This window comes from Methanohalophilus euhalobius (assembly GCF_900215215.1).
GTDB classification, from domain to species: domain Archaea; phylum Halobacteriota; class Methanosarcinia; order Methanosarcinales; family Methanosarcinaceae; genus Methanohalophilus; species Methanohalophilus euhalobius.
The window spans coordinates 228894-285879 of sequence record NZ_OBDR01000002.1 but is presented as its reverse complement, the minus strand read 5'-3'; the positions used below and the strand labels follow the sequence as shown (position 1 = coordinate 285879).

The following is a 56986-nucleotide window of genomic DNA, read 5'->3' as shown; positions in this document are numbered from 1 at the left end:
GAGGGCGGGCTCCTGACCTCCGGCACGGTCCCCTCCATCTGCCAGTGCAGCACCCACTTTATTATGGAAAGCCTTCGGATTTGCTGCAACAACCGCCCTGCATCTGTCCATTATGGTTTTGGTCTGTGCACTGATATTTCCCTGGTATACGGGTGTCCCTATTATCCAGGCATCCGCCCAGAGCATATTTTCATACAGGTCTGATATGTCATCTTTGTGTATACATCCCTTTTTGGTCCTTATGCAATGGTCGCAATGGATACAGAATTTCAATTCTTTCCCGCTTGCAGAAAAATACTCCACTTCGACATTGTATTTTTCCTTTGCATAATCCAGTGCATATTGCACGGCATGGGCAGTTGCCTTTTTACGAGGACTGCCCGAGATACCAAGTATTTTCACAATGTCCTTGTCGGACATCATTTCACACTCCTTTCACTCAAGTACAATGGCATCAGCCGGACAGGCGTCCACACATTGTTCACATTCTATGCAGTCATCAGGACGTGAAACTACTGATTTTGTATCCCCGTTGGAATCTTCTTTCAGATCAAAAACGTCTGTGGGACATACCTCAGCACATTCGCCGCTTCCTATACATTTATCTTTGTCTACAACTGGTGGCATATTCTTCCTCCTTACATATTCCTTCTAAACAAATAAATTGTTAATAATGCGATCAAACCAACAACACTTCCAAATCCTGGTGTTCCTTCAGATTCTACTTCACCGTTTATTCCGCCTTTAACGGATTCCATCTCTACAATCGGAACTTCATACTCCTTTTGTTCAAAAAGTTCATCTATCAGGTGTTGGGGGGCAGATCTATAGAGCAATTTCGTATCAACTATAATGGGATTTGTTGCATCTGTCGGTATTGTGAAATTATGAATCTCTGTAGCAGTGGATGTAGGTGCAATCCTATTATCAGAGATTACATCGGTTATTTCCCAGAGTTTCAAAGTGGGTTCGCCGGAGGCATCGGCGTATATTGCCTGATAAACAATACTGTCTTCAATAGTCCCATTTATATCCAGATTTCCTGAATTGTAGATTTTGCGTCCCTGACTGTCTTTTATATCCACCTGGGTCCACATTTGCCTGGCTTCAGTAAGTCCTGTAGGCAAATTATGACCTGCACCGGAATTCGTAATTGAGACTTTTATGGCAACTTCTTCGCCTGGTTGCGCATTTTCGGGAATGTCTATTTCTAGTGTAGCCGCTTCCTGAAGTCTTTCGATTGCCATTTCTTTATGATCATCCTCGTCCAGTATCCCTGTAACAAATACATTGGCTCCTGCGAAGTTGTGCACCGATATATGGTCTCTTTTGGGTGCACCTGATCCAGCACGCCCGGGATTTGCCTCAAATTCAGTGATTCCCGGTGTCATATGGCAATCCTGGCATTGGACTTTTTCTTCAGCATAGGGACTTTCACTCCATGCCTGATAGGTGTCATCCAGCACTACACCGGATGTTGGGTGGGTGATCTGGTGGCACATTCCACAATACTCTGATTTTGTATAGAATTCACTGTACTGTGCTTCATGGAACGCAGATTCAGAATCCTCAAAGGGGCCATATTTGGTCTCAGAAGGAGTCACCGCATATCCTCCATTGCCTATCTCAGAGGACTCCTTTACACTGTGGCAAAAATCACAGCCCACTCCTTCAGCAGCTTCTTCACTAATATCAGGGTTATTTATAGGGGGAACCTGCCCTGAAACCACACTGGCAGGTATGTGACAGCGCGTACAGAAAACATCCAGAGAGCCATTTGTCTTTTCACTTGCAAGTTTTAGTTCTTCCTTATAAAATGGGTCATCAAAAGCATGATAATGCATACTACCTTCCCACTGGCTGGTCGTGATGGCATGGCATCTGTTGCAGGTAGAATATGAAGTAAAATCTTCATGCGATAAGGTACCTGCTTCAGTGGGGGAAGCCTCTGCTACAACCTCTCCACAGGCAAAAACGAATGTAAATATGAGAAATATGGCTATGATTCTCACTGTATACCCCTTCTGGAATCCCCCGTGAATATTAATCAGAAGGAGGCTTATATGCCTCCTTACTGTTTTTCCTGCAGTAACTTAAGTGCCTCCCTGCATGCTGCAACTGCAGGTGCACCTGAAGTGATAGATATCACTTCCATCGTTTCCATTATTTCCTCTGCTGTGGCGCCATTTTTCAGAGCGCTCTTCATCTGGGAGACCGTACAGGCCTCACACTGTTTGGAGGCAACGACTGCCAGTGCCATCAGTATCTTGTACTTGGCAGGCATGGCGCCGTCTGACAATAGTTTGTCATGACATCTCCTGTACTTCTTAACGAAGTTGGGATCGATTTCCTTCAGTGTGTGGAGAATATTCGGGGCAAACCCCATCTTATCCTCGATATCCTTTACTACTTTCTCATGTTCTGCCATCAATTAAACCTCCTATATGGAATCAATCAAAGGAATCTTCCACTGTGTTATCAAAACAGTAGTTGCACATAAAGTGGGGAAGGCCCTTATGAAGACGTTTGACCTCGGGTGGTTTTCCCACTGAAACCTGTAGTTTTACTTCTTTAGAGTGATCCATACACAGCCCTTTCCCGCAAACAATACATACTGCAGCGGCTTCTACATCTTTCCCTGCTTCAACACAGTCATAACATTTCATCATGGTACTCACCTCAGAAGTTTTCTTTCAAAGCCTCATGGCATGGTTTACAAAGTATTTTGAGTAGAGGTTGCATGTCCTTTAACTCACAGGCGTCTCCCATACATTTAAGTCTCACTTCATATTCCCCTTCCAATACGGGAACTTTTTCTCTTACAAGATGGTCCATACAGACGCCTCTGCCACATATGATACAGATGCTGACTGTGTCAGTATTTTTATTTTCTTTTTCACATTCAAAACATTTCATTATTGGTTCACTCCCTTATTGATTCTGAAATAATACATTAACAGGATGATTACTCCATAAGTTCCATTTCTTCCCCGCAGCAAATAAGTACACCGCCACCAACTTCAGTGACTTCAACTTCGTTGCCACAGATATTACAAATGTATTTTTCACCTACTTTTTGAACTCCCATAGATTCAACTCCTTGTATTTATTTGCATAATAAAAGAGGAGAGATGATTATTTATGTATATCGGTGATGGGGAAGATAGCAGCGTGTATCATATACTTGCAATTCGAAATGAGCCTGGAAGATTACTAATATAAAGGCAAACAGGAAAATGCCGTTCAAAATCAATAAGGTTTTAATATATGTATGCAATCCTCAATAGCGTCAATATATTGAATAATAGGAGGATTCAAATGTCATTTGGAATAGAGTTCGTACCAGGAGACCCAGTTCTCAAAATTGCCCACTATGCAAAGCTTGCTGAACAACAGGGATTTGACAATGTTTGGGTTACAGACCACTACAACAATCGTGATGTTTATACCACCCTTGCAGTGTTGGCTATAAACACCAACAGCATAAAACTCGGAACAGGTGTGACAAACCCATACACCAGAAATGCAGCCATTACTGCATCCAGCATTGGTTCCATAAACGAGATTTCCGGCGGCCGTGCGATCCTCGGTCTTGGGCCCGGAGACAAGGCAACCTTTGATGCAATGGGGATCCCATGGGACAAACCATTGACCACAACCAAGGAATCCATTGAAGCCCTTCGTGGCTTTTTGGGTGGGGAAAAGGTTGAAATGGATGGTGACATGATCAAATTCGGCGGTGCGAAAATAGCATTCAAGACAGGTGATGTGCCAATTTACATGGGTGCACAGGGCCCCAAGATGCTCGAACTTGCAGGTCAGGTCGCAGACGGTGTACTGATCAATGCATCCCACCCAAGGGACTTTGAAGTCGCAATGGAAAAAATAAAAGCAGGTGCTGACAAAGCAGGCCGCAGCATGGACGAGATCGATGTGGCAGCTTATGCATGCTTCTCTATCGACAAGGACGCTGCAAAAGCCAAGAACGCTGCAAAGGTCGTTGTTGCTTTCATCGTTGCAGGTTCTCCCGACATGGTGCTTGAACGTCACGGAATCGACCCTGCAGCCAAGAAGGATATAGGCGCTGCAATTTCCAAGGGAGACTTCGGAGCACTTATGGGTGACCTTGTAACTGATGAAATGATGGACGCTTTCTGTATTTGCGGAACCCCTGAAGACTGCAAGCAAAGGATCAATGACCTGAAAGACATTGGTGTTACCCAGATTGTTGCCGGTTCACCTCTTGGACCTAACAAAGAAAAAGCAATCAAACTCATCGGTAAGGAGATCATCGGAGGAAACTGATGGTTCATCCGAAGATACTAGAGGTCATTGATTATGACGTCTGTACCGCTTGCGGGGCATGTGTTTCAGCATGCCCTGCCGGTGCCATCGTCATGAACAAAAGGGCCGAAGTAAGAGACCCGGACAATTTGGAACTTTACACCAAAGGTGCTGCCCCAAATGTCTGTGAAGGTTGCTATACCTGTGGGCGCATCTGTCCCGTAGTGGATGGTTACGTCGAGGATGAATTTGCAAATGTCAGGAGTTTCTTTGGTGCAAAAAGTGACATCGAAGGACAGGACGGTGGTGCAACAACTGCAATTGCAAGCAAACTGCTTGAATTGGGGGAAGTGGACTGCTTTGTGGGAATCACCCGCAATGACAACTGGGAAACCGAACTGGAAGTCTTCACCGATCCAGAACAAATAAAGAGAGCCAAAGGTACCAAATACACATATGATTCCGTACTCTCTGCTCTGAGGGAACCCTTCGAACAATATGATAAAATCGGTGTAATCGGCGTACCCTGCCAGGCTCACGGTGCACGCTTGATATCCGAAAATGTCAATGACAAGATCGTGGTTATTATAGGGCTTCTTTGTATGGAAAGTTTTTATCATGATGTAATGTCCGAAAAAATCATAAAAGAGATAATGGAACTCAATCCTGAAGATGTTGTAAAATTCGACTTCGCAAAGGGTAAGTTCTGGGCATACACAAAGGATGGCGAAAGTCACAGTGTCAAAATTCCACAAGTTGGTCCGCATGCCAGGAATCCCTGCCACCACTGCTGTGATTACACATCAGTTTCAGCAGATATATCAATAGGTTCTGTAGGTACACCGGACGGATGGAACTGTGTCCTGATCCGTACAGACGAAGGTGAAAAATACTTCAAGATGGCTGAAGATGAGCTTGAGATAATGGAAGATCCAAAACCTGGAATGGACCTTGTCAAGAAACTGGCAACCACGAAACACAACAACAATTCACAACATTATCTTGAAGTTTGTGAGAAGTTCAGCTTCGATGAATGTGGCATCAGATAAAACATGAATCTTAAAAGGGCATTCTATATAGGGCGCTTCCAGCCATTCCACAAAGGCCACTATTCGGTCATAAAAACGATTGGAAAAGATATTGATGAACTCGTAATAGGTGTCGGAAGCGCTCAAAGAAGCCACGAGACACCGAATCCCTTTACTGCCGGTGAACGCATAATGATGATTCGTCATTCTCTTGCAGATACGGACATCAAACATTATGCAGTTCCCATAGATGACATCCAGCAAAACGCAGTTTGGGTTTCCTATGTCACTGCAAGGACTCCTCCTTTTGACATAGTCTATTCCAATAATCCTCTAATCCTCGAGCTTTTTGAAGAAGCAGGCATAGAAACAAAGCAACCTCCCATGTATCATCGGGAAAAGTATTCAGGCACTCTCATCCGTGAAAAGATGATTGCCGGTGAAGAGTGGGAACAATTCGTTCCTGAATCTGTTACAGAAGTTATTGAAGAGATCGATGGTGTCAGGAGATTAAAACATGTCTCCGGCAGCGATCAGACTTTCTGACAACCCCCGGTCCTTAATTTTTTATAGTACGTTCGTTGCATATTATATAGTGTAAGGAATATGCAGGGGACATCTAATGACCGACAGAGCACCGGTATTTTGTGAAAAATATTGTATTGTATGCAGGGGAGCAAGAGCTGGAAATCCCATTTGTAAGGCGATCCAGAATCTTGAACTCAAGATATTTGGTAAGGAAGGTTGCATATGGGGAAAAGCAAGGACCAGATATTACGGCGTAACACCTGATGAGAAAATACCCCCGGATAAGAAAAAGTGATCAGAATATTTCCCCGCTCCAATCAAAAGCACCGGGTTTGAATTTATCAAGGGGTGGATGTCCTGAGGATATGCCGTCGATTATCTCTCTTACATCCCCCGCAACTTCACTCATACTTCGACCTGTGGTACCAACTTCAAATACCATTTCACAGTTCTCAACTGACTCTACAAGTATAACATCGAGGCATTCTGCTTCTATATTCTCATCAACTTTTGCAGGTTGATAGCCTCTTTTTTCAAGCCTTTTTTTGAGTTCATTGGGAGCCGTACGTAGCACGATGGAAACATCTGTAATCAGATGGGCCATGTGGCTGTCAATAATTACAGGATTTTCAGATTCTTCTATGACTGACAGCCGTTTTTTTACCACATCAAGGTCAGTAACCACACAGTCCCGTTGCTTATCTTCTTCTACGAAAAGATTCTCGGATTTTATGATTTCGTTCAGATGAACCACTCGATACCCGAATTCATTCTCAAGCAGCCCGGATACAGATGTTTTCCCACATCCGGGAGTGCCGGTTAAAGCAATAAACATATGTCCTGAATACAATTGCCTTTACTATTAAGGATTAATCCTCCTGTATGACCAGGGCCAAAAAATTTTCAATGATTTTCAAACCATCACTCATCAGGACCGATTCAGGATGGAACTGGATGCCATAGACCGGGTGTTCCTTATGCTTAATCGCCATTATTGAGCCATCTTCTGTATGGGCAATGGATTCTAAGGGTGGGGCAAGTTCTTTAATTTCCAGGGAATGGTACCTTCCTCCTTCAAAAGGATTGGCAAATCCCGCAAAAAGAAGTGAATCATTGTGAATTATTGATGAAGCCTTGCCGTGGACGGGGCCATTTGCACACCTACCAGTACTGCCTCCGTAAGCCCGATTTATAGCCTGATGGCCAAGGCAAACTCCCAGTATAGGGGTATTTGGACCGTATTCCTTAATAATCTGGAGACAGTTACCGATATCCTCAGATCTTTCTGGAATTCCCGGGCCGGGTGATATGACAATGGTATCTGGTTTTATATTTCTGACCTCTTCCATTTCCACTGTATTTGGAACAACTACGGTTTCAACACCCAATACGGAAAAGGCATCCACAAGATTCCATACAAAGGAATCCCTGTTGTTTACAAACAGTACTTTCACATCATTCACCTCTTACCGCTTTGAGCATTGCAGCCATTTTGCGCTCGGTTTCCTCGTATTCTTTAGAAGGTACCGAATCTGCAACTATACCGGCACCTGCCTGTATCATTACCTGTTCCTCTCTCATAATGACCGTGCGTATTGCAATTGCAAAGTCTGCATCCCCGTTCCAGGAAAAGTAACCTATCCCTCCGCCGTAGACGCCCCTGCCGACTCCTTCAAGTTTTCTAATGATCTCCATTGCCCGTATTTTGGGTGCACCAGAAAGAGTTCCTGCAGGAAGAAGTGCCTTGATGGCATCGAACTGGTCGCATTCAGGTCTTAATTTACCTTCCACCGTACTTTCAATATGCTGTACATGAGAATAACGTACCACTTTCATAAAATCGGATACTTTTACAGAGCCACCTTCACAGACCATGCGTACATCGTTGCGGGACAAATCAACAAGCATCACATGTTCAGCCCTTTCCTTTTCATCATGAAGCATTATTTCGGCATAGCTGCAATCTTCAGCTTCGCTTTCACCCCCCGGGCATGTCCCTGCGATAGGATTGGTGATCACACGTCCGTTATCCACAGTCATCAGGGTTTCAGGACTTGCACCCACCACGGCCATATCCTTATACGAAAGCAGATACATGTAAGGACTCGGGTTAATGGAGCGTAGTTTCCTGTAAAGGTAAAGAGGACTATTCTGGTAGGGTAACTCATAGCGTCTTGAAAGTACCACCTGGAAAATATCGCCATCCAGGATATGTTCCTTTGCCTTGCTTACTGCATTTTCATATTCTGCCCGGTCCATCGTGCAGGAAATATCCTCATTCCTCGTACTACCCGCTTCATATTCCTCGATCAATGATGATCGATTAAGTACTACCTGCATGCTGCGGGCTTCTTCGAGTACATCATCATAGACTTGTGCTGCATTTGAAGAACTTACAAGTGGAGTTTTTATGTAATAAGTCCTTTTTTCAAGATGGTCAAAAACAAAGGTACTCGTGGTGAACATAAACTGCATGTCCGGTTCCTCTGCACCTTTTGGAACTTCCTGTTTCAACCAGCAATCATAGATAATGTCATATCCAGCATATCCCATTGCTCCACCCAGGAATGTCTGCCTGTCAAATCGATTTGCATTGAGAAGAGGCAGTGACTCATCGGCCACAAATACTTTCCTGAGGGCGTCTAATACTTCATATCCTGTTTTTATGGTTCCTTCAAAATGACAGGATTTGGATTCAAGAGAATCGCATATGTCTTCCAGTCTTTTTTCCATCAGAGCTGTCAGGGTCGATTCATGTGACATTGTCAGACAAACGTGTCTGCCCTTTACGGAAAGTAATGCGAGGGGGTCTGCACCTACAAAAGAAAAACGCGCGTGTCTGCTCTCTTTTTCTACAGATTCCAGAATATAGGAGTAATCAAAATGATTCTCCAGAAGAGTGTAGAGGTCAAGTGGGGAAAGGGACGTTTCCATCTCGGCTACCAGCTGTACAAGGGCCGGACTGTCCTCTTTATTAACAAGTGAAATGAACTCATCTCTTCCAATATCAAATTCCATCAATTACTACACCTCACAGCTCCTATAAAATCGCAAACACGATTCAAATCTTTTTTACCTTTTACTTCAACCCCGGAGGAAACATCCACTCCATAGGGGGATACGATATCCACACATTTACCCACATTTTGCGGATTCAGGCCTCCTGCCACAATCAACGGGACAGGGATGCTTTTTGCAACTTCGCTGCTTATTTGCCAGTCATGGGTCAGGCCACTGCCTCCGCCGACGCTACAGGCGGTATCCAGAATTATGGCATCAATCAATTTGTATTCTGCGAGTTCATTGATGATTTTAATAGTTTCAAGGACCTTTGTTTCATCCGAAATCGAAAATTTCTGGATTATCCGAACATGCATTGACTGCAGTGCAGTAAGTAATCTTCTGTTAACAGTGGAATGTACCTGCACCATATCCGGTCTTGCATTGCTTACAAGTTTCCTGGCATGTGTGATCGACTCTGGCATTATTACCATGACCGTAGTGACAAAAGGAGGAGTGGCTTTTATAAGTTCAGTGCTTAGTTCCATATCCAGATTGCGAGGCGTATCTACCGGCACTTCTGTTATAAAACCTACTGCATCAGCACCACAATTTACTGCAATAACTATATCATCCACAGACTTCATTCCGCAGATTTTCACCCTTATGGCAGGTTGCATTTGATCCCCTGGAATTTGTAAAATGTGCAAGTTCTCCGAGTTTTTCAAGAGCTTTGCCATTGTCGATTACCTTTTCAGCAACTCTTGCTGCTTCATTGAGGGACGGGGCCTTATCTGCAATATAGATAGCAGCGGCAGCGTTGGCCACAACTATATCCCTTTTGGGTCCCTTTTCACCCTGCAGGATATAACGTATGTCCGTTGCATTTTCTTCTGGAGTTCCGCCTACAACATCAGGTGCAGATACCCTTTTGAAACCCAGATCTTCAGGTTTAATCTCATAGGTAGTGATTAATCCGTCCTTTAGTTCTGCTACGTAGGTTTCCGAGAGGGTGGATATTTCATCCATTCCGTCACCATGGACCACCAGTACTCTTTCTTTGCCAAGTTTTCTGAGGGCATGTGCAAAGGGTTTGCAGAGGGATTTATCGTGTACACCCACAACCTGCCTGGAAGCAAGTGTCGGATTTGAGAGAGGGCCCAGGAGATTAAAGATTGACCGGAATCCAAGTTCTTTCCTGATTGGAGCAACCCTCTTCATGGCAGGGTGGAAATATGGTGAAAAGAGAAAACCGACTCCTACGGACTCCATACATCTTTTCACTTCTGCCGGAGAACAGTTCAGGTCAATACCGAGAGATTCAAGTACATCGGCACTTCCTGAAAGAGACGTTACGGCACGATTCCCATGTTTTGCGATTGGTACACCCGCAGCTGCAGCTATAATGGCTGCGGATGTGGAAATATTGATTGTGTTATGGCGATCTCCGCCAGTCCCAACAATATCTACAAGTGGTCCGGCAATTGCAGGTTTTATTATGACAGCTTCATCAAGCATTCCTTCTACAAAACCACTTATTTCTTCCACACTTTCCCCTTTTACACTTAAAGCCCCGAGAAAAGCTCCTATCTGGGCATCAGTTGCCTCCTGTAAGATATATTTCAGAGTTTTCTTTGCTTCAGTAGCAGTCAGGTCTTCTCCGTTTACTATTTTTTGCAGGCACCGTTGCATATAATCACCATTCATTAATGTATTAAGTTGTACAATTATGTACATGTATTCCATGGTATAAAAATGTACCTCTCATAATGCAACACCAAAATAAAAATACAATAAAACGAATAATAAACAGAGGAGCAATGAGTGAGAGATTATAATTCTGAATTATCCATAAAGGCAGGAATGGACCCCGGCACACTGATTCATGTTGGGGATAAAAAGGTGAAAGAACCTAAACTGACATTGGTGGAGTACAATGAAAAATATCTGAAAGTACATGTCAGTCAGGACATCGACATAATTAAAGGTCTGGAATTTGCAGAAGATAGGAAAATATGGATCAATGTAGATGGTCTGCACCAAACAGAATTAATTGAAAGTCTTGGAAAATTATTTGGGGTTCACTCCCTTGTGCTGGAAGATATTCTGGATACCACCCAGCGGCCCAAAACCGAATTCTATGAAGATTATATATATGTTACAATTAGGACTCTGTTTTACGAACGTCTGGAAAATGCAGTCGACTCAGACCAGATAAGCATAATACTGGGAAATAATTTCATTCTTTCATTTCAGGAAATGGGGACTGATTTATTCAAGAAGATCAGACAGAGAATGGAACGACCTGCAGGTAACATTCGCAAAAAGGGTGTGGACTATCTTGCCTATTCCCTTTTAGACTCTATTGTGGATAATTATTACCTGCTTCTGGAAGACATCGGAGAAGAAATTGAGAGGCTGGAAGACGAATTGATAAAAGAGCCAGCTTCTGCCACCTTACAAAGCGTTCATGAGCTAAAAAGGGAAATGATCGTTCTACGCAGGTCCCTCTGGCCACTCAGGGAAATAACTGCATCTCTTCAACGTGATGAATCCGGTTTAATCAGGGAAAGTACTGACATATATTTGCGTGACCTTTATGATCACTCGATACAGGTCATCGAGACCGTGGAAACTTACAGGGAAATGTTATCCGGCATGCTGGACCTTTATATTTCAACGGTCAGTAACCGGATGAATGAAGTAATGAAAGTACTGACAACAATTGCTACCATCTTTATCCCTCTTACTTTTATTGCAGGTGTTTATGGAATGAATTTTGAGTACATGCCCGAATTGAAATGGGAATGGGGTTATCCTGCAGTTATGATCTTTATGGCCACTATATCTGCGATTATGCTGTATTATTTCAAAAAAAAGTCATGGCTGTAAACCATTGAAGAATTCACATATAAATATGCATGTCCAATAATATTAAATAGAACATGTATATCAAATAAAAATCATTGAAAATATTTTATTAATGGTGTAGATGGGGTATATATCATAAAGTGGAAAAGCATACATCTTGAAACCAAGCTGATACTTCTGATTACAATCGGAACTGTAATTGTTTTACTGGGTGCCACGCTGGCTATCACTTCCACTGTTACGAATCAGGAAAAGGAACTTGCATACGACAAATCAATCAAGACTGCAGAAACTTATGCCAGCCAGTTCAATACGGATATGCAATCAAGTATGTCCATTGCACGTACCATTGCAAGCAGCCTGGAAAAATACGATACAAGGAATCGGACTGAAGTCAATGCTATGCTGGAACAAATACTGCGGGATAATCCCGATTTAATGGGTACCTATGTCTGTTTTGAACCAAATGCCTTCGATGGGAGGGATAAAGAATATATAAACACAACCGGCCATGATGCAACCGGTCGCTTCATTCCTTACTGGAATACAATTGGGGGTGAGATCAAACTCGATCCACTTTTATATTACCAGACATCTTCCTACTACCAGTTGCCCAAAAAGCTGGAAAAAGACGTAGTTACCGAACCCTACCTGTATGAAGGAACATTGATTGTCAGTTTTGTCTCACCAATAATGAAAGAAGGAAACTTTCAGGGAATTGGTGGTGTGTATGTTTCTTTGGATTATATTGATGATATTGTCAGTGATATAGAAATATTCGATACAGGTTATGCTGCCGTGGTGAGCAGGACAGGACTCCTGATGTCCCACCCTACCAAAAAGGAATGGATTGGCTACAAATCATTGAACTCATTTGACATACCAAACATACAGAAATTGAAAGTCGACGTATATAATGAAAGAAGGGGTCATATCGAAACTCTTGATCCGATTACCGGAAAAGAAGTAACTATTTTCTATGAACCTGTAGAAACAGGCAAATTCTCATTTTTGCTAATAGTCCCCAAAGAAGAAATGCTTGCAGGAGTAACTACACTCCAAAAACAACTTGCAGGCATTTCCTTTATAGCACTTTGTTTCATGGGGGGAGGGGCACTATTAATAGCCCGTTCCATATCAAAGCCAATAAAACGAATTGTTGGTAATATCAATAAGATATCGGATGAAGCAATCAAAGGGAAACTGGACGCACGGGCAAACACAGATGTAGACATTGATTTCCGGAATATTCCGGAAGAGTTAAACAGCATACTTGATGCCCTTGAAGAATCAAATGCTTCGATCCAGGAAATAATAGAAGTTATAAACAGCAGCCCGGTAATTGTTTTCAAATGGAAAGCTACACCCAGCTGGCCGGTAGAACTGGTGTCCGATAACATCAATTTGCTGGGATACTCAGCAGAAGAATTTGATTCAGGGCATCTATGGTATGGTGACATCGTACATCCACAAGACCTCGATAGAGTCCAGAAAAATCTGGATAAACAGATAGCAGAAGGACTGAATGAGTTTACGCAGGAATACAGGGTCATCACTAAATCCGGGCAAATCAAATGGGTTGATGAAAGGACACTCATTAATAGAGATGCAAAAGGTAACATAAAATATCTGCAGGGAATCATTCTTGACATCACTGAAAAGAAGGAAGCTGAAAAAGCAATTATAGAAGCAAAAATGATGGCAGAGGAGGCAAACCAGACCAAAAGCCAGTTTCTGGCTAATATGAGCCATGAATTGCGCACACCCCTAAACTCTATAATCGGTTTCTCAGATGTGCTGTTGGAGGAGGGGTTGGAGGAGGGATTTGGAAAACTAAATGAAAAGCAAAAAAAATATGCTCATAATATAAACACCAGTGGAAGACATCTCCTCGGAATTATCAATGATATACTGGATATTTCCAAAATTGAAGCTGGGAAAATGGAATTAGAACCTGAACAATTCGAACTCGAAGAAATAATTTCCGAATTGAAAAACACACTGGAACCTCTGGTCAAAAAGAAACAACTAATTTTGGATGTAGATACCAATCAGGAATATCCTGTTTATGCGGACAAGCTGAAGATCAAGCAGGTGCTGTATAATTTATTTAGCAATGCAATCAAGTTTACACCTGAAAAAGGAAAGATTGCAATTGACATTGATTACGGGGATGAAGATATCACTATTAGTGTATCTGATAGTGGGATTGGTATTCCTCCCGAAGAACAGGACAAAATTTTCGAATCCTTCAGACAACTTGATTCAGATTCCAATCGGCAATATCAGGGTACAGGTTTGGGATTAGCTCTGGTAAGGAATATTGTAGAGATGCACGGTGGTCAGATATGGGTTGAAAGTGAAGCCGGAAGGGGGTCCACCTTCAAGTTCACCCTTCCCCGGCAAAATGACATTTAAGCGGCTACACCCATGCCTGTTGCAACTATCAGCAGTCCTCCCAGTATTATAAACTGGCCATCTGCCATTAAGTCGCACAGGGAATTATTTCCTGCGATTCTCCCAAAGAAAATAACATAGCAGAGTGCATAAATAACTCCTGCTGCCAGTACTAACAAAGATGCAATTCCCAATTGTTGTATACCGGTGTTTATCATGAAATAACCTGCTAGAAGCGTCAGGCAGATTAATAATATGCGGGTTTTTTCTGCACCAAGCAATACTGGTATGGTGTCAACTCCTGAAATACTGTCACCTTCGATGTCTCTTATATCAAAAATTACAGTATTGACAAATACAAGAGAGAAAAAGTAAATAAACGTTACAAGTACCAGATCTCCCATTGCCTGACCATATACCAGTGAAGGGAGAAAGGCAGGAGTTGATGCCCATGCCGTTGCGATTACCAGATTTTTTACAGATGGTATTTCCTTGAGACGACGATAACGAAAACCTGAAGGAAGCCATGCAAAACTGTACAGTAAGCCACTGACAAGAGGTATGGCAGTAACAAGAAGAGCTTTTAATCCGTAGGGGTAAGCAAGCAGGAAAGCAAAAATATAAGCAAGAATTGAAGATAGGAACAAGAACTTTTCATATTTCTTGGTAAAAGAATAACGTTGTGAGTGGTTTATGGAATCTTCATCCTCGTCTGCTTTACGATCAATATTATAGACAGAATATGTGACAAAAAACATTATAGCCATCGTCTGCCAGGATAGGGCAAGACCCTGTAACTGACAGGCCATATATGCCATTACAGCTCCGGCTATTGAAAGATAAATCGAACTGTAGGTAAGGAAATCAAGAATTCTTTTGACAACTGTACCATCTAGATTCACCCTGTATGCAAGAGATTTATATTCACTCATGCATGCAATGTTTATAATAGAGGTAAACGTTAGTTGCGGTTCTTAATATTCATCGATTTGGTTAATCTTATTCATAATAATATATGTATACTTCTCAGCTTATATTGTATATTACAGGTCAAAGTTCATCCGGGAGATTTACATTATGTAAACTTCCGGAGGTCCCTTCAAAAACGACAGGTGTGTAGAAAACATGCTAAAAGAAGATCCCAGAATTTTGATAATCGATGACGAACCCGATATAATCGAATTGCTGGAAATTTTTCTTGAAAATTTCAAGACAATGTCATCTCTTTCTCCATTAGAGGGACTTGAGATAGCAAAAACTGAACATCCTGATCTAATTATACTTGACGTTATGATGCCTCAGATGAATGGTTATGAGCTATGCAGGGAGATTAAGCAGAATTCCTCTACTCAAAACATTCCGGTTTTTATGTATTCAGCTCTTTCTGATAGTTCTGATATTAAAAAAGGACTACAGGCCGGGGCAGATGAGTACCTGAAAAAACCAATCCATCCCTGTGAACTTGAAACAAAGGTACAGGAGACTCTGCTTAAAAAAAAAGCTGAATGCAGGGATCCTGCCAACAGGTCTATACTACAAAGTTAATACAGTTAGATCAAATCCAATTCAACTGCATCGTGCAGATAGTACTCAAACAAATTTTCACCCCATTTGATGGCATTTTCATCATAACTGAAAAGGTCTGTTGTAGTATCATATGTAACTCCATCACTCTTGTACAAACCTAGAGAAAGACATTTATCAGTGACAGTAAAACCGAGATTTATATCGTTATCGACCATAAATACCTGAAAATTGGGCAATTTCTGAAGCTGGTGAATTTGCTCAATGTAGGGTTGTTGTCTTAATTCCTCAACTACACTTTTTGTGACTATTAATTTTACGGGGATGCCTTCCTGTATCTTTTCTCCAAGAATATCAGCATGTCCTGAACTCATAATTGCAGTTATTCCATATATATGATCTGCTTTTTTGATCATATCCAGAAAGTGGTGGTACACATTGAAAATTTCCACATTAGTATCACTGACAATCTTCGAATCATAAAGACTACCTATGGATTCGAGTAAGGGTTGTGGTATAGCCTCCATATAATGGGACTTCCAGAATTCTTTATGTTCCAATACAGTACCCATGGTCATGACAGAATCTGCAACTCTGGAGGCTACAATTTTACCCAGGGGTGTTAGCCTGTATTCATGTTCTACACTTTCTATCAACTTATTGGATTCAAGAATTCTTATCTTTGGCAGCAGGGCCTGCGAAGTACTTCCTGTCACTTCACGTAGTTTAGCCAGTGTGTTGTTGTCTTCATCATAGAGTGACAAAAGCATCTGTGCCTGCAACCTTGACCTGTAGATAGCCTGCACATCCTTTTTTACATCCTCATATATATCGAGTATATCCATCCGATCTCACTCTCTTTCTGGAAGACAGTGGCATTTAATCTATTTAATAATTTCATATTGGATAATTTTGGATATAGCAGCCGCTTTTCATAGACAAATCCAAAAAAAAAAGAATATGGCAAACCAAAAGCGTCCTTTGTATATCCACCTTCAATTCTCTTTCAGGCCCAGAATAGAATATATTGTCCCGATATCCAGGTATTCTTCCATTATCTGTGCCAATTCTTCGTAAGGGTCATCTTCGAGATCTTCTTCATTGTACTCGATTCCCTTTTTCTCCAGAAGATAGGAAACAAAGGCTTTCCTTATGTTGGCATTGGAAAACAAACCATGTAGATAGGTTCCCACTACCATTCCGCTTTCATCAACGCAACCATCGTCACCAAATACCGGAGTATTTGAACCAGTATCTCCCATGTGAATTTCATAACCGCAGATGTTTTCGCCTTCTATTGAATCAAAAAGAGGACTTGCCCTGTTTACTTTCTTTGTCACCTGAACGGTTTTTTTCTTATATGCATCAAATATGGTATGAATATCCAGCAGGCCAAGTCCTTCATAGGTAGCATCTGCTTCACCCTCAATTGCCGCATCTTCGATTTGTTTACCCAGCATCTGGTAGCCACCACAAATGCCCAGGATAGGTACCTTCCTGTACAGGGATTGGATCTTTTCAGCCATGCCACTATCAAACAAATCCTGCAAATCACTTATGGTGTTCTTAGTACCGGGAATAATCACGGCATCAGGCGTGCCTAATTTATCATCCAGATTCACATAGCGTATATTTACAAGGCGTTCCAGGGGTTCAAAATCTGTAAAATTGGAAATTCTGGGAAGCCGGATTACAGCCACATCGACATCATACATTCCTGATGGAGATGACTTGTCCCCGATGGACACCGAATCCTCGGAAGGGATTCCAAGTTTTGAATAGGGCATGACACCCAGTACAGGAATGCCGGTAATCTGTTCCAGCTCATCCACACCAGCCTGGAGTATGGCGGGGTCTCCCCTGAATTTATTAATTATCATTCCCCTGACATTTTGCCTGACATCTTCAGGCAGAAGCTGGATAGTACCATAAAGACTTGCAAATACCCCCCCTCTTTCGATGTCCCCGACAAGTATTATTGGCGCATTGGTAATCCTTGCAGTACCCAGGTTTACAATATCCCTTTCATAAAGATTTATTTCAGCCGCTCCGCCTGCACCTTCCATAACGATTACTTCATAATCGTTCCCCAGTGTTTCAAGTGCCTGGCGAAGTACACCATGAGTTTCTTCTATTGAATCGTAGTAGGCACCTGCACTTTTGTCGGCATAAGGTTTGCCCATAAGTATGACCTGTGAAACCCTGTCACCTTTTGGTTTCAGAAGCACGGGGTTCATCTCAGCTGTGGGTTCAACACCTGCAGCCATTGCCTGTATTGCCTGTGCGATTCCTATTTCCTTGCCATCCGTTGTGATCCACGAATTCAGGCTCATGTTCTGCGCCTTAAACGGGGCAACCGTGTATTTGCGGGAAAATATCCTGCAAAGCCCGGTGACTATCGCACTTTTGCCTACATGCGACGCTGTACCCAGAACAAGTACACTTTTGGGAATACCATCTCCTTCCATTTACAACAACCTTTTATGTAGCTAGTGATATTGTATAGGTACAATATCCAATCAATTCCAATAAACTTTACTTGGGAAAACAATGTCTGAGCTACTACATATAAGCGGCGGGCCTACGAAACCCGAAATAATAGCTGTATCATTATCTAAACTTGACTTGAGTGAAGGGTGCACCTTTTATGATATAGGATGTGGTACAGGTGCAGTTTCCATTGCTGCATCAAAGTTGGCAAGGAATATAAAATTCACTGCCATTGATGCGCGTCAGGAAGCCATTGAAGTTGCAGAAAAGAATTTCAAGAATTTCGGACTCGATTGTGTAAAGCTCATACACGGTGAGTCATCAGAAGTTCTTGAACAACTTCCTCCCGAAAAAAAAATTGATTGTGCCTTTGTAGGCGGTACAAAGAATATTGGTGCTATTCTCAAATCTCTTGTAAAACATGAAGCAGGAAGCATCATCGTCAATGCAGTAAGGATTGAAACTGTGGTTTCTGTAATAAACCAAATGAAAGAACTTGGAATTTTTGACACTATTACTAATATATCAATATCAAGAGGATATCCAATTACCGGGGAAACCATGTTTAAACCAGAAAATCCCGTGTATATGATATCCGGAAAATACAGTAACATTCAAGGTGATAAAAAATGTTGATAGGAGTAGGACTTGGACCGGGTGACCCGGATCTTCTCACGCTTAAAGCTGTAAACGTCCTTAAGGACAGTGACAAGGTGTACGTGCCTGGCAAAATGGCAGAGGAACTGGTTAAACCATATACTGATTCGGAAATACTGGATTTTCCGATGTTGCGTGATTATGATGTGCTAAATGAAATATGGAAAAAGAATGCTGACATCATTGCCAATGAAGCAAGAAATGGAACTGTTGTATTCGGTCTGATCGGCGATCCTAACTTTTTCTCAACATTTACACATTTAAAGAGAGTCATGCGTAAATACTATCCGGACGTTGAAACTGCAACAGTGCCTGGTATCAGTTCAATTACTTCTTTTGCCTCACGTACCGATTCAGAAATCGATTCCTCTTTTGAAGTATCGGATGGTTCTGACAAAAAATCAAAGATTGTACTGAAGGCAAAACATACACAGGACATAATCCGTAATCTGGCAGAAGAAGGATATGATAATTTCATATTTGCTGAAAGGCTGTTCCTGGATCGGGAAAGGATTATAAAGGGCAAGGAGAACATTCCCGGGAAAGGTAATTACTTCAGTATTCTCTATGCAGAAAAAGGGGGTAAATAAATGGATGACAAAATCGCTTTTGTCGGTGCTGGTCCGGGAAACGCCAAATTGATCACCGTACTTGGTAAGGAAAAACTGGAAGAGGCCGATATTGTGGTATATACCGGTTCACTGGTAAATCCTGAAGTGCTCGAATATTCAAAAGGCAAAAAGATAGACAGCTATGGAATGACCCTTGAAGAGACTACCAAAGTGATGGTGGATGCACTTAATGAAGGCAAGAAAGTTGTCCGGCTTCACAGTGGAGATCCATCCCTTTATGGTTCTATCATCGAACAGATGGAAGAATTGAAAAAATACGATATTGAAGTCGAAAGGGTACCCGGAGTATCCTCTGTTTTTGCAGTTGCTTCATCTCTTAACACCCAGCTGACATTAAACGGTGTTTCCGATTCCCTTATAATAACCCGTCCCGCAGGCAAAACACTTGGGGAAGATAAAATTCCTGCCCTTTCCAGACATGGTGAAACGATGGCAATCTTTTTGGGGACCCAGAAGATTGAACAGATCATGGAAAAACTGGAATGTCCTTCAGACACTCCGGTTGCTGTAATTTACCATGCATCCTGGGATGATGAACAGGTAATCTACGGAAACGTGGAAACAATTGCCCAAAAGGTCAAAAAAGCAGGAATCCAGCGCTCTGCCATGATTATTATCGGAGGTGTGGTGGATCCGAAAAATTACAGGAGGTCACACCTATACGGAGTACACCAGCCACCGCTGTAATAACTTTCAATCGTAATATGGATGTGGCCCGCCAAATAGCAGAACATGTGGGAGCAGACCTGCTTATCTATAGCAAGGATATTTTCAAGGAAGCCTTTGAAAAATATGACCGGATAATTGCTGTGTTTGCTACAGGTATAGTTGTCCGGGACATCGCTCCTCTCATTAAAGATAAGTGGACAGATCCGGCGGTTGTTGTGGTGGATTCGAATCTCAATTTTGCAATCCCTGTCCTGGGTGGGCACCATGGAGGCAATGAACTGGTCCGAAAGATTGCTGAAATTGGTGCGACACCCGTGATAACAACGGCAACTGAAGTCCATAATCGCAACTCTGTCGAGGGTATTGCCAAAAAAATGGGATGCGACATAGTGAACAAGGAATCCACAAAGGATGTGAATTGTGCACTGCTGGAGCAGGATGTCGAGGTTTTGAAAATAAAGGGACCAAAAATTGTGATCGTGGACAATGATGTGTCCGTACTTAAAAGTGAACAGGAAGACACATGATTATAGGAATCGGTGCACGCAGGGGAATCCACAAGGAAGAAGTCCTCGAAGCCATCGCACAGGCACTGGAAACAACAAATACCAGAAAGGAAGATATCGAAGCACTGGTCTCAGCCGAACTTAAAAAAGATGAACAGGGACTTAAAAGTGCAGCTGAAACTATAGGTGTGCCAATTCACTTCCTGTCCCACTCCAGGATTAACGAAATAGATGTACCTTCTAAATCAAGGGCATCAAGATTTGGACTTAAAGGTGTGGCAGAACCCTGTGCACTTGCACTTTCTACTAACAAGAATCTGATAATGAAAAAGAAAGTATATGGAAGGATAACAATTGCAATCGCAGAATGATAAAAAAGGAAAACTCTATGTAATCGGGATTGGGCCCGGTTCGGTGGAACAACTTACCATTGCATCCAGGGATGCCATCCTGAATTCTGACTACATAATTGGTAATGGCACATATCTTGATCAGGTCAAGGAACTCCTCAATGACCAGGAAATTATCAGGAGTCATATGGGAAAGGAAGTTGACCGTGCCAAAAAGGCAGTGGAACTTGCAGAGAACAATGTTGTCTCAATGGTAAGTGGTGGGGATGCCAATGTATATGGCATGGCCGGTCTTGTGCTGGAAGTTGCCGAACATTATGAACTGGATGTGGATATCGAAGTCCTGCCTGGCGTTACCGCCATCACAGCAGGAGCAAGCGTACTGGGTGCACCTATTGTCAATGATTTTGCAGTGATAAGCCTCAGTGACCTGTTAACTCCATGGGAACGTATAGAAAAAAGGCTCAGGGCTGCTTCAGAGGCGGATTTTATCATATCTCTCTACAACCCGAAGAGCAGACAACGTAATTCCAACTTCCGGCGGGCCATTGAAATAATACAAAAAACAAGAGATGGATCATCTCCTGTGGGCCTTGTGAAGAATGCACTGCGAGGGGATTCCCAGGAAATGAAGGTAACAACCCTTGGCAAGGTGCTGGATTATGACGACTGGGTGGATATGAGGACCATGATATTGGTCACAACCCCTGAATCCCGTATATGGGGCAAAAAGGGCATGGAAAAGATAATAACCCCCAGGGGGTATCAGAGAAAATATGACTACTGAAGAACAAAACAGTCTGGAACTCGACAAACTTGTGGAAATCACAATGGAAGCAGAACCTGAACTCGTGGAAATGTGCAGGGATATGGGCGCCCAGACAGAAGAAGCAAAAGCCATTTACATGACCAGCAGGCGTATTGCCAGCAAACTGGTTGGAGATGATTCTCCTCAGGGACGTGTCAGGCAGAGATGCATGATATCCACAGGCGATCCTGAAGTTGCCGAAATAATGCGCTTTACGAATGACCCAATAAAAGCAGGAGTAGAAGCTATCAAAAACGGTGCTCCCATTTTTGTCGACATCAATATGGTTAAAGCCGGTATTACCAAAAAGGGGCATGATTGCCCGGTAATCTGTGTCCTTGATGAGGATAAGGATGCAGAAATTGCTCACAAATATGGTATTACAAGAACAGCAGCCGGATTTTTGAATTGCCGTGACAGGCTTGAAGGAGCAATTGTAGCCATAGGAAACGCCCCTTCCGCTGCATTTGCAGTATGCCGGATGATTGACCATGGGATAAAACCCGCTCTTGTGATTGGAACGCCTGTAGGATTTGTCAATTCCGCTGAATCCAAGGAGGAGGTTCGCAAACGGGACATTCCTTCAATAACCTGTGTAGGTACGCGGGGCGGGACACCTATAGCTGTAGCCTGTGTCAATGAAATTGTGGCGATCAAAAGAGATGAAGAAACCTGTGACTGATCAGAAGGTCACAAAAGGGTTGATGCTGAGCATCCAGATACCTGCGATAATCAGCACCAATCCAGCTCCTTTTTTTATATAATTCTGATATTTTGCAACATTGCCATAATTACCCGTAAAATGGGCGGAATAGGCAACCAATAACATCGGTATCGCAAAGCCCAGGGAATAAATGGAAAGCATCGCTGCTCCGTAGTATATATTCCCTTCAACAGCTATCCTGGTGAGCACTGCGCCGAGAATCGGGCCGATACAGGGAAGCCACACAACCCCAAGAGACAGGCCCAGGAGCAATCCGCCGCTTAATCCCCGATTTGCGCTGGCAGGTACGGGTACTTTTGAAAAGATATTGAATATTTCCACATTGCTGACCATAACGATACCAAAACCTATAATGACAGCAGCAGCCAGGATGTTAAGGTAGGCCAGGTAGTCGTGCAGAGCATAACCAAATGCAGAAGTTACAATTCCCATCGATACAAAGGATATGCATAATCCCAAAACAATGGAAAGGGGCCTGAAACGACCCCGGCCTGTTGAGGAGGCGAATAGGGCAGGCAGCAGGGGAAATACGCAGGGAGAAGCAATGCTAGCAATACCTGCAACAAAGATCGCAATGGGAGTTATGGTGTCGGCAACCATTTGTATCCCGCCTTTATATCATGATGTATTATTCTGCCTGTAGGCGATAGCATTGTCCAGTGCCTGCCGGAGGGTATTGTCGTCTGTCAGCCCCACATAACGTGTGGATCTCCGGTCAAAAGAAACATTGCCCTCAGGTCCCATGAACAGATACCTGTCATCCTTAATTCCTGCAATGACACTCATGTCGGGTATTGAATACACTCCGAAGAAAGAGGCTACACGAGGCTCTTCATTAATGTTCACCATGATCACAGAGGCCTTTCCCTTATAATCATCTGCAATAATATCCAGAATGAAATCCTGGTCCCTACAGGGGGCGCAGGTAGGTGAACCGAATTTGATGAGCACAGGTTCCTTTTCCAATAAGGTGTTCAGTTGCTCGATATCCTTAATGTTCGACTCCTGTACAATGGTTTCCTGTTGCTGGTTAACTTCGGGAGCTGTACAGCCGGTAGTCACAAATGCCAATAGCATCACAATCAGCACAAATCCGTACGTAATTCTGTTACCCGCTATCATCCACTAAAAGAGTGGTATATTAAAATATAAGTATTATGCATGGTATCCCCAAATATATACAAAACCCGGATGTAAAAAATCAGGCATTTTTAAGTTTCCACTTCAACAGTACTCCTTCCTCCATCTTTTCAGCACCTATAAGAGAACATACCGGCATGTCGGCTTCACCAAACCCATCACCGTCAATAAGAGTAGGAGCGGTTGCCCCTCCTATTATGAGATTTCCTATAAAGGAATATATTTCGTCCACAAGCCCGTTTTTTACAAGTCCCCAGTTAAGGCTGGCGCCACCTTCAATCATAAGCCGGTGTATGCCCATTTCATCAAGTATGGATAACAATTCAGGAAGATCCACCTGATCTCCGCCAATCATTATGACCATAGCCTTTTTTCTCAGTGATTCGACCCTGTCAAAAGCTGCACTTTCAGAAACTGCAATTATTATTTTGCCAGCACCCTTCCTGAATATATCAGCATCTGTTGGAATACGTGCCTTGCTGTCCACCACGATTCGTACGGGATTTTCATCAAGTCCATTTGCAAGCCTTTTAGCCCGCTTTTCATCGGATTTGACAGTAAGGCTGGGATCATCAGCAAGAACAGTTCCAATTCCTACCATTACTGCATCAGAACTTGCTCGTAATTCGTCCATTCTTTCAAAATCCACATCCCCTGATATCCTTACCTGACGCCGCTGTCGGGTGGATATTTTCCCGTCAATGGACATTGCAGCATTTATAAATGTAAAGGGAGTGGGCATGGAATCCCTTCAGCTTCAATTATAAGATTAGCTATCAATCAATGCTTTCATGAGATAACGGTCTCTCAGCAGTCCAATGAATGCACCGTTTGCATCCACCACAGGAACCTGATCGACCCTGTTTCTTTTCATCTTAAGGGCACATTCACTAACACTCATATTACTGGATGCCTTGATCAGATCGGTGACCATCACTTCTTTTACAGGCACATCCGGAACTTTTATTCTGGATACGCTATAATATATGCTGAGAGTATCCCGCATGGATTCCCACGTCCATTCATCATCGTCAGAACCAGCAGACATATCCGACATTTCAAGGGAATCTTCTATGACACTTGCACTGATAATATCACGATCAGATATTATACCTACCAGATCAAGTTCTGAATTAAGAACCGGAACTGCTTTTATATGTGCAAGTTCCATGTTCCTGGCAACTAAGGGCAAAGGTGTTTCACACCATACCGGACCAACACCTTTTCTGCCCAGATATTTACTTATTGGATCATCGAGTTGCATAGAGGCCATACTTGCAACAATATCGGCAACTGTTACCATTCCCTCGAGTTTGCCGTCATCATCCACAACGGGCAACCTTCTGAAACCATAATCAATTAGGTATTGAGCAGCTTTTTTGATATTATCTTCCGGTTTTATCTTTATGGGGTCCCGTGTCATAAGCAAAGCAATCTGTTCTTCTTCAGGATTGCTCAGGAGATTACTTCTACTTACGATACCAACCACCCGATTATCTTTGATCACCGGCACGCCGGATACCTTTTTATCTTTCAGTATACTCAGCACTTCGTCTCGTGAACCGGGCAGACTGGCTGCGGCGACATCAGTCACCATGATATCCTTAATAAGGGTTTTTTCTGGCATTTTTAAATAACCTCAATAAAATCTTTTATTGATTTTTATTCTTCTCCATTTCCCCTTACTACCATAACGGGGACATGTGAGTTGCGGGTGACCTTTTCTGCAACGCTTCCAAGAAGGAATCTGTCAAGTCCACTTTTACCGTGGGTACCCATGACTATAAGGTCAATTCCATTGTTTTCAGCAAAATCAATTATCTCATGACCTGGATCGCCTTCAAGCAACTTTGACTCTATTTCGATATCTTCTCCGGTGTCAGATATCACTTTATCGGTTATTTCCTGCCCTTCCTTTTCAAGAATTTCATACATCATTTCCCATCCGCCATCCATGGGAATGGAATCAAATGATGCGGTATCCACGACATACGCCACGTATACTCTGGCACCACTGAGTTTTGCCAGTTCAATTCCGTAAGAGACCGCTTTTTTGTTCTCTGTGGAACCATCGGTAGCGATCAGTATCTTTTTGTAGATTTCACTTGCCATGTTTGATCTCTCGAATAAATGAATAGATTAATGGATTATTGATAAAATATCGTCTGGCCTTGCCCGACGAACAAGACCACTTAATACATCCTGTATTCCTTTTAGATTATTTGACGTGCCATCCAATACCATCAGATTTGCCTTATCCCCTTCCCGCAGAGGGCTTTTTCCCTCCATCTCCAATATCGATGCCCCATTAAGTGTGCACATTTTAAATACTTGTCTATCCTCAAGTCCAAACACCTTTGAAAGGAACTCCATCTCAGAGAACATATTTACAGAATTCAGCATAACATTGTCAGTACCTACGCCCACATTTATACCGGCTTTCAACATTTCAGCAACAGGTGCCATCCCCACTCCTGTAAGGAAATTGGACCTGGGACAGACAACTACCGGAATCGATGCATCGGCAACGTTTTTGAGGTCTGACTGTACTGCCTGTGTCAGATGGACAAGCATATCAGGCTGCAGGGATAGGGCATCTTTAATATCGTGGTGGGATTTTTCACCGGCATGTATGCAAAAAGGACTTCTGGATTTGTGACAGGTATCTGCAATCTGTGCCAGTAGATTCAAATCCACATCATGTGCACCGCTCATACCTATACCATCGGCCTGGGAAAGAAGTAGGGATACCCCCTCCTGCACAGGCATATTGAACTCCCTGCTGTCGGGTCTTGCAAATATCCTGGAATCAATATCCATATCTTTTAATGCATCTTTCAGTGCCAGCACGCCCCTGTTTCCTCCCTCCCGGAAATCTGCAAAACTGGTGGTTCCTGTGGCAAGCATGTCCCTGATGGAAAATTTCATGTATTCTATAAGTTCCCTGTCAGAAGTTTTTGCAAGAATGCGGTGTTTTAAGCCATCCGGTGGCCTGACCAGACTGTTCAGGTCCCTTTGTATCACAAAATCCTCAGGCAGGCCTATGCAGGGGTCTTTACAAACCGAGTCCCCTATATGGGTGTGACAGTTGGTAAAACAGGGAGCAATAATATTTTCAGAAGATGTCTGCTCCTCACATACTTCATGTATTATACCATCCCGGATACATACATAACCTTTCACCAAAGACAGATCATCCCCATAGAGGATGTTACCATAAATAATCTGTTCACGGGTCATTGGGGACATAATCCTGTATGCATATGTATTAATAATTATAAAATTAACGCTGGATATATCCTATTTAAATTTTGCAGTTACAACCTTTTTTCCTGAGAGCGTCTTTTTGCTCATCGATGGATGTTATAAGAGTGTCCTGCCTGGATCCCCCTGTCGCAAGGGTAGGTTCAAGGGGACTGTGGTGGTTATACTCCCGCTTCTTCATTTCACTAACAATATTTTCATGGCGCAGGTAGAGGGCGTGTAATTTACCTTTCCAGCGAAGAGTTTCAGGATGATTGGAATAAGCCTTTTTATTTTTAGTGATAATGGACCAGAGAGCATGCAATTCCCTGTGTTCTCCAAGCAGATGCTGTCTGCAAAGGTCGGATGGTGGTAAATCCCATATCCTCATGTAATATAGATTGGTTTGTTCTTATTTGAAATTAACAATCTGTGATTCAGGCATCAAAACAAAAAATATATTTAACAATGATGTAACCTACTGAATCTTCAATTACAATCATTAATTCATATCAGGTTAGATACGATGAAAATCAGCAGACCAAGAGGAACAAGAGATTTCCTTCCTGAGAATACGCGATTGAGACGTTTTGTTGAAAACAGAATGAGAGACGTAGTTTCCAGATGGGGATATCACGAAATAATCACCCCTACCTTCGAAAATCTCGAACTTTTCACCCTCAAATCCGGAGAAGGGGTTACAGGGGAGATTTACAATTTTTTTGATAAGGGTGGCAGGGAGCTTGCCCTGCGTCCGGAACTTACGGCACCTGTCATGCGTATGTATGTGAACGAAATGCAGGCAACCCCTCGACCGTTAAAACTCTTCTATTTCGAGAACTGTTTCCGTTATGAAAGACCCCAAAAAGGGCGTTTCAGGGAATTCTGGCAATTTGGGGTTGAGACCATTGGTAGCAGCCGTCCGGAAGCCGATGCCGAAGTAATAGCTCTTGCAGAAGAAATAATCGAATCTGTGGGAATCAAGGGAGATTTGCGTGTAGGGCATCTGGGGATCATTCGTCATATTCTAAAAGAACTCGAGGCAGAGCAGCAGACAAAAATCATGAGGCTTGTGGATAAAAAGGACGATACCGGACTTGATGATTATCTTGAACAGATCAATGCATCAATAGAGCTTCGCAATGAGCTGTTTGAACTTGTCAGCATCACAGGAGAAGATGCAATAGAAAAAGCAAGGCAAATTGTAGGGGATATTGAAGAACTCCAGATTTTTGAAGAACTGACACAAATCCTGGATGCCTATAATGTGAAATATTCTGTGGACTTTGGTATTGCCAGGGGCCTTGATTATTACACTGGTATGGTTTTTGAGATATATGCCAGCAATCTTGGTGCCCAGAACCAGATATGTGGGGGTGGCTCCTACCAGTTGATACAGCTTTTCGGGGGAGGAGATGTTCCTTCAACCGGATTTGGACTTGGTTTTGATCGTATAATGGAGATATGCGAACTTGAACCTGAGCAAAAAAGGGAAGTTGTGCTTGTGGCAACAGATGACACCCGGCTGGATGCAATAGGGATTGCGCGCGAATTACGTAGGGATGTGCCGGTATATCTCGATATAATGCAGCGAAACTTCAAGGGCCAGCTGTCTCATGCCAATAACATTGGTGCCCGATATGTAGTGATAGTGGGCAAGAGGGAAATGGAGGCCGGCAAGGTTACCCTGAAGGATATGGAATCAGGTGAACAACACCAGTTGACTGTTGAAGATGCCAGGGAGCATATTCTCAAAAGTGGATGGTAACGGATATCACCTAATATGTGATAGCCAATGCAGATTATGTATTGTATCAATAATACTAATTCCATTAATTTAGAAGTATAGTATCATGAGTTGTAAATACTGCAAATTATCTTATGGGAAACCTGTAATTCATAGAAACAGAGGAATGGTAATCAATTAAGCACTCCTGCAAAACCAATAGTAAAAAGCAAAATAATAAATAGCATGGAGTCCCAAGCTATTTTTCACACTGTTTACTATATAACTGAATTCTATGTATGGACAAATGTGTATAAAAACATTTGTTTCTTACTAAAAAATGTCTTTCAGATGAAATCGATGTGCTTTCTCCAGGAAGTGGAATAAATCCTAAAACTCCTTTTGAGAATGTAAAGGCACTTGTTCGAGCAAGAGATGAGTACTATGCCAAAAAATCCCATCCTGCAAAAAGGTAAAAAATCCCATCAAAAATATAGACAAACAACCCAATTACAACAATTTGTGGCCATTAATAATAGCAGTTTTTATGAAATTCTATTGCTCTATTTGTGAGGAGGAAAGCAAATGACAGAAATAACTGTATATTCGAATGTATGTGATTTTACGCATAAAATAAATGGGAAATTGGATGGTGACAAGATCATCATCGATATAGACACACCCTGTGAAAAGGTCAAGAAGATGTCCCATCTGGAAGTTCCTATGATGGACCTGTTCGATATAAAGGACAACTGTGTCATGCAAAAGGCCCAGGAAGCAAAATGCAGTGTTACATGCCTTGTTCCCTGTGCTGTCCTCCATGTGTGCTGTCTGGAAGCAGGCATGATGTCGAAATCTTTGGTCCATAAGACAGGGGATGTTCGTATAGAATTTGAATGATCTTTGGAATAGGGAATTAATACGAATAATCCGGGGAGAGTGATATATTGTCAGAGAAAATGACGTCCAAGGAGCGGTTTGTTAATGCTCTCGAGATGAAGGATGTGGACAGGATGCCTTATGGGTATCTCTGGTTTGGGGCAGGCAACGGCGTCCTGGAGCGCATGAATGCCAAGATGAGTGATGTCTACTATTCTGCAGAGGGAATAGCCAGGGCGCAGATACTTGCAAGGCAGATGTACCATCATGACAATGTTATGTCTCCCTGGGGATGTCTGCTTGTTGAGGCAGAAGCACTTGGCACCCGGCTGAACATCAAGGATAACCGGTATCCTACGATAGCCGGGTATCCACTAAGCTCTGCAAGTGAATATGATCGGATTAATCCCCTTGATATTGAAATGTCCCACAGGATCGATACGGTTGTACATTCAGTAGGGATACTCAAAAAGGAGCTCAAGGACGAGGTCTTTATCACAGGTGCCATGCTTTCCCCTTTGATGCTTGCTTCTCAGTTACTTGAAGCCAGCAGTCTTTACATAGAAATGCTCACTGAAAAAGAGAATGTTCATGAGTTACTTGAAAGACTCACACAAAGCTGTATCCTGTATGCTGACCGGCTGATTGAAGAAGGGGTTGACGGCATCTTCGTTGAGAACGGGGGGAACACTGCAGACCTTTTTAGTCCAGATATGGCTGAGGAATTCATGCTCCCTTATACAAAACAGCTCTATGCACATATCCAGAATAATGGCATTTATGTAATCTCCCATAATTGTGCTGAACATGCCTTCCATGATATGGAAGCATCTTTAAGACCAGATGCCCTGAACTTCGCTTTCGGGGATGTTAACACTCTGGGCAAGAAGTATGGTATCGAATGTACAGAGATTCATAAGAAGGTCGGATGTAGTCCAAGATATTGTTTTAAGGAACTTGAAAAACATGGTATCTGCCTTATGGGTAACATCAATCCCAATGTTTTCTGCAGGGATTCTTTAGATGATATTGAGCACGAGGTAAAAAGTTGTATGGACTGTGCTCCAGAAAAGGGTTTTATTCTCTCGACAGGCTGTGAGATCCCTCTTAGCACACCGATCGAGGAAATGGAAACCCTCTGGAGATCGATAAGTCCTCGTTTGTGAGCAGGGTCATACGGACGATCTATCTTCAAATCCTGTCTCGAAATGAATTGAACCTTATTGGAGAAGTGGTCCCATGAATCAGAAAATAGCATGTATGGACGAAGAAATATTGAATAAGCAGCAGTGTCATTGGGAAAATGTATTTTTAAAGAACAATTCGATGTTCGGTGAAAGATGCAGTGGTCCTGCCATGAAAGCAGCAGAACTCTTCAAGGAAGAGGGTAGAACAAAAATCCTTGAACTGGGGGCAGGTCAGGGAAGGGACACTTTGTTCTTTGCAAATAATGGTTTCGAGGTATATTCTCTTGATTACTCCAGACAGGGGATTGAATGTATAGATCAGAGGTCCCGGGATATGGGACTATCTGGATCGATAACAGCCTTGCAGCATAATGTCAGGGAATCTCTGCCTTTCGATGATGGGTCTTTCGATGCCTGTTTTTCTCATATGCTCTACTGTATGCCCCTAAAAACATCTGAACTTGTATTCATTTCAAAAGAAATCATGAGGGTTCTGAAACCTGGGGGTCTGAACATATTCACTACACGACACACAGGCGATCCTCAATATCGAACAGGAGTTCACAGGGGAGAGGACATGTGGCAGATAAAGGGTGGATTCATTGTCCATTTCCTGAGCAGGGAGAAGGTGGAGCACATTTCGCAAGGGTATGATATCGTTGATGTAGAGGAATTTGAAGAAGGGCAGCTTCCAAAAAAACTTTTCAAGATCGCCCTTAGAAAAAAAGCAATAAAAAAATTGATATGATTGTAAATGAGAGTATCGCGGAAAATATCTAATTGGGACTATACCCATAGAATATCCCTGACCTGTCGTTTGATCCTATCGTACATGTTGTGGATGCCAGCAGCTTTGGATATGAGATCGACAATCTCTCGAAGTTTGTAATTACACAGATCGAGGAGTCCGTTATACTGTGCCTGAACAAGGTGGACATCGCTGATCATGAATATTTGATATCTGTCAGGCAACTTCTTAAGACCATCAACCCTGATGCCAGGATCTTTGAATTTTCGGCAAAGATGTTGGATGAGGGCTTCTCACAGTTCATCGATGAGCTGGCAGGTAAGATGCACCTGAGAAGTAAAAACATAGAGGATGGAGGATTCGAGGAAGTATATTCAAAAAAGGCAAGATGTGAAAGGGTGCATAAGAACATAAAGTGGACTGTGAATATTTGATAATCTCCATGCATACAGCCGTAATGGCACAAAATATATAACCCATGTGCCTTTAATTAGCACCACTTCGCCAATACAGGGAATCTCCCAATGTTCATACCTGTAACTTTATCGCCACTTTAAATTCAAATCAAAATAATAAGGAGTAATCATAATGGCAAAAATGCACACTCGCAGAAAAGGCCAGGCAGGGTCCACAAAACCCATTCGTACAGAAGTACCCGCATGGTCTTTGCAGGATGCAGAAGAAATCGAAAAGGTGGTTCTTGACTTGTGGAAACAAGGCAACCCCACCAGTATCATCGGAATGAAGTTGAGAGATAATTATGGAGTTCCTGATGTCAAACTCGCTACAGGAAAGAAGCTCACCGCTATCCTGAAAGAGAATGAAGTAGCAGCTGGTGTTCCTGAAGATCTGTACAATCTTATCGTAAAAGCTATTGGTCTGAGAAAACATGTTGCAGCCAATAACAAAGATGTACATAACAAACGTCCTCTTCAGCTTACCGAATCCAAAATTCGCAGACTGGTTAAATATTATAAGGCAAACAAAGTCCTTCCAGCCGAATGGAAATATAAACCAGAAACTGCAGAAATGCTTATTACTAAGTAAACGGGAATTTGTACAATTCCCCAACTTTTTTAATTTAGTTTTTTCCTGCTGTATCTTCGGTTAATTGCCATTTATTAAAGGCAATGTGAAGGCAAACCCACACAAATCAATAGAAGTATAAATGTGTGCTACATAATGAATCCTTTAATATCAAAATCACTCCATCTATAATTAGCATATGTGGACTGGCAGGTGAAAGTTTTTGGAAAAATTGCGACCCAGTGCAAAAAGGGCATCTGAAAAAATCAGTGAATACTCACGTGTAAGACTCATATCCCATAATGATGCAGACGGGATTACCGCAGCAGCTATAATGTGCCATGCCCTGCTGAGGGAAGATATAATTTTCCACGTAAGCATTGTAAGCCGGCTAGATGAAAATGTTGTGGAAACAGTTAACAATAGCACTGATAATGGTGATCTCGTACTTTTCTGCGACATGGGGAGCGGCCAGCCTGAATTGATTGAAAAAGTCAAAAATGACACCATTATAATAGACCACCACGCACCTGTGGGTGACACAACGGCACACATAATGGTAAACCCTCATCTTGCAGACATAGATGGTGCTTACTATATGTGCGCCTCAACCACTGCTTATGTTGTCGCAACAGAACTTAATCCCGAAAATAAAGAGCTTGCAGGGCTTGCAATTGCAGGTGCCATAGGGGATAAACAGCTTTTTGACAGGGAGAATGGCCAGATCCTGAAAGAAGGAATTGAAAGTGGCTCTATTTCCATAAGGAAAGGATTAAAGATAGGAGATGGTGATCTGGCAGAAGTGCTGGAAAGAACACCTGAACCCTACCTTGACATAACAGGTGAAAAAGAAAAGATCGCAAACTTCCTTAATATTCTGGGTATCAGTGGCCCAGTCGAGGAACTTGATGAAAATCAGATGAAAAAACTTACTTCTGCCGTGGCACTTAAACTGACAAAAAAAGCCAGTCCTGAAGCGATTGATGCCAGTATCGGTGAAGTCTACATTCTCAATCATGAGACCATTCCAAATGTCTACGACATGGTAACCCTCCTCAATTGCTGTGGCAAACTTGAACGTGGGGGTCTTGCCCTTACTGCCTGCCTGCGAGATGAAAAGGCTGCAGAAGAAGGCTGGAAGATTGCGGAACAATACCAGCAAGTTTTGATGGGGCAAATCAAAAAGGCAGAGAAGAAAATTCAAAAACTGCAGCATCTCAGATATATTCAGGGAGAAGACATGGAAGCCACCGGCATGATTGCAGGTATTGTCATCAGGTACATACACCCTGATCTGCCCTTCATTGCCCTGAACAAAGTTGATGATGTTGTAAAAATTTCAGGAAGAGGAACCCGCAAACTTGTTGACGGTGGACTGGATCTTGCAGTTGCCTTAAGAGAGGCAGCTTCCGGAGTAGGAGGTAGCGGAGGGGGACATAATATAGCATCCGGTGCGGCCATACCGCCAGGAAGTGAGGAAGAGTTCCTGAAAGCCCTGGATTCCATTATCGCAAAACAGCTGGGAAACAATGCAGATGAAAATTAAAAGCACTCTTAAACTGCCTGTAGGCCAAAGGGGAAAAACAATTATTGAGTCATTAAGGCCGGACAATCTTGCGAACATGGAAAGTAAAATCCTCCCCGATGAAAATTCCATAACTTTGAGGACAGAAAAACTTTCTTCCCTGATATCTGTTATGGACGATCTCCTTATGAATGCCAAAATTGCCGAAGACCTGGATTTCAATGGAGCAAAAAATGATTAATTCATTCAAAGATTTAGAGGGAAAAATAAATTCATGTACTGCATGCCAGCTCCATGAATCTGCAACCCACAAAGTAATAATGAAGGGGGGGGAAAATCCAAAAGTACTTTTCATAGGTGAAGCCCCCGGCAAGAATGAGGATGCAAGTGGAATACCTTTCTGTGGCAGGGCCGGCAAAATCCTGGATGATATGATAGAAGATATGGATATTCAGCAGAATGATTGGGCGGTGATCAATACAGTCAAATGCAGACCTCCTGATAACCGTAGGCCACGTAAAGGAGAACTTGCCGCCTGTCGGGCTTTTTTTGAAAGGCAAATCGAAATGCTTGATCCAGATGTGATAATTCTGCTCGGAAATACTGCTGAGGAAGCTTTTTTGGGAAACAGGCAACTTCAATGGGGTGAATGCAGGGAAATAGATGGGAAAAATGTGGTGAAATTCTATCATCCTGCAGCCCTCATCTATACCAAAAGTCGCCAGTCTGAACAGCAAGAGTTTATAGAAAAAAACAGTGCATTATGGTAAGTACATTCTTTTTCCAACATGCTGGTTTGTGCCATCAGGTAAAACTTATAATAATTAGTAACAATAACTGAGTCGCTGTAAGGACTTTATTAATCATTATTTAATCATTTCGAGGAAATATAATGGATCTGGAATTCAGATTAAAAGCTGCCTTCAAAACTAGCGGGGACCCCGCACCCGCCGTAGATACCATTCAGGAGTTTCTTGAGGGAGAAGCCCCAAAGATACTCGCCAAAGGAGCACCAGAAGGGGAAGGAGCAAGAATTAAAAGATGGAATGTAAAGGATAACCGGATAAACATTGAGATAGTCTCCGGCCGGTATGTCCGATCTCATGATGCAATTATCCGGCTGCGTAAACCTCTTGCTGGCAAAATTGGAAAGGAATACCATCTGGGCATCCGGGGTATTGATGTTGATGAGTTTGTCATAAAAATGGCTTCTGAAAAATCAGTCGGAGATCTGAAGATACCACATGTCAGTTCAATGGATTATGACGGAGAATACATCACACTCAATCTGGATGTTGGAGAAGCAGAACTTGAAAACCGTATTCCTGACAGAATACTTACCCTTATGGAGGACAAGATAAGAGAAAAGGTCTATGGCGGCAAGACCGAACACTGGAACCTTCTGTGGCAGAGTGAAAAAAAAGCACACCCATTTGAGAAGGATCCTACCCAGGAAATGCTAGAAAAAGGGTGGATTAAAAGAGGGGCCAGCAGAGGACAATGGATCCACGGTCCCCAGTCCACGAAATTGTTCCGCACTTTTGAAAAGATTGTTCTTGAGGAACTTCTTGAACCCCTGGGATACCAGGAAATGATTTTCCCGAAACTTGTTCCCTGGGATGTGTGGAAAAAATCCGGGCATGCCAAAGGGGTCTACCCCGAAATCTACTATGTATGCCCCCCGAAGACCCGTGATCCGGAATACTGGGAAGAGGTCGCTGACTACTACAAGGTTACAAAAGAAGTGCCTACAGAACTAATCAAGGAAAAAATCGGCGATCCTATAGGTGGTCTGTGCTATGCCCAGTGTCCCCCCTTCTGGATGTATTTACAGGGCGAAACCATACCAACAGACTCGTTCCCCCTGAAGGTATTTGACCGCTCCGGGACATCCCACAGGTATGAAAGTGGTGGCATCCACGGCATGGAACGTGTTGATGAATTCCATCGTATCGAAATTGTCTGGCTGGGTACAAAGGAACAGGTAGTCAAAGCCTCAGAAGAGCTCCACGAACGCTATATGCATATCTTCAATGAAATCCTGGACCTTGAATGGAGAAAGGCCTGGGTCACACCATGGTTCATGGCACAGGAGGGACTTGCAGGTGTATCGGATGAGCAAAGTGCCGGTACTACAGACTATGAGGCGCCTCTGCCGTACAGGGGAGAGGACGGCGAATGGCTTGAGTTCCAGAACGTGAGTGTCAACGGGGATAAATATCCTTCCGGTTTTAATGTGAAAAGCCAGTCGGGAGACAAACTCTGGTCCGGATGTTCGGGTGTTGGGCTGGAAAGGTGGACCTCGGCTTTCCTTGCACAGAAAGGCCTGGATCCGGAAAACTGGCCGGCAAAATTCCGGAAGCGTTTTGGAGAAATGCCTGAAGGAATAAGGTTCTTCTAAACTGGATAACCGATTTGTTTATATATGGACATGTCTAGTATAGAAGGCCACTAATAGCCTATATTATAGAATTACATTGATCATCGACAGAGAAATATCACACTAACACTGGAGGAAATTTATTGGCAAGAAAAGTACAGAGAAAACTGGACAAATGGAAGAACAAAACCTGGTATAACATTGAGACTCCTGAATTTATTGGCAGGACCGTTATTGGGACAACCACTACTGATGATAGTGAGAAACTGGTTGGAAGGACGATCGAAACCACTGTAGGAGACATTACCAATGACTTCTCAAAACAGAACATCAAACTACGTCTGGCTATCGACAACGTAACCGGCGACACTGCAAACACTGCTTTCATTGGTCACGAGATCACTACAGATTACCTTCGTTCCATTGTAAAACGCCAGACATCCCGTATAGACAATAACCTTGAGGTAACAACCAAGGACGGACGCAAGCTTCGTATCAAGCCCATTGCATTTACTGTAAAGAGGGCAAGAAGCAGCCAGATAAGAGCAATCCGGGAAATTATGGGTAAAATCGTCCTTGAAAGAGCTGCAGAACTTGACTTTGAACACATTGTCGAGGAAATCGTAACCGGTAAACTTGCAGCCAATATTTACAGGAATACAAAAACCATCTATCCAATCAGAAGGGTAGAAATACGCAAGACAGAAGTTCTTCCTGTAAAGGCTAATGCTTCCGCAGCAGCCTGAAAGTTAAAAAATTAAAAAGTAGCCTTTCACTTATGAGTGAAATAGGCTACTACTTTCTTTTCTTTTACATCATCTATCCTGCAGAACCCAAAACGCTCAAACTGCACAACTTTATCTATCTCATTTGCAATTTGTAATTCCCCCAATCCTGTGAATCTACCCTCGGGAGACAAAACTTCCACGTCCAGATTGTCTTTAGCTACCCACTGGACGATAGGTGGGCGTTTTTTTCTGACCTCATCCATTGTATCACCAATATGTTTTGCCCGGAGAGGTTGGGTTGATACAATTTCAATGTTGTACAGGTCCTTGAGTCTTAATAGAGATCCGGGAGATAGTTCTTTTGCATCCTCACCACTAATATAAACAATATTATCCACCTCTATACTCCTGTTACCCATATCTTCCACGGGATGCAGAGGTGGAGTGGCAATAGTGTGTTTTCCGTCTATAATCTCAATCTTTTGAGGGTCGGGGACAAAGAAGAAACGCTTTGTCTGTGAGTCAATAAGTTTTCGGTTTTCAGAATAAAGGGAATCCATGCTTATACTCACATCAGTTTCCCCGACACCCATGTCTACCATAAATTTACGCAGGGCCTCTGGTTTGATGCCACGTCTGCGAATTGCCCTTATTGTTGGAAGCCGTGGGTCATCCCAGCCTGTGTATTCGCCCTCTTCTATAGATTTCCTGAGTGCACTGGTGCTGAATTTACCGAATTCATGCATTTTAATGCGACCCCAGTGGGTGGTCTTTGGATATTCCCAACCCAGGTAATCATAGATATACTTCTGACGCTTTTCACTGTCCATCAAATCTTTGCCCCGGATAATATGGGTCATGCCAAGTTCATGGTCCTCGATTGCTCCCTCAAAGTCAAGAAGGGGCCATACTACGTATTTATCACCCACTTCCGGGCGGGGATGTGTAGCTTTTACTATCCTGAAAGCACCAAAATCCCTCAGTGCAGGGTCCTTATGGTCGATTTCTGTCTTGATACGCAATACAGCAGATTTTTCTTCGTAATCACCCTCAATCATCTTGTGCCAGTGTTCCAGATTCTTGGCAGGGTCCCTGTCACGATCAGGACATGGGGTACATGAATCTTTATACTTCTTGAAATCAGCCCCGTCACAGAAACAGACATAAGCGTGCCCCATTTCGATAAGTTTGCGGGCATATTCGTAGTAAAGGGTTATTCTGTCTGAGGCCTTTACCACCCTGTCAGGTTCGATACCCAGCCAGTGACAGTCATCCAGGTACCATTCATAGGCTTCAAGTAGCGGACGCTTGGTCTGGGGATCGGTATCGTCAAAACGTATTATGAAATCCCCTCCATACATTTTGACATATTCGGAGTTGATTACCATACCTCTTGCACTACCCAGGGTAGCGGGCCCGTTGGGATTGGGCGCAAATCGCATAACAACCTTTTCTCCTTCTGCAACATCAAGGGGCTTGAGACCCTTTTCAGGTTCCTTCTTTGTATTTAGTTCTTCAATAAGTTCAGGTGCGACTTCCTCAAGTCTCTGCTGCCATTCATCCGGGTTGCCTTCTGCAACCTGGTCTATAACTTTTTGTACTTCTGCCGTAACATCTTTGGCTTTGGGGCGCAGGTGGGGACACTGCCCCATTACACGACCCATGACAGCGCCAACCTGGGGGGGTTGTCTGTATTTTACAGCATTGTGCAATGCAAATTTTTCAATCGTTTTTATATCTTCATCCTCTAATGTCATCTGGCTGACCTCTATAATAGTAAAAACTTATGCAAATATTAAATTGAATTTCTTATCTGCTGGATATGAGATGCTTTTGCAATGATGTCGGCTATTTGTCCGTCAAAATCTTCAAGGAATTTTTCCGTATTCTCACCGGCAACTGCTCCGTGTGATGAAGGCTTGATGAGATGTTCCTGCTCAAGTACTCGCAATGAATATCTTACTTTATGGGTTGGCATCTCTGTTTCATCCGAAAGTTTAAGGATACCGATTGGGCCTTCCTCAATAACCTTCCTGAGAACGATAAGATGTCTTTCAGTTAATTCAAGTTCCCTGTAAATTTGATCAAAAAGCATTATGATACCTCATTGGATAATGTGCCTATACCCTCAATGGTTACGTCTACGCAATCACCTGAATTAAGTTCACCCACACCCGGCGGGGTACCTGTGGCAATTACATCTCCCTTTTCAAGGGTCATCACGGAGGATATGAATTCTATCAGGAAATCAACATCGAATATCAATCTGGAAGTTGATGAATTCTGTCTGGTCATGCCATTAACACTGCACTTAATCTTTGCTGCAGAAGCATTGAAGTCTTCCACAGGAGTTATGAATGGGCCAATCGGGGAAAAAGTATCAAAACTTTTTGCTCTGGTCCACTGTCCATCCCTTTGCTGAATATCACGGGCTGTTACATCATTAAAACATGTGTATCCTTCGATGACATTTTGTGCCTTTTCAGCATGAATACCATGGCATTGCTGTCCTATGACAACAGCAAGTTCTGCTTCATAATCAACACGATTGCTGCAGGAAGGATAGATTATTTTTGCACCATGGCCAATTACAGAAGAAGGGGGTTTCATGAAAATTATTGGTTCATCCGGGATGTCCATATCCAGTTCTTTGGCGTGATCAATATAATTTAACCCCACACAGATAATTTTGGAAGGACTTGAAGGCGCAAGTATATCAAGTGAATTAACATTATAAACATCTCCCCTGGGAGATATTACCTTTTCATCCTGCACATTACCCTCAAATATCTCAGTACCGTGTTTGAATTTTCCGATCATGTTATCCACTTGCTAACAATAAGGAGATGCATTATCCTGGCAGACAAATTAGGAAGATATGGTATAAATATAAATCCTTTTTCTTATCAATTCCGGCAAGGAGTACAAATCATCTCATCATTATCCTATTCTAATTATTTTGTCTGATATTACCCTATTTGTCGGACAAACACATTCTAATTAGTCTTTGATATGGAATAACGTGAACAAATAGTATTGTTTAGATGATCACTAAATTGCTGTATATTATAATTCGCCCTGTAATTTTCTAGGATTTGACAAAAAAGAGTGTTGCTGTGTAAATTTGATGAATAGCTCTGTTATTAAAGAAATTTGGTGAAATTATATTTTTGTTTTGTAAAGGAAATATGGGAATCTTCGGGCAAGGATTCACAAAAATAAGCTTAAAGAATTCAAGTTGAAATTATCAATTTATGGTATTGCATGTATATTTGTGTTTCAATTAATTTTAAAGTGAGGATATCTATAAGGCATATATTAGAAAAATATAATTATAATAGCCAAACAATACTAAAAAATACAAAAGATTTATTTATTCTAGAGATTGTTTCATATTATATATTTACTGATTATAGCAAAAAAGCAATTTTGTGGCTTGTTATTAATTATAAAATAAAATTTTAGTAGGTCACTACTCCATGCAATCGTCTAAATCTAAATAGAAAGTGATTCAATGCAATTTAACGAATTTAAATTAATTTTTCAAAATGCTTTAAACCAAGAAATTGAATCTATTAAAAATAATGAAATTGAATTCAGTTTAAACTTTCATGAGTTACATCCCCTGACTGCAACTTCAAAGGGTTTCGTTTACAGAATTTTAACTGATTCAAGAATTGATATGCCTGATGACACTCCTATTCATATTTTCGTTGGCAATAGATGTTTAAATGGTCAAATTGTATCGACAGATTTAGAAGGAGTGAACATTTCTCTTGAAGAAAAGTTGATATCTGAAGATTCAGTGATTACTATCAAAACTTCAATATCAAACTTGTATGAGTTACTTTTAGATAGATTTAACCAGATAAGTTTAAAAGAATTATCATTTAATGAAGAAAATTCCATGAAATTATTTTCATTAATTGAATCAGAAAATATAGCATCTTCTACTTTAATTGATAAACCCTATGAATACAATAAATACTACACTAATAAAGATAAATCGATTGCACACTCACAACATAAAGCAGTTACATATTCACTTGAAAAAGAAATAACTTTCATGTGTGGACATCTAGAAACAGATAATACAAGAATATTAAATATAATTATTGATTACCTAGTTAAATCTAAGAAAAAAATATTACTTGTTTCTATTACTAATTCTGTAGTAGACATGATGTTACTGAATTATTATAATTATATAAAATATAATGGTGATAATAATTGTAACATAATTAAGTGTGGAAATCCAGTAGAAATTCCACAAATTAATGATTTTATTTTTGAAAATATTGTACAAAAAGAAAAAGAAAAAAAACATGATCAAATAGAATATCTTAAAAATAGAATAAATTCTCTAAAAATAGATTTAAATCAATATCAGAAAATATCTAATAAATTAGATGAATTGAATTTCCTAGAACATAAGGAATCACAAGCAAAAATTGAAATCTCTAAATTGGAAAAATCAATTCAAGATTTAGATTCTGAGATGAATACAATATTTAATTCAATATTCAAAAAAGAAAAAGATTTAAAAAAAATAAAATGTAAAAATTTTGTTAAAAGAATTTTTTTGATAAACAAATCTAAAAGAATAAAGGATAGTATAACCAGGGATAATAGCAATTTATCCAGAAAGCATGAAATAAAGAATATTTATAAGGATAATCTTGAGCAATATAAACAAAATAGAGACTTTAACTTTACAAAAAAAAATAATATTAAAAAAGAATTAAGTGAATTTGCTGACTTATTTGACATACCAAATATAGAAATACCCTCTCTTGATATTGTTATAGAAGCAAAACGGAATACGTATTCGCAAATTCTAAAATATACAGAACAAATTGATACAATATCTAGTAAAATTAGTGGAATTGAAGAAAATATAATTAATAATGCTTCGGTAATAGGTTGCACACTTAATAATACTTATTTAGATTCAAAGATATTTAATCATAATTTTGATGTGATGATACTCTGTGAAGCAAATATGGCCAATTTACCATCTGTTCTTTTTGCATCTGGCCTAATTAACAAGACACACTATATTATGGCTGGAGATTGTAAACACTTGCAACCTCTTGTAAATAGTAAAGAATATTCTGCTAAAAGATGGTTATATAGCAATATATTTTCATACGCCGGTATTAAAGAGAAAATGTATTCTGGAAAAGGCGATGATTGTCTTGTAGTCCTTAATGGTCAATATTTGGGACAAAATATCGAGCAATTAGAAAAAAGTGATGCAAATCACTTTGATAAGAAAACCGATTTTGAAGTTCATAAAGAATCTTTGTATTCACTAGAAGTGCCCAGCATCTTTCTAAAAAAAGAACACAACTTATTGGTTGCACAACATAATATATTTGTATGTGGCGTCTATCAACCTTACAGAAATGGTACCAACCCTGATTTTGATAGCTTTTCAAAGAGTATATTAAATTTAAAAAATATCAAGAATCTTAATATCAAATCACAGGAAGAAGTTTTAAAATATTTCTATTCATTGATTATCAATAAATTAAATGTTTTTGAAAAATTTGTTTTCTGTATTGTACCGTCTCATAAAGAAAAAGAAACAGATACAGGTATAAGTAGACTAGCTCAATTTATAATAAATAAAGAATATTTTGATACAAAAGGTAATATATGTAAAAGCCAAATAATTGATGGAACTGATATAATAAAAAGAGTAAAAACAGTTCCCAAAAAATCTGCTGGAGGAATAAAAGAAGAATCTTTAGAGATGTCCTCTCTTGTTATTACCAATAGATTTAAAGTCAAGGGACAACAGATTCTTTTGTTGGATGATGTCACTACAAAAGGCTTTTCTCTAAATATATGTAGAAAACTTTTAGATAAAAATGGAGCTAAAATTGTTGTCCCATTTGCATTGGGTGAAACATCAAAATATGAAATGTTTGGTAATCAAATATGAAATCTAGTATCTTGATATTAACATTGCAGAATATTTCTGGCATAGGGAATAAAAGTATTCAAACCATGCTTTCCTCAGAAGATGCAAGGAAAATAAATGATGTAAATAAAATTATACAGTTAATTGAAAATGCAAAACAAAGTTACAATCGGATTGTTGTTCCAGATTTTGAAACGGTTGAAAAATCTTGGTATAATGCAACCAAAATATACGAAAAATCAAATTCAATAGGCATTCAAATTATATCGATCTTTGACAAAAATTATCCTGAATCATTAAAACAAATAACAAATCCTCCTTTGTTATTACATGCTATGGGTAATATTGAAGCACTAAATGACCATTGTGTCGCCATAGTCGGTACAAGAAAGCCTACTATATCTGGAGCAAAGAAAGCAGAATGCTTAGGATTTCAATTTGCAAAACGAGGACTAAATGTTGTATCAGGACTTGCATTGGGAATTGATGCATCTGCGCATAAGGGTGTACTGAAAAAAGGCGGAATAACTGCCGCTGTTTTGGCTCATGGTTTAGATTCAATAAGTCCAAAATCCAATAAGGAATTAGCTGAAGAAATAATCAGAAAAGGTGGGATATTGCTTTCGGAATATCCTATTGGAACAAGAGCAAAAAAGTATACATACATTGAAAGAAATAGAATTCAAAGTGGCTTATCCCTTGGAACTGTTCTTGTAGAGTCCAAAAGTAAAGGGGGAAGTATGAAAACTGCTGAGTTCTGCAAAGAACAAGGTCGTTTATTGGGTGTTGTCAAACCTCCTGAAGATATGGCCGATGATAGTCATTATCAGGGCAATCTACGTTTGATTTTAGAGCCAGATACGGAAGTAATAACTGGTGATCTTAGAGGATACACAAATAAGTTACTGAATTCGAATAAAAAATCATCAAAAAATGTTACATTAGATTATTTTGCATAATATTGCTGTTCATTAATGAAATTAAATTATCTTTTGCATATCTCTTCAAATCCTTGCTTTAAAAGGCGGCAATTATGTTTATCATTGCAGGTAATACATTTTTTTGGAATATTGCAGTGTGTATTTGAAGTATTTTCAGAATTACTTGAAAATAAATGATTTTTATCTGCTGTATGATTGGATGATTTTATAAAATCAGCTAAATCTAATTTCAATTCATTATTTTTTATTTTGTCCTTTTGGCTTGTTGGCTTTACATAATTATTTTTTCTGAAACCCTTCTTCTTTTTTAGGCTATCTGAATTTTTGAATGACCTTTTTTCCCTACTTATAGGTGTTTTTTTTATGTAGGTACATTTGTTGTTGACTAAACGATTCTTTATTTGATACTCAACAAAATGAAAATCTATTACACAATTATAAGGATAAGCACTTCTTTCCTCAAATGAATCATATCTTACTGGTTCTTTTGTCAATGAGCTAATGATTAATCCTGAATTATCATCAGCTTCGAGTTGCCTCCTTTCTCTTCTAATCATTGCCTAAACATCGAATAAGTCTTCCATATAAGCACTTCTTTTTATTTGTAAAAACATCTGTAATTCTTATATTATATAGCAAACAAGTCTTATTTTAATATTTCATAAAGCATCTATATTTTTGAGAATTGCTAATTTATTTGTGTACTGAATTTCATGGGAGAATTATATTTGAGATGGAATATACATAAAGGTTTAAATTAATATCATTATTTTTATAGAATTGAGACCTTAATCTGCGAATATCCAATGATAACTTATTTGACTGTTTGGAAAGAATACTTTATTGGGGAGTGGATATGAACGATCTTTACTGCACAGAAGAAATAAACCATGTACGCAGGTATGTGAATAACATTCCGATTTCGGGTAGATATCGGACCGAACTGGTACGATGGATAAATACCTATCTTGATGAAGAAAATGTCGAAAAACACCTTTCAAGTACAAAGGATACATTTGACATGTCGGTAAAACAGGCAGCGCAAAGAGATCTTGAACTAACTATCCTTTTTGCCAAAAAAGAAGACAGGACCAATTCAGGAATAATTTTTCTGGAAGGGGAATTGCTTTTTCTGTTTAACCTGCTCTATGAAAAGGTGAAGGCACAAAAACTTGCTGCCTGATAATTAAAAATGGCATTTGCAACCTGAAGAATCACGTTCATAATGTCCAAATTCAGATTTTTCAAGTTCACCGCCATTGAATACAGGCCCGTCCCTGCAGACACGCAGGCCATCGGGATCCATACTGCAGGTTCCACAAACTCCGATACCACATTTGAAATACCTGTGCAGGCTGAACTCTGACTTTACCTGAACATTGCGTGCTTTCAAAATTTCAAAGACCTTATACATCATAATCTCCGGGCCACACACATATATCCTGTCATAATCAGAGGTATTCGTATCTGCCAGCTGATCGGTCACAAAACCGCCCCTGCCTTCGGAACCGTCATCAGTGGTAATATCCACCCTGCCACAGGCAAAGCGTTCCCTGAACAAAAGTTCATCACAGCATCTGGAACCCAGAATTGTGCGGCCTTCAATTCCTCTTGCCTTTACAATATCTGCAAGGGGAGCAATCGGTGCGGCTCCTACTCCTCCTGCAATGAAAAGTACGTTTTCACCCTTTTTGGGAATGGTGAAACCTCTGCCAAAAGGACCCCTGAGCCCCATATGGTCACCTATTCCAAGTTCGAACATACGGGATGTGGCATCACCTACCTTCTGGACTGTAATGGAATTTTTACCGGAGAGGGTCATAGGGACCTCATCGGTTCCATGTACCCAGACCATTACGAATTGGCCGGGAATGGCTTCGTCGAATTGTGTGTCAAAGAAAAAAGTACGCACATTGGGTGACTCTTCGACGATTTCGGTGATTTTTGAATGAATGGGACGCATCAGATCATCTCGTGTGATAGGCCTGCTATATCTTCAGCTTTTGAATATCCATACTTTTGCAGGTATGTATCAATACCTTTGCTTATTTTTTCAAAAATTTGAGTGTCTTCATGTACGGCAGATCCGATCTCAACAGCACTTGCGCCAGCCAGCATCATTTCGATTGCGTCTTCCCAGCAGGTAATACCTCCCACTCCTATCACGGGCACATCAAGCACTTCATACAGGTCATAAACACATTTTACAGCCACCGGTTTTATTGCAGGACCGGATAGTCCTCCAAAACGGTTGCCGAGTATCGGATACCCGGAATGGATATCAATGGCCATGCCTCGCACTGTATTGATAGCAACGACTGCCGATGCACCTGCAGATTCTGCTGCCCTGCCAATAGAAGTAATATCCGTAACATTGGGTGTGAGTTTCACCCATACGGGTACATCCACAGCATCAACTACCGCGGCCGTGATTTCATGTACAAGATCAGGATCAGTTCCCACCGAGGCTCCATAACCTTCAGCATGGGGACAGCTGACATTAAGTTCAAAGCAATCAGGCTTTGAGGAAAGCAACCCTTTCGCAACTTCAGTAAATTCTGCAGCGTTCCCGCCGAATATGCTGGCAATTAACGGTGCATCCGTTTTGCTTTTCGCAATTCCGATTTCCTCACAGAAACCCGAGTAGGAAGGATTGGGCAGTCCCATCGCGTTAATGTATCCGCATTCCAGCTCCACCATTGAAGGGTTATTATGGCCTTTTTTGGGAACCGGGCCAATTGACTTGGTTACCACTGCACCGGCACCGTTGCGGCTCATTCTTGCAAGGGCTGCTCCTGTGGTTCCCATTATGCCTGAAGCCAGGATTGTAGGATTTTTGAGTTCTATGCCTGCTATCTTCATGAATGATCAATCATTTTTTGGGGACAACTGCGAGATGGCTTCTTTTACCAGCTCTTTTCCGCCCAGAGCAACAAGTTTTTGACCCAGCTCTTTAGCATGCTCTCGATAATTATCTACCGGGATCATTTCATCCAGGCGGATATCCCGCTTTCCGTCAAGGGATAAGATCTCGGCACGTATATGTATCGTGTTGCCGTTGTCCACAAATTCTGCAAATGAACCAACCGGTACAATACATCCGCCTTCCACATCCCTGATCACCAGTCTCTCGACCTCTGTAGCGATGCGGGATTCGGCATGATCGATCTGGGAGCAGAGTAATTCCGCTTCACTGCCTGCCAGGGTAACCACGGCAATGGTTCCCTGATTGGCTGAGGGACAGAAACCATCGGCGTCCAGCCTATGACATTCGATGTCCCAGCCCATGCGTTGTAAACCCGCTTCTGCCAGTATAATTGCGTCATACGTACCGGATTCAAGTTTTTTAACACGGGTATTTATATTACCTCGCAGGTCCTGGACGTTCAGATCCGGACGGTAGCGCAAAAACTGGGCCCGCCTGCGCATGGATGTTGTCCCTACAATCGCTTCCTCGGGCAATTCGTCAAGGGTTGAACCATCATTCGTGAGAAGTACGTCATGAGGAGAATCACGTTCGATAACTGCTGCGATGGAAAGTTCTGCGGGTCTTTCAGTGGGCAGGTCCTTCATCGAATGGACTGCAATATCGATCTCCCCGGAAAGCATCCGGTCATCCAGTTCCCTCACAAAGGCACCAACACCTTCCACTTCGTGGAGGGGGCGGTCAGTGAAGGTATCACCGCTTGTCTTTATAATCTTGCGGGTAGTGGGGAATCCCCGGTTATCCAGGAGGCCACCAACGGTCTTTGCCTGTGCAAGAGCCAGGTCACTTCCCCTTGTACCAATTATCAAATCAACACATCCTATTACAGGCAGGATTCATAAGTTTCAAAGGTCGCTTCCAGATCATCTTCGGTATGTGCCAGAGAGAGGAAGTTTGTCTCAAACTGGGAAGGGGGTATAAAAATTCCCTGGTTCAGCATTTTATGGAAGAAATTAAAATAGCCTTCCTTGTCACATTTGAGTACATCCTGATAATTTGTTGGCATATCTCCAAAGAAGATCTTGAACATGGAACCCACTCCTGAAACACTGTAATCCAGTCCTTTATCAGTGACCATCTCGGAAAGTCTGCTGCGTACATCTTGCCCCATCGTATTGAGTTTCTCATGAGCATTTTCCTTCTCAAGCACATCAAGCACTGCATGTCCTGCAGCAACAGATGCCGGATGACCGCTAAAAGTCCCTGCCTGGTATACCGAACCCGAAGGTGCAATCATTTCGATGATATCTTTTCTGCCCCCGAAAACCCCTATTGGCATTCCTCCGCCGATAATTTTGCCCAGCGTTGTCAGGTCAGGTGTCACACCATAATACTCCTGTGCACCGCCCATTGCAAGTCTGAAGCCGGTTATTACTTCATCGAATATGAGCAGAGTATCATATTCCCTTGTAAGTTTCCTTATCTCTTCCAGATAACCTTCCTGTGGCAATACCGGACCGACATTACCCATTACCGGTTCCATGATGACAGCTGCTATATCATCGCTTGATTCAAGCAGGTCTGTCATGGCTTCGATATCATTATAGGGTGCCTGAAGAGTATGTTTGGTGAAATCCTGTGGTACACCCAGAGAGTCGGGTTTACCTAATGTGGAAGCACCTGAGCCAGCTTTGACAAGTACTGAATCGTGAGCACCGTGGAAACCGCCTTCGATTTTAACAAATTTGTTCTTTCCTGTATAACCACGTGCTGCCCGCAGGGCACTCATTGTGGCCTCGGTACCTGTGGATACAAAACGAAGCATATCGATGCCTGGATATACGGCTGCAATCCTTTCGGCCAGTTTGAACTCGGACTCTGTGGGGGTTCCATAGAGCCACCCCTTTTCAAGTTGATCACTTATTGCTTGCTTGACCACGGGATTTGCATGACCCAGCATATTGGGCCCGTAACCGAGGCAGTAATCGATGTATTCATTACCGTCAACATCTGTAATACGGCATCCGGAAGCTTTTTCGGTGTAGAATGGATAGGGTTTGATTGCTCGTACCGGACTGCTAACACCACCAGGGAGATATTCCCTGGCCTTTTCAAACATTGCTTTTGATTTTTCCAGATTGACCATGTAATCACATCAGTAAATTTTATTCATTCAGTAATTGTGCCATTTCCTTGGCAAAGTAAGTAATTATCATGTCCGCTCCGGCCCTTTTTATTGACATCAGGGATTCGTACATGACCTTTTTCTCATCCAGCCAACCCTGCTGGGCGGCTGCCTTGAGCATGGAATATTCTCCGCTGACACTGTAAGCCGCAGTTGGCATACCAAACTCCTGTTTTATCCGGTAGATAATATCAAGGTACGGAAGAGCCGGTTTTACCATGACGATGTCGCCACCTTCCATGATATCCAGTTCTACTTCCCTCAGGGCCTCATCAGAATTCGCAGGGTCCATCTGGTATGTAGAGCGATCACCGAAACAATAGCATGAATCAGCAGCATCCCTGAAGGGGCCGTAAAATGCGGAACAGTATTTTGCAGCATAGGACATAATTGGCACATCACTGAAATTTTCCTGATCCAGGGATTGCCTGATTGCACCCACCATGCCGTCCATCATACCCGAGGGGGCTACCATATCTGCGCCCGCCCTGGCATGGCTTGCCGCAATCTTGCCCAAAATGGGTAGAGTCTCATCATTGATCACATCATGGGTTTCATTATCAATAATACCGCAATGGCCATGGGATGTGTATTCACACATGCAGACATCGGTAATCACAACCATGTCGTCACCAAGTTCTTCCTTGATAGCACGCGTGGCCTGCTGGACAATATCATTGTCCCCGTAAGCACTGCTTCCCTTTTCATCCTTCTGTGAAGGAATGCCGAAAAGCATTAAAGAACTGATACCCAGGTCCGCCACGTTCCTGGCCTCACTGACAACCTCGGAAAGAGGCAACCTCAGAACTCCTTCCATGGAAGGTACTTCAACTATGGATTCTGCGGTTTCGTCAACAAACATCGGATATATGAGGTCATCAACCCCCAGGGAAGTTTCACGTATAAGATTGCCTATCTTTCCGTTCCTGAGCCTGCGCATTCGAATATTTGGGTACATTGGTATCACAAGTCCTTATTTGCAATTTTCCTTTTCTTTTTTAGCATAGGGTTTGATGTTAAAAAGCTTGCAGGCCGAATCAAGAAAAGCCTCATCATTGTATTCAGCTGCATTACGCAATACCTTGGTAGGCTCTGCCAGGACCTTATTTGCTATGGCCCTTGTCAGGTCATCCAGGACTTTGCATTCCACATCCCCGATTGTGTGATAAGCTCCCAACCGGTTCACAGCCCTATCCATCTCATGTTTTCGCAGAGTATATATCTGGCTGTAAAGTTCGGACAAAAGAGCATCTGCCTTCTGTCTTTTGTACTGGTTTATGAGCATTTTGTATTCTTCATCAATTATAGTTTCAACTTTCTTTGCCTCTTCCATTCTCATCTGGAGGTTACGCTCATTAATTACCCTCAGGTTGTCGATGTTACGCAGGATAACTCCTGGAAGGCTTTCAATTTCGGGATCTATGTCCCGGGGGCTGGCGATATCTATCAGCAGAAGATTATCGTTCCTGTTCTTAAGGGATTTTTCCACTGTTGCTTTCTTCAGGACATAATGGGGAGCAGATGTAGCACTGATTATGACATCGGCCTGCTGTGTATAGCGATCAAGACTCATGAAATCCACGGCCTCACCCCCCAACTCATCTGCAAGTACTTTTGCCTTTTCATATGTGCGGTTTGCCAGATACACAACATTCATGTCCCTGTGTGATAATGCCCGGGTCACAAGAGTGCCCATCTCACCGGTTCCAATTACAAGTATATTGCGTCCCTGCAGGCCTTTTAACATTTCATCGGCAAGATCCACTGCAGCAGATGCAATAGATACAGAACCTCTGTTGATGTTGGTTTCCGTACGGGCTCTTTTACCTACCTGGATTGCCTTGCTAAACGCGGTCTCCAGTATTTTGCCCATGGTGCCTGCATTTTTGGAGATGGTATACAAATCCTTTATCTGTCCCAGGATTTGATCTTCTCCTATTATCATAGATTCAAGGCCACAGGAGAGTCTTAAAAGGTGGTATAAGGATTCTTCATGGTCATAGAATTCGACAATGCGGGAAGAAACACCCATTTTTTTTGCAAAATGGAAAAGTACGCTGCTCCCTCTGGGGGATACCACATACATTTCCAGTCGGTTGCATGTCTTAAGGACTGCGCATTCGTACACGAGCTCATGGGAACTTAGCTGGGAAAGTATATCCTCGATTTCACCCTGCCAGGCATCTTCCATTTCCTCCACTGTTGCCTTTGCATGGGAAATAACCATGCTAGATATTTCAGTCAATGTTATCCTCCGTTATTCAAGTGATTAATCCAGCTGCTCCTTTGAATCTTTGTCTGCGTGATTCCCAATGTGCTCCAACATTATATCATATGCTATATTATACGCTTTTTCATAGGACTCTTCAAAAGCATCCCATATCCTATCATCTTCAAGCACATCCCACAGAATTTGTTTCCTGAGGGGCTGGTTATCAATTCGTTCTTTTAGATTAGTGCGTAATTCATCCTGCAGATGTGCCATGTCTGCGTAATTCGGAGTGATAGTATGTTCGAGTTTTATGCGCGTATATCTGGAAAGAGCAGGGCTGTGGCCCAATGTGGAAATACCTACCGTTACAGGTCCGCGTTTTATCACCGAAGGGACTATCACATTCCCTTTAGAATCCACGGAATTCACGAATATATCCATATCAGATGCTATCAGGTGTATTTTCAGGTTTAATTCCCGGTTGCTGGTAGCAGGTATGACCAGAAACGCCCCTTCCAGATAACTGCGAATCATATCAGAGGGTATTTCATTTACATTTATTTGTACAATATCGATTTTATTGGATTCGTGCAGGGCAAGGATCTCTTCGGAAAAATCTTCACTGATAACGGTCACTTGAGCAAACTTGGAAAACAGTGATGCTTTGCGTTGTCCTACACTACCCCCTCCGAAAATCACTATCTTCTGGAAAGATAAATCTAGAAAAAGTGGCATATATTGGCGATCATACATTCTTGGACCCTCTCACATTACAGTTACAGCCTTACACCTGTTTTCTTGAACTCATGTTCACTGAACAAAAGACGATAATCATATATCCCGGTTGCATCTGCAATTTTTCCGGCAATTTCCTCACAGTCTTTTTTACTGTAGGAATGGACCATTGTAAAAAGATTGTATGGCCAATCAGGGTATCTGGGTCGCTCGTAACAATGAGTTACTTCGCTAAAACCGGACATCACTTTGCCTACGTCTTCCACCCGCTCGTCCGGTACATTCCAGATACACATGGCATTGGCAGTTATGCCGATGGTACGATGGCCTATTGATGCACCAAAACGACGTATGATTCCCTGATTTTGCATTTGCTTTAGTCGATCTACAATTTCCTGTTCACGTAATCCCGTCTCCTCTGCTATTTTTTTGAATGGGGAATGGGTAAATTCAATCCCGTGCTGTGTTACTTCCAGGATTCTGCGCGAAAGTGGATCGAGTTTATCGGACATCGAATTTCACCCCTATCTTGAAAAGACGTTTTGTGGGCAGGTCAAGTATAGGGCAACCTGTTTCCTCTACAATCTGTTTGATTATAGTGTCAAGGCGTTCACGATTTGCTGCAGAGATGGTAAACCATATATTATACTCCGCCGGGCGCAAATAGTTGTGAGAGACTTCCGGATGTTTATTAATGATTTCTCCAATCTCATGGGTTTGTGAATCCGGGGCTTTCAGGGCTATGAGGGTACTGGTTCCCCCGATCTTGCGGGTATTTATTATAGGGCCAACACGCCGTACAGCACCCTGATTATTAAGTCTCTCCAGTCTTTTTAGCAATTCCTCTTCAGGAATACCTATTCTTTCAGCCAGTACTGCATAGGGATTAACGGAAAGGGGAAATTCAAGCTGGATCTCATTCAATATCTTTTTGTCCATTTCATCAAGCCGGATCATGGGGAACTCACATTTATTCTTGAGAATAGAATAGGTTACGAGATGTAATCATGGATTATAATGTTTTCTTTCAAATTATCTGAATATTTGCAACAATAGTACTCTATATGGCACTCCAGTCCGAAATTATAGATTCATAGGTGAAAACATACTATATAATCAAAACAGCGACAGAAGGCAATAAATTACCGCATCGACTACCAAAAATAAAATGGGACTTTTCACCCACTTATAAACCTGTTTTATTTTTGGCGCGGATGATAGATACAATAAGGTTCTTCTTCCAGATAATCCCCGGTTGCCGCAAATGCCCGGGCACGGCACCCGCCGCACACATTCTTGTATTCACACTTGCCGCATTTTCCCTTAAGGAGACTGAAATCCCTGAGTTCGTTAAAGAGGGTTGAATTGTTCCAGATTTTCCCGAAAGATTGGTTCCTTATATTGCCGGCTATTGCAGGAAGGTAACCGCAGGGCTGCACATCCCCGGTACTTGAAACAAAACAAAAGGCAGTACCTCCCAGACACCCCCTGCTCACAGCATCAAAACCATGGGTGTTGATTGAAACTTCCATACCTTCTTTTTCCGCACACTGGCGCATTATCCGGAAATAATGGGGCGCACAGGTAGCTTTGAGTTCAAGGGAAGTATGCTTTTTCTGTTCATAGAACCAGCGCAGTATCCTTTCATACTCTGCCGGAGGTATCTCTTCATCTGCAAGGTTTTCTCCTCTGCCTGTAGGCACAAGCAGGAAAATATGGAGGGCTTCGGCGTTCAGGGAAATAGCCATTTTAAGGATACGTGGGATTTCCCCCAGATTTCTTTTGGTTATTGTAGTATTAATCTGAAAATCCATGTCTTCTGTCTTCAGGGCATCAATTCCTTCCATGGCTTTGTCAAAGGCGCCTTCAACTCCCCGAAATCCATCATGGGTTGCAGAGTCTGCCCCATCAAGACTTATGCTTACTCTCTTAATTCCCGCTTCTTTGAGTTTTCTTACAGTTTTCCTGTCAAGGAGGGTGCCGTTTGTGGCAAGTACCACCCTGAGGCCTTTGTTTGTGCCATAGTGGGCAAGTTCATATACATCAGGGCGAACAAGTGGTTCACCTCCACTGAGAATTAATATCGGGGACCCAAGGGAAGCGACCTGATCAATGAATGTTTTTGCCTCGAATGTGTCCAGTTCACCAGTAGCTTCTTTGTCGGTGGATGCACCTCTGCAATGCACACATGAAAGGTTGCATCTGGATGTCAACTCCCAGGCAATTAATCTTGGAGGAGTGGGTTCTTCTGACATAGTCATATCACAGTCATTTCAATTTATTTAAATAATGGTATACTGATTGTACCATTGATCAAATATATAGAATACAGGACCACATTACACATATAAGAGATAGGTAATCTAGTTAATTGCAAATTGAGTTGCGGTGTGAAATATGGACTCACTGAATACAGCATTTTTGATTGTTATCATAGCAATAGTTTCATATACAATATTCCTGATTCGAAAACGTTTACAGCTTCTTCGTGAATTTGAAAGGTTAAATCCTGAATGAAGGGAAAGTGATGGATAAAAAACAAAAACAAATTCTTGCAGTTATTACAATATTTGCCTTTGCTATCCTGGGCTTATGGGGCATAGATACCGGCCAGACTTATTACATGGTATCAGAAATTAAGGAAAATCTAGATGATTTTGAAGGGAATGACATCAACACAATGGGAGCCATCAAGCAAGGAACACTGGATGTAAAACCCGGTAATATAACTTTCATGCTCCAGGACATAGAGCAACCTGAAAAGTACATTGAAGTTGAATATACCGGTGACCTGCCGCCCAATCTTGAGGAAGGTAAAGAACTGAGTATTGAAGGAAAAATAGATCGGCAGGGAAATCTTAAAGCAGAAAAAATTGTCATGGGTTGCCCTTCCAAATACTCCGAATAACCTATGGTCATATTAAAGGGGCAAATCGATGGATATTGAAAAATGGGACGAATATCGGAGTATAAACAAAGCACTAATTGACTTTGTGGAAGAAATTGACCACGGTTCCAAAATGAAGAAAGTAGTTGCCCACATATGTCAATCCGGCGGGAAAAAGACCCGTCCTGTGGTTCTCCTCTTGTCATCCCGTATATGTGGCAGTGAAATTGGAAATGCCCTTGATGCTGCTCTGTCAATTGAACTTATCCACTCTGCATCCCTTATTCACGATGACCTGCTGGACAGGGGTATATTGAGAAGGGGAGCTAAGACCGCCCATGAAGTATATGGTATCCCTGCAGCAATGCTTGCGGGAGATTACCTGATATCCAAGTCCATTGAACTAATATCTGCATACGGTAAAGAAGTAGGCATAGAATTTGGCAGGGCAGGTATGGAAATGGCCGAAGGCGAGGCCATGGATGTAGATTTGCTGGAAAGAAATAGCAACAATCTAGCTGAGTATTTCAATTGTATTGAAAAGAAGACTGCTTCACTTTTTGCTGCCTCGGCAGCGATGGGGGCCTATGTTGCAGGAGCGGATGAGGATACAGTTTCTAAATTCAGGCTCTTTGGCAATAAACTCGGAACTGCCTATCAAATCGTTGATGATATGCTGGAATACACCAGTAAGGTAAATAACAAGGAATCAATACACATGTCCCCTTCGCTGGTAGATGTATACAGGCAGGATATGGCGGATTCAAAAGCAATAGCAAAAACCAGGGAAATTGTTGAACAACTAGTTTCTGAAGCACATGAAATAATAGATCTTTTCCCGCCTTCCCAATCCAGAAATAGATTACATGAGATAACCACTTATGCCACAAAAGGCCTTTTCTCTGAAGTTGGAACAAGGAAATGCTAAAAAGGTGAATTTATGAGAGTATATGAAAAACCCATGATTAAAGTTGATGCAAATGTGGAAGATGATAAAGTTGTACTCACCAGTGAGGGTCCCCTTTCCACCATTGCAAAACCTATTCTGAAACGTATTAACCGTATTTTTCAGGAAGAAAAACCCATTACATTTAATGATGAAGAGATCATATTTTCGACATGGGCCCCCCCGATTCCCAGCAATGCATTCAACAGGATGATCAGTTCCCAGATTGCCGCCATCATGAAAAAACGTGTGCCTGACCAATTCTCAATAGCTATTACCGATAGGTGCCCAAATAATTGTATTCACTGCGGAGCTGCGGGTTTCCTTACTGAGGAAGAACTAACTACCGAACAGATCAACAGTGCTATCGATCAATCCCTTGATCTTGGTGCTTACCTTATTTCTTTCGATGGCGGGGAAACAATGCTTCGAAAGGATCTTCCCGAAATGGTGAGGGCAGTGGATAAAGACCGGTGCATTGCAACCTGTTTTACTTCTGGCTTTGGCCTTACACCTGACAGAGCTGTGCGGTTGAAGGATGCGGGCATGTATGCCATGAGAATAAGCATCGACAGTCCTTTTGAAAAGGAACATGACCGTATTCGTGGCAGGGATGGGGCATACAGGGATGCTATTGATGGTATTAAGAACACCCTGGGAGCTGACATGCTGGCAGATATGTTTGTGGTGATCTCACCCGATAATATCGATGACCTTGAAGATTTCTATGGTCTTGCTGCAGATATGGGCATGCAGGAGATGTCCATCTATGAGATCGTTGCTGTGGGTCGCTGGCTTGAACATGAGGATGAAGTCATCACTCAAAAGGATGTGAAGACCATGGAACGTTTCCAAAAACGGATGAACAGTGGGCCAGACGGGCCACGTGTTACTTCATTCCCGTATTTCATGGGTCCGGATATGTTTGGTTGCTTTGCCGGAAGGCGATGGATGCATGCTACACCTTCAGGTGAGGTCATGCCCTGTGCTTATACACCGCTGTCCTTTGGGAATATAAAGGAAGAAAAGCTTTCTTCAATATGGGATAATATGGGCAAACACCAGGCATATCGTTCCAATTCCGATTATTGCATGATGCGGAATCCTGAATTCAGACAAAAATATATCCATACGATACCCAAAGATGAAATATTGCCATATAGAGTAAGAAATGA

At 41.9% G+C, this 56986-nt stretch carries 69 protein-coding genes (2 of these 69 only partly in view); 33 read left to right on the top strand and 36 right to left on the bottom strand.

Features of this window, described 5'->3' with window-relative positions; genetic code table 11:
- The 7 genes in view from CP947_RS03785 to CP947_RS03755 are tightly spaced (at most 59 nt apart) and all read right to left on the bottom strand, a layout consistent with a single transcriptional unit that may run on beyond the window.
- Window positions 1–420 carry the 5' portion of a flavodoxin family protein gene (locus CP947_RS03785; RefSeq protein WP_096711931.1) on the bottom strand. Its footprint begins 204 nt before the window's first position, so the window shows 420 of its 624 coding nt (coding positions 1–420); its start codon is at window positions 418–420; the stop codon falls past the left edge of the window.
- Between the two features lie 15 nt (window positions 421–435).
- Window positions 436–627 carry a 4Fe-4S dicluster domain-containing protein gene (locus CP947_RS03780; protein WP_096711897.1) on the bottom strand — a complete coding sequence of 64 codons (192 nt, stop codon included), beginning with the start codon at window positions 625–627 and terminating at the stop codon, window positions 436–438.
- A gap of 11 nt (window positions 628–638) precedes the next feature.
- Window positions 639–2012: a multiheme c-type cytochrome gene (locus tag CP947_RS03775; RefSeq protein WP_241645893.1), complete on the bottom strand. Its 1374-nt coding sequence runs from the start codon at window positions 2010–2012 to the stop codon at window positions 639–641.
- Between the two features lie 59 nt (window positions 2013–2071).
- Window positions 2072–2428 carry a carboxymuconolactone decarboxylase family protein gene (locus tag CP947_RS03770; RefSeq protein ID WP_096711895.1) on the bottom strand — a complete coding sequence of 119 codons (357 nt, stop codon included), beginning with the start codon at window positions 2426–2428 and terminating at the stop codon, window positions 2072–2074.
- A 22-nt stretch (window positions 2429–2450) separates the two neighbouring features.
- Entirely contained in the window at window positions 2451–2669 is a 219-nt protein-coding gene (locus CP947_RS03765; protein ID WP_096711894.1) for a DUF2180 family protein, read from the bottom strand.
- A gap of 10 nt (window positions 2670–2679) precedes the next feature.
- Complete coding sequence (locus CP947_RS03760; RefSeq protein ID WP_096711893.1) at window positions 2680–2916, bottom strand: DUF2180 family protein; 237 nt, start codon at window positions 2914–2916, stop codon at window positions 2680–2682.
- A 49-nt stretch (window positions 2917–2965) separates the two neighbouring features.
- Window positions 2966–3088 carry a desulfoferrodoxin FeS4 iron-binding domain-containing protein gene (locus CP947_RS03755; protein ID WP_072360257.1) on the bottom strand — a complete coding sequence of 41 codons (123 nt, stop codon included), beginning with the start codon at window positions 3086–3088 and terminating at the stop codon, window positions 2966–2968.
- 230 nt (window positions 3089–3318) lie between these two features.
- Between CP947_RS03755 and mer the strand changes: the two genes are divergently transcribed.
- From mer to CP947_RS03735, 4 genes are all read left to right on the top strand, one after another.
- Window positions 3319–4305 (top strand): 5,10-methylenetetrahydromethanopterin reductase, encoded by a 987-nt coding sequence (mer, locus tag CP947_RS03750; RefSeq protein ID WP_096711892.1) that lies wholly within the window; start codon window positions 3319–3321, stop codon window positions 4303–4305.
- Window positions 4305–5333, top strand: a complete 1029-nt coding sequence (fpoF, locus tag CP947_RS03745) for a F420H2 dehydrogenase subunit FpoF (RefSeq protein WP_096711891.1) — start codon at window positions 4305–4307, stop codon at window positions 5331–5333. The genes mer and fpoF overlap by 1 nt, the downstream gene beginning before the upstream one ends.
- 3 nt (window positions 5334–5336) lie before the next feature.
- Window positions 5337–5858 (top strand): nicotinamide-nucleotide adenylyltransferase, encoded by a 522-nt coding sequence (locus tag CP947_RS03740; protein WP_096711890.1) that lies wholly within the window; start codon window positions 5337–5339, stop codon window positions 5856–5858.
- A 76-nt stretch (window positions 5859–5934) separates the two neighbouring features.
- On the top strand, window positions 5935–6135 hold the full coding sequence (locus CP947_RS03735) for a hypothetical protein (protein ID WP_096711889.1): 201 nt from the start codon (window positions 5935–5937) through the stop codon (window positions 6133–6135).
- Here the strand turns inward: CP947_RS03735 and CP947_RS03730 are convergent, their stop codons facing one another.
- Genes CP947_RS03730 through trpD form a run of 5 tightly spaced genes read right to left on the bottom strand, consistent with a single transcriptional unit; the run spans window position 6136 to window position 10547 of the window.
- A complete protein-coding gene (locus tag CP947_RS03730; RefSeq protein WP_096711888.1) occupies window positions 6136–6675 on the bottom strand; it encodes an adenylate kinase family protein in 540 nt (179 codons plus the stop codon).
- A 34-nt stretch (window positions 6676–6709) separates the two neighbouring features.
- Window positions 6710–7294, bottom strand: a complete 585-nt coding sequence (locus CP947_RS03725; protein WP_096711887.1) for an anthranilate synthase component II — start codon at window positions 7292–7294, stop codon at window positions 6710–6712.
- Between the two features lies 1 nt (window position 7295).
- Complete coding sequence (gene trpE / locus CP947_RS03720; protein ID WP_096711886.1) at window positions 7296–8858, bottom strand: anthranilate synthase component I; 1563 nt, start codon at window positions 8856–8858, stop codon at window positions 7296–7298.
- A complete protein-coding gene (locus tag CP947_RS03715) occupies window positions 8858–9478 on the bottom strand; it encodes a phosphoribosylanthranilate isomerase (RefSeq protein WP_164909024.1) in 621 nt (206 codons plus the stop codon). The genes trpE and CP947_RS03715 overlap by 1 nt, the downstream gene beginning before the upstream one ends.
- Window positions 9471–10547 (bottom strand): anthranilate phosphoribosyltransferase, encoded by a 1077-nt coding sequence (trpD, locus tag CP947_RS03710; protein ID WP_241645889.1) that lies wholly within the window; start codon window positions 10545–10547, stop codon window positions 9471–9473. The genes CP947_RS03715 and trpD overlap by 8 nt, the downstream gene beginning before the upstream one ends.
- A gap of 117 nt (window positions 10548–10664) precedes the next feature.
- On the opposite strand from trpD, the gene corA reads away from it, so the two are divergent.
- Together corA and CP947_RS03700 are read left to right on the top strand one after the other, a co-directional pair.
- Window positions 10665–11732 carry a magnesium/cobalt transporter CorA gene (gene corA, locus CP947_RS03705; RefSeq protein WP_096711884.1) on the top strand — a complete coding sequence of 356 codons (1068 nt, stop codon included), beginning with the start codon at window positions 10665–10667 and terminating at the stop codon, window positions 11730–11732.
- 87 nt (window positions 11733–11819) lie between these two features.
- Window positions 11820–14129 (top strand): ATP-binding protein, encoded by a 2310-nt coding sequence (locus tag CP947_RS03700; protein ID WP_342764916.1) that lies wholly within the window; start codon window positions 11820–11822, stop codon window positions 14127–14129.
- Here CP947_RS03700 and CP947_RS03695 read toward each other — a convergent pair.
- Complete coding sequence (locus CP947_RS03695) at window positions 14126–15040, bottom strand: UbiA family prenyltransferase (RefSeq protein WP_096711882.1); 915 nt, start codon at window positions 15038–15040, stop codon at window positions 14126–14128. The two genes, CP947_RS03700 and CP947_RS03695, sit on opposite strands and share 4 nt — an antisense overlap.
- A 193-nt stretch (window positions 15041–15233) precedes the next feature.
- Between CP947_RS03695 and CP947_RS03690 the strand changes: the two genes are divergently transcribed.
- Window positions 15234–15653 carry a response regulator gene (locus CP947_RS03690; protein ID WP_096711881.1) on the top strand — a complete coding sequence of 140 codons (420 nt, stop codon included), beginning with the start codon at window positions 15234–15236 and terminating at the stop codon, window positions 15651–15653.
- Between the two features lie 5 nt (window positions 15654–15658).
- Here CP947_RS03690 and CP947_RS03685 read toward each other — a convergent pair whose 3' ends face one another.
- Together CP947_RS03685 and CP947_RS03680 are read right to left on the bottom strand one after the other, a co-directional pair.
- Window positions 15659–16477: a helix-turn-helix transcriptional regulator gene (locus CP947_RS03685; protein WP_096711880.1), complete on the bottom strand. Its 819-nt coding sequence runs from the start codon at window positions 16475–16477 to the stop codon at window positions 15659–15661.
- Window positions 16478–16627: 150 nt separating this feature from the next.
- A complete protein-coding gene (locus CP947_RS03680; protein ID WP_096711879.1) occupies window positions 16628–18100 on the bottom strand; it encodes a cobyric acid synthase in 1473 nt (490 codons plus the stop codon).
- Between the two features lie 82 nt (window positions 18101–18182).
- On the opposite strand from CP947_RS03680, the gene cbiT reads away from it, so the two are divergent.
- The 7 genes from cbiT to CP947_RS03645 are packed head-to-tail and all read left to right on the top strand — an operon-like array spanning window position 18183 to window position 22426.
- A complete protein-coding gene (gene cbiT, locus CP947_RS03675; RefSeq protein ID WP_096711878.1) occupies window positions 18183–18758 on the top strand; it encodes a precorrin-6Y C5,15-methyltransferase (decarboxylating) subunit CbiT in 576 nt (191 codons plus the stop codon).
- Window positions 18752–19369 carry a cobalt-factor II C(20)-methyltransferase gene (locus tag CP947_RS03670; protein WP_096711877.1) on the top strand — a complete coding sequence of 206 codons (618 nt, stop codon included), beginning with the start codon at window positions 18752–18754 and terminating at the stop codon, window positions 19367–19369. The genes cbiT and CP947_RS03670 overlap by 7 nt, the downstream gene beginning before the upstream one ends.
- On the top strand, window positions 19370–20098 hold the full coding sequence (locus tag CP947_RS03665) for a cobalt-precorrin-4/precorrin-4 C(11)-methyltransferase (RefSeq protein ID WP_096711876.1): 729 nt from the start codon (window positions 19370–19372) through the stop codon (window positions 20096–20098).
- 17 nt (window positions 20099–20115) lie between these two features.
- Complete coding sequence (locus tag CP947_RS03660; protein WP_096711875.1) at window positions 20116–20607, top strand: cobalamin biosynthesis protein CbiG; 492 nt, start codon at window positions 20116–20118, stop codon at window positions 20605–20607.
- Window positions 20604–20957, top strand: a complete 354-nt coding sequence (locus CP947_RS03655; RefSeq protein WP_096711874.1) for a cobalamin biosynthesis protein — start codon at window positions 20604–20606, stop codon at window positions 20955–20957. The genes CP947_RS03660 and CP947_RS03655 overlap by 4 nt, the downstream gene beginning before the upstream one ends.
- Entirely contained in the window at window positions 20941–21723 is a 783-nt protein-coding gene (cobJ, locus tag CP947_RS03650; protein WP_096711873.1) for a precorrin-3B C(17)-methyltransferase, read from the top strand. Before CP947_RS03655 ends, cobJ begins: the two co-directional genes overlap by 17 nt.
- Window positions 21713–22426: a precorrin-8X methylmutase gene (locus tag CP947_RS03645; RefSeq protein WP_096711872.1), complete on the top strand. Its 714-nt coding sequence runs from the start codon at window positions 21713–21715 to the stop codon at window positions 22424–22426. The genes cobJ and CP947_RS03645 overlap by 11 nt, the downstream gene beginning before the upstream one ends.
- Here CP947_RS03645 and CP947_RS03640 read toward each other — a convergent pair whose 3' ends face one another.
- From CP947_RS03640 to CP947_RS03610, 7 genes are all read right to left on the bottom strand, one after another.
- On the bottom strand, window positions 22427–23068 hold the full coding sequence (locus tag CP947_RS03640; protein ID WP_096711871.1) for a cytochrome c biogenesis CcdA family protein: 642 nt from the start codon (window positions 23066–23068) through the stop codon (window positions 22427–22429). It abuts the gene before it with no gap.
- A gap of 18 nt (window positions 23069–23086) precedes the next feature.
- The gene (locus CP947_RS03635) at window positions 23087–23590 is read right to left on the bottom strand and encodes a thioredoxin family protein (RefSeq protein WP_096711870.1); all 504 of its coding nucleotides are present in this window, start codon (window positions 23588–23590) and stop codon (window positions 23087–23089) included.
- A 79-nt stretch (window positions 23591–23669) separates the two neighbouring features.
- Window positions 23670–24350, bottom strand: a complete 681-nt coding sequence (locus CP947_RS03630) for a 2,5-diamino-6-(ribosylamino)-4(3H)-pyrimidinone 5'-phosphate reductase (RefSeq protein WP_096711869.1) — start codon at window positions 24348–24350, stop codon at window positions 23670–23672.
- Between the two features lie 27 nt (window positions 24351–24377).
- Window positions 24378–25235: a CBS domain-containing protein gene (locus CP947_RS03625; protein ID WP_096711868.1), complete on the bottom strand. Its 858-nt coding sequence runs from the start codon at window positions 25233–25235 to the stop codon at window positions 24378–24380.
- Between the two features lie 35 nt (window positions 25236–25270).
- Entirely contained in the window at window positions 25271–25720 is a 450-nt protein-coding gene (locus CP947_RS03620; protein WP_096711867.1) for a universal stress protein, read from the bottom strand.
- 27 nt (window positions 25721–25747) lie between these two features.
- Window positions 25748–26857: an amidohydrolase family protein gene (locus CP947_RS03615; RefSeq protein WP_096711866.1), complete on the bottom strand. Its 1110-nt coding sequence runs from the start codon at window positions 26855–26857 to the stop codon at window positions 25748–25750.
- Window positions 26858–26912: 55 nt separating this feature from the next.
- Entirely contained in the window at window positions 26913–27242 is a 330-nt protein-coding gene (locus CP947_RS03610) for a pyrimidine dimer DNA glycosylase/endonuclease V (RefSeq protein ID WP_096711865.1), read from the bottom strand.
- A gap of 135 nt (window positions 27243–27377) precedes the next feature.
- On the opposite strand from CP947_RS03610, the gene hisS reads away from it, so the two are divergent.
- From hisS to CP947_RS03555, 12 genes are all read left to right on the top strand, one after another.
- Window positions 27378–28619 (top strand): histidine--tRNA ligase, encoded by a 1242-nt coding sequence (hisS, locus tag CP947_RS03605; protein ID WP_096711864.1) that lies wholly within the window; start codon window positions 27378–27380, stop codon window positions 28617–28619.
- Between the two features lie 281 nt (window positions 28620–28900).
- A complete protein-coding gene (locus tag CP947_RS10375; protein WP_241645886.1) occupies window positions 28901–29053 on the top strand; it encodes a uroporphyrinogen decarboxylase family protein in 153 nt (50 codons plus the stop codon).
- Window positions 29054–29162: 109 nt separating this feature from the next.
- A complete protein-coding gene (locus CP947_RS03600) occupies window positions 29163–29477 on the top strand; it encodes a DUF6951 family protein (RefSeq protein WP_096711863.1) in 315 nt (104 codons plus the stop codon).
- 47 nt (window positions 29478–29524) lie between these two features.
- Window positions 29525–30622: a uroporphyrinogen decarboxylase family protein gene (locus tag CP947_RS03595; RefSeq protein ID WP_243641535.1), complete on the top strand. Its 1098-nt coding sequence runs from the start codon at window positions 29525–29527 to the stop codon at window positions 30620–30622.
- A gap of 73 nt (window positions 30623–30695) precedes the next feature.
- A complete protein-coding gene (locus CP947_RS03590) occupies window positions 30696–31391 on the top strand; it encodes a class I SAM-dependent methyltransferase (protein ID WP_096711861.1) in 696 nt (231 codons plus the stop codon).
- A 53-nt stretch (window positions 31392–31444) separates the two neighbouring features.
- Window positions 31445–31825, top strand: a complete 381-nt coding sequence (locus CP947_RS11105; RefSeq protein WP_123151335.1) for a GTP-binding protein — start codon at window positions 31445–31447, stop codon at window positions 31823–31825.
- Between the two features lie 154 nt (window positions 31826–31979).
- Window positions 31980–32438, top strand: a complete 459-nt coding sequence (locus CP947_RS03580) for a 30S ribosomal protein S15 (protein WP_096711859.1) — start codon at window positions 31980–31982, stop codon at window positions 32436–32438.
- Window positions 32439–32640: 202 nt separating this feature from the next.
- The gene (locus tag CP947_RS03575) at window positions 32641–33963 is read left to right on the top strand and encodes a DHH family phosphoesterase (protein WP_096711858.1); all 1323 of its coding nucleotides are present in this window, start codon (window positions 32641–32643) and stop codon (window positions 33961–33963) included.
- Complete coding sequence (locus tag CP947_RS03570; RefSeq protein ID WP_241645881.1) at window positions 33947–34183, top strand: KEOPS complex subunit Pcc1; 237 nt, start codon at window positions 33947–33949, stop codon at window positions 34181–34183. The genes CP947_RS03575 and CP947_RS03570 overlap by 17 nt, the downstream gene beginning before the upstream one ends.
- Entirely contained in the window at window positions 34176–34712 is a 537-nt protein-coding gene (locus CP947_RS03565; protein WP_096711857.1) for a uracil-DNA glycosylase, read from the top strand. Before CP947_RS03570 ends, CP947_RS03565 begins: the two co-directional genes overlap by 8 nt.
- A 122-nt stretch (window positions 34713–34834) precedes the next feature.
- Window positions 34835–36343, top strand: coding sequence for a serine--tRNA ligase (locus tag CP947_RS03560; RefSeq protein ID WP_096711856.1), 1509 nt, complete (start codon window positions 34835–34837; stop codon window positions 36341–36343).
- Window positions 36344–36465: 122 nt separating this feature from the next.
- Complete coding sequence (locus tag CP947_RS03555) at window positions 36466–37068, top strand: 30S ribosomal protein S3ae (RefSeq protein WP_096711855.1); 603 nt, start codon at window positions 36466–36468, stop codon at window positions 37066–37068.
- A gap of 26 nt (window positions 37069–37094) precedes the next feature.
- On the opposite strand, the gene CP947_RS03550 is transcribed toward CP947_RS03555, so the two are convergent.
- Genes CP947_RS03550 through CP947_RS03540 form a run of 3 tightly spaced genes read right to left on the bottom strand, consistent with a single transcriptional unit; the run spans window position 37095 to window position 39870 of the window.
- The gene (locus tag CP947_RS03550; RefSeq protein WP_096711854.1) at window positions 37095–38807 is read right to left on the bottom strand and encodes a glutamate--tRNA ligase; all 1713 of its coding nucleotides are present in this window, start codon (window positions 38805–38807) and stop codon (window positions 37095–37097) included.
- Window positions 38808–38845: 38 nt separating this feature from the next.
- The gene (locus CP947_RS03545) at window positions 38846–39145 is read right to left on the bottom strand and encodes a hypothetical protein (protein ID WP_096711853.1); all 300 of its coding nucleotides are present in this window, start codon (window positions 39143–39145) and stop codon (window positions 38846–38848) included.
- On the bottom strand, window positions 39145–39870 hold the full coding sequence (locus CP947_RS03540) for a fumarylacetoacetate hydrolase family protein (protein WP_096711852.1): 726 nt from the start codon (window positions 39868–39870) through the stop codon (window positions 39145–39147). Before CP947_RS03540 ends, CP947_RS03545 begins: the two co-directional genes overlap by 1 nt.
- Window positions 39871–40564: 694 nt before the next feature.
- On the opposite strand from CP947_RS03540, the gene CP947_RS03535 reads away from it, so the two are divergent.
- Together CP947_RS03535 and dprA are read left to right on the top strand one after the other, a co-directional pair.
- On the top strand, window positions 40565–43000 hold the full coding sequence (locus CP947_RS03535; protein ID WP_096711851.1) for a phosphoribosyltransferase: 2436 nt from the start codon (window positions 40565–40567) through the stop codon (window positions 42998–43000).
- Entirely contained in the window at window positions 42997–43938 is a 942-nt protein-coding gene (dprA, locus tag CP947_RS03530; protein WP_096711850.1) for a DNA-processing protein DprA, read from the top strand. Before CP947_RS03535 ends, dprA begins: the two co-directional genes overlap by 4 nt.
- 26 nt (window positions 43939–43964) lie before the next feature.
- Here the strand turns inward: dprA and CP947_RS03525 are convergent, their stop codons facing one another.
- Window positions 43965–44477 (bottom strand): hypothetical protein, encoded by a 513-nt coding sequence (locus CP947_RS03525; RefSeq protein WP_132130932.1) that lies wholly within the window; start codon window positions 44475–44477, stop codon window positions 43965–43967.
- Between the two features lie 299 nt (window positions 44478–44776).
- Between CP947_RS03525 and CP947_RS03520 the strand changes: the two genes are divergently transcribed.
- On the top strand, window positions 44777–45103 hold the full coding sequence (locus CP947_RS03520; RefSeq protein WP_096711848.1) for a hypothetical protein: 327 nt from the start codon (window positions 44777–44779) through the stop codon (window positions 45101–45103).
- A gap of 3 nt (window positions 45104–45106) precedes the next feature.
- Here CP947_RS03520 and CP947_RS03515 read toward each other — a convergent pair whose 3' ends face one another.
- The 10 genes from CP947_RS03515 to ahbD all read right to left on the bottom strand — a co-directional run bounded on the left by CP947_RS03515 (window position 45107) and on the right by ahbD (window position 54239).
- Window positions 45107–45883, bottom strand: coding sequence for a dihydroorotate dehydrogenase electron transfer subunit (locus CP947_RS03515; RefSeq protein ID WP_096711847.1), 777 nt, complete (start codon window positions 45881–45883; stop codon window positions 45107–45109).
- Window positions 45883–46782 carry a dihydroorotate dehydrogenase gene (locus CP947_RS03510; RefSeq protein ID WP_096711846.1) on the bottom strand — a complete coding sequence of 300 codons (900 nt, stop codon included), beginning with the start codon at window positions 46780–46782 and terminating at the stop codon, window positions 45883–45885. The genes CP947_RS03515 and CP947_RS03510 overlap by 1 nt, the downstream gene beginning before the upstream one ends.
- 6 nt (window positions 46783–46788) lie before the next feature.
- On the bottom strand, window positions 46789–47715 hold the full coding sequence (gene hemC / locus CP947_RS03505) for a hydroxymethylbilane synthase (protein WP_096711845.1): 927 nt from the start codon (window positions 47713–47715) through the stop codon (window positions 46789–46791).
- Between the two features lie 14 nt (window positions 47716–47729).
- Window positions 47730–48992 carry a glutamate-1-semialdehyde 2,1-aminomutase gene (gene hemL / locus CP947_RS03500; protein WP_096711844.1) on the bottom strand — a complete coding sequence of 421 codons (1263 nt, stop codon included), beginning with the start codon at window positions 48990–48992 and terminating at the stop codon, window positions 47730–47732.
- 19 nt (window positions 48993–49011) lie between these two features.
- Window positions 49012–49989: a porphobilinogen synthase gene (hemB, locus tag CP947_RS03495; protein WP_096711843.1), complete on the bottom strand. Its 978-nt coding sequence runs from the start codon at window positions 49987–49989 to the stop codon at window positions 49012–49014.
- A 15-nt stretch (window positions 49990–50004) separates the two neighbouring features.
- Window positions 50005–51276 carry a glutamyl-tRNA reductase gene (gene hemA, locus CP947_RS03490; RefSeq protein ID WP_096711842.1) on the bottom strand — a complete coding sequence of 424 codons (1272 nt, stop codon included), beginning with the start codon at window positions 51274–51276 and terminating at the stop codon, window positions 50005–50007.
- Window positions 51277–51300: 24 nt separating this feature from the next.
- Window positions 51301–51996: a precorrin-2 dehydrogenase/sirohydrochlorin ferrochelatase family protein gene (locus tag CP947_RS03485; protein ID WP_096711841.1), complete on the bottom strand. Its 696-nt coding sequence runs from the start codon at window positions 51994–51996 to the stop codon at window positions 51301–51303.
- A 23-nt stretch (window positions 51997–52019) separates the two neighbouring features.
- Window positions 52020–52490: a siroheme decarboxylase subunit beta gene (gene ahbB / locus CP947_RS03480; protein ID WP_096711840.1), complete on the bottom strand. Its 471-nt coding sequence runs from the start codon at window positions 52488–52490 to the stop codon at window positions 52020–52022.
- The gene (ahbA, locus tag CP947_RS03475) at window positions 52480–52935 is read right to left on the bottom strand and encodes a siroheme decarboxylase subunit alpha (RefSeq protein ID WP_096711839.1); all 456 of its coding nucleotides are present in this window, start codon (window positions 52933–52935) and stop codon (window positions 52480–52482) included. The genes ahbB and ahbA overlap by 11 nt, the downstream gene beginning before the upstream one ends.
- A gap of 242 nt (window positions 52936–53177) precedes the next feature.
- Entirely contained in the window at window positions 53178–54239 is a 1062-nt protein-coding gene (gene ahbD, locus CP947_RS03470) for a heme b synthase (protein WP_096711838.1), read from the bottom strand.
- Window positions 54240–54375: 136 nt separating this feature from the next.
- Between ahbD and CP947_RS11010 the strand changes: the two genes are divergently transcribed.
- The 4 genes in view from CP947_RS11010 to CP947_RS03450 are tightly spaced (at most 28 nt apart) and all read left to right on the top strand, a layout consistent with a single transcriptional unit that may run on beyond the window.
- Window positions 54376–54495 (top strand): CcmD family protein, encoded by a 120-nt coding sequence (locus CP947_RS11010; RefSeq protein ID WP_096711837.1) that lies wholly within the window; start codon window positions 54376–54378, stop codon window positions 54493–54495.
- A 10-nt stretch (window positions 54496–54505) separates the two neighbouring features.
- A complete protein-coding gene (locus tag CP947_RS03460) occupies window positions 54506–54886 on the top strand; it encodes a cytochrome c maturation protein CcmE domain-containing protein (protein ID WP_096711836.1) in 381 nt (126 codons plus the stop codon).
- Between the two features lie 28 nt (window positions 54887–54914).
- Window positions 54915–55793: a polyprenyl synthetase family protein gene (locus CP947_RS03455; protein ID WP_096711835.1), complete on the top strand. Its 879-nt coding sequence runs from the start codon at window positions 54915–54917 to the stop codon at window positions 55791–55793.
- A 12-nt stretch (window positions 55794–55805) separates the two neighbouring features.
- Window positions 55806–56986: the 5' portion of a radical SAM protein gene (locus tag CP947_RS03450; RefSeq protein WP_096711834.1), read on the top strand. Its footprint extends 4 nt past the window's final position; 1181 of the gene's 1185 nt are visible here — the first part of the coding sequence; it begins with the start codon at window positions 55806–55808; its stop codon lies off the right edge, out of view.

Excerpts from the sequence above, each read along its gene's own strand:
- CP947_RS03780 (WP_096711897.1), bottom strand. The coding sequence starts at position 627 with ATGCCACCAGTTGTAGACAAAGATAAATGTATAGGAAGCGGCGAATGT.
- CP947_RS03770 (WP_096711895.1), bottom strand. The coding sequence starts at position 2,428 with ATGGCAGAACATGAGAAAGTAGTAAAGGATATCGAGGATAAGATGGGG.
- CP947_RS03765 (WP_096711894.1), bottom strand. The coding sequence starts at position 2,669 with ATGATGAAATGTTATGACTGTGTTGAAGCAGGGAAAGATGTAGAAGCC.
- CP947_RS03760 (WP_096711893.1), bottom strand. The coding sequence starts at position 2,916 with ATGAAATGTTTTGAATGTGAAAAAGAAAATAAAAATACTGACACAGTC.
- CP947_RS03755 (WP_072360257.1), bottom strand. The coding sequence starts at position 3,088 with ATGGGAGTTCAAAAAGTAGGTGAAAAATACATTTGTAATATCTGTGGC.
- mer (WP_096711892.1), top strand. The coding sequence starts at position 3,319 with ATGTCATTTGGAATAGAGTTCGTACCAGGAGACCCAGTTCTCAAAATT.
- fpoF (WP_096711891.1), top strand. The coding sequence starts at position 4,305 with ATGGTTCATCCGAAGATACTAGAGGTCATTGATTATGACGTCTGTACC.
- CP947_RS03740 (WP_096711890.1), top strand. The coding sequence starts at position 5,337 with ATGAATCTTAAAAGGGCATTCTATATAGGGCGCTTCCAGCCATTCCAC.
- CP947_RS03735 (WP_096711889.1), top strand. The coding sequence starts at position 5,935 with ATGACCGACAGAGCACCGGTATTTTGTGAAAAATATTGTATTGTATGC.
- CP947_RS03730 (WP_096711888.1), bottom strand. The coding sequence starts at position 6,675 with ATGTTTATTGCTTTAACCGGCACTCCCGGATGTGGGAAAACATCTGTA.
- trpE (WP_096711886.1), bottom strand. The coding sequence starts at position 8,858 with ATGGAATTTGATATTGGAAGAGATGAGTTCATTTCACTTGTTAATAAA.
- trpD (WP_241645889.1), bottom strand. The coding sequence starts at position 10,547 with ATGAATGGTGATTATATGCAACGGTGCCTGCAAAAAATAGTAAACGGA.
- CP947_RS03695 (WP_096711882.1), bottom strand. The coding sequence starts at position 15,040 with ATGAGTGAATATAAATCTCTTGCATACAGGGTGAATCTAGATGGTACA.
- CP947_RS03690 (WP_096711881.1), top strand. The coding sequence starts at position 15,234 with ATGCTAAAAGAAGATCCCAGAATTTTGATAATCGATGACGAACCCGAT.
- CP947_RS03685 (WP_096711880.1), bottom strand. The coding sequence starts at position 16,477 with ATGGATATACTCGATATATATGAGGATGTAAAAAAGGATGTGCAGGCT.
- CP947_RS03680 (WP_096711879.1), bottom strand. The coding sequence starts at position 18,100 with ATGGAAGGAGATGGTATTCCCAAAAGTGTACTTGTTCTGGGTACAGCG.
- cbiT (WP_096711878.1), top strand. The coding sequence starts at position 18,183 with ATGTCTGAGCTACTACATATAAGCGGCGGGCCTACGAAACCCGAAATA.
- CP947_RS03670 (WP_096711877.1), top strand. The coding sequence starts at position 18,752 with ATGTTGATAGGAGTAGGACTTGGACCGGGTGACCCGGATCTTCTCACG.
- CP947_RS03665 (WP_096711876.1), top strand. The coding sequence starts at position 19,370 with ATGGATGACAAAATCGCTTTTGTCGGTGCTGGTCCGGGAAACGCCAAA.
- CP947_RS03660 (WP_096711875.1), top strand. The coding sequence starts at position 20,116 with ATGGATGTGGCCCGCCAAATAGCAGAACATGTGGGAGCAGACCTGCTT.
- CP947_RS03655 (WP_096711874.1), top strand. The coding sequence starts at position 20,604 with ATGATTATAGGAATCGGTGCACGCAGGGGAATCCACAAGGAAGAAGTC.
- CP947_RS03645 (WP_096711872.1), top strand. The coding sequence starts at position 21,713 with ATGACTACTGAAGAACAAAACAGTCTGGAACTCGACAAACTTGTGGAA.
- CP947_RS03640 (WP_096711871.1), bottom strand. The coding sequence starts at position 23,068 with ATGGTTGCCGACACCATAACTCCCATTGCGATCTTTGTTGCAGGTATT.
- CP947_RS03635 (WP_096711870.1), bottom strand. The coding sequence starts at position 23,590 with ATGATAGCGGGTAACAGAATTACGTACGGATTTGTGCTGATTGTGATG.
- CP947_RS03630 (WP_096711869.1), bottom strand. The coding sequence starts at position 24,350 with ATGCCCACTCCCTTTACATTTATAAATGCTGCAATGTCCATTGACGGG.
- CP947_RS03625 (WP_096711868.1), bottom strand. The coding sequence starts at position 25,235 with ATGCCAGAAAAAACCCTTATTAAGGATATCATGGTGACTGATGTCGCC.
- CP947_RS03620 (WP_096711867.1), bottom strand. The coding sequence starts at position 25,720 with ATGGCAAGTGAAATCTACAAAAAGATACTGATCGCTACCGATGGTTCC.
- CP947_RS03615 (WP_096711866.1), bottom strand. The coding sequence starts at position 26,857 with ATGTCCCCAATGACCCGTGAACAGATTATTTATGGTAACATCCTCTAT.
- CP947_RS03610 (WP_096711865.1), bottom strand. The coding sequence starts at position 27,242 with ATGAGGATATGGGATTTACCACCATCCGACCTTTGCAGACAGCATCTG.
- hisS (WP_096711864.1), top strand. The coding sequence starts at position 27,378 with ATGAAAATCAGCAGACCAAGAGGAACAAGAGATTTCCTTCCTGAGAAT.
- CP947_RS03600 (WP_096711863.1), top strand. The coding sequence starts at position 29,163 with ATGACAGAAATAACTGTATATTCGAATGTATGTGATTTTACGCATAAA.
- CP947_RS03590 (WP_096711861.1), top strand. The coding sequence starts at position 30,696 with ATGAATCAGAAAATAGCATGTATGGACGAAGAAATATTGAATAAGCAG.
- CP947_RS03580 (WP_096711859.1), top strand. The coding sequence starts at position 31,980 with ATGGCAAAAATGCACACTCGCAGAAAAGGCCAGGCAGGGTCCACAAAA.
- CP947_RS03570 (WP_241645881.1), top strand. The coding sequence starts at position 33,947 with ATGCAGATGAAAATTAAAAGCACTCTTAAACTGCCTGTAGGCCAAAGG.
- CP947_RS03565 (WP_096711857.1), top strand. The coding sequence starts at position 34,176 with ATGATTAATTCATTCAAAGATTTAGAGGGAAAAATAAATTCATGTACT.
- CP947_RS03560 (WP_096711856.1), top strand. The coding sequence starts at position 34,835 with ATGGATCTGGAATTCAGATTAAAAGCTGCCTTCAAAACTAGCGGGGAC.
- CP947_RS03550 (WP_096711854.1), bottom strand. The coding sequence starts at position 38,807 with ATGACATTAGAGGATGAAGATATAAAAACGATTGAAAAATTTGCATTG.
- CP947_RS03545 (WP_096711853.1), bottom strand. The coding sequence starts at position 39,145 with ATGCTTTTTGATCAAATTTACAGGGAACTTGAATTAACTGAAAGACAT.
- CP947_RS03540 (WP_096711852.1), bottom strand. The coding sequence starts at position 39,870 with ATGATCGGAAAATTCAAACACGGTACTGAGATATTTGAGGGTAATGTG.
- CP947_RS03535 (WP_096711851.1), top strand. The coding sequence starts at position 40,565 with ATGCAATTTAACGAATTTAAATTAATTTTTCAAAATGCTTTAAACCAA.
- dprA (WP_096711850.1), top strand. The coding sequence starts at position 42,997 with ATGAAATCTAGTATCTTGATATTAACATTGCAGAATATTTCTGGCATA.
- CP947_RS03525 (WP_132130932.1), bottom strand. The coding sequence starts at position 44,477 with ATGATTAGAAGAGAAAGGAGGCAACTCGAAGCTGATGATAATTCAGGA.
- CP947_RS03520 (WP_096711848.1), top strand. The coding sequence starts at position 44,777 with ATGAACGATCTTTACTGCACAGAAGAAATAAACCATGTACGCAGGTAT.
- CP947_RS03515 (WP_096711847.1), bottom strand. The coding sequence starts at position 45,883 with ATGCGTCCCATTCATTCAAAAATCACCGAAATCGTCGAAGAGTCACCC.
- CP947_RS03510 (WP_096711846.1), bottom strand. The coding sequence starts at position 46,782 with ATGAAGATAGCAGGCATAGAACTCAAAAATCCTACAATCCTGGCTTCA.
- hemL (WP_096711844.1), bottom strand. The coding sequence starts at position 48,992 with ATGGTCAATCTGGAAAAATCAAAAGCAATGTTTGAAAAGGCCAGGGAA.
- hemB (WP_096711843.1), bottom strand. The coding sequence starts at position 49,989 with ATGTACCCAAATATTCGAATGCGCAGGCTCAGGAACGGAAAGATAGGC.
- CP947_RS03485 (WP_096711841.1), bottom strand. The coding sequence starts at position 51,996 with ATGTATGATCGCCAATATATGCCACTTTTTCTAGATTTATCTTTCCAG.
- ahbB (WP_096711840.1), bottom strand. The coding sequence starts at position 52,490 with ATGTCCGATAAACTCGATCCACTTTCGCGCAGAATCCTGGAAGTAACA.
- ahbA (WP_096711839.1), bottom strand. The coding sequence starts at position 52,935 with ATGATCCGGCTTGATGAAATGGACAAAAAGATATTGAATGAGATCCAG.
- ahbD (WP_096711838.1), bottom strand. The coding sequence starts at position 54,239 with ATGACTATGTCAGAAGAACCCACTCCTCCAAGATTAATTGCCTGGGAG.
- CP947_RS11010 (WP_096711837.1), top strand. The coding sequence starts at position 54,376 with ATGGACTCACTGAATACAGCATTTTTGATTGTTATCATAGCAATAGTT.
- CP947_RS03460 (WP_096711836.1), top strand. The coding sequence starts at position 54,506 with ATGGATAAAAAACAAAAACAAATTCTTGCAGTTATTACAATATTTGCC.
- CP947_RS03455 (WP_096711835.1), top strand. The coding sequence starts at position 54,915 with ATGGATATTGAAAAATGGGACGAATATCGGAGTATAAACAAAGCACTA.